The following is a 53,016-nucleotide window of genomic DNA, read 5'->3' on the forward strand; positions in this document are numbered from 1 at the left end:
CGAGATTGGCGCCGGTCAAGCGGGACGGGAGAGTATGTGTACTCAGATTGACTCGATCATTCGAAGTGGGGGTGTCTCGGTGGCACAGCCCGAGTGCCTGCGAATCGCCGCCGACCTGCGGCGACGCATCTCCTCCGGCGAGTACGGACCAGGCGACCAGATCCCCACACTCCCCGCCCTGTGCCGCGAGTACGGCGGCGTCTCCGAGACCACCATCCGCAACGCGCTCCGCCTCCTCGCCAACGAGGGGCTCATCGAGACCCGCGCCAGGGCCGGCACCCGCGTGCGGCCCCGGCCGCCCGTGCACCGCATGGCCGCCGACCGCTACCGGTCCACGCCCGGCGCCAAGTCCACGCCGTACACCCGCGACCAGGGCATCGGGTGGAGCGAGTACCGCCTCGACAAGCGGTTCGAGAAGGTGCAGGCGGACGCCGAACTCGCGGCCCTCTTCGAGTGCGAGGCGGGTGAGCGGCTCCTCGCCCGGCACTTCGTGTTCTACGACAACGACCAGCCCACCCAGATGTCGACGTCCTACGTGCGCTGGTCGGACGTGGCGGGCACGCCGGTGTCGGATCCGATCAACGAGCCGTGGCCGGGCGGGACTCGGGCCCAGATGGCGAGCATCGGACTGCGGGTCACCCGGATCACAGAGTCGTTCACCGCGGGTATGCCGACCGAGCTGGAGGCGGCGACGCTACGGATCGGCGCCGGCGTGCCGGTGCTGCGGTACACCCGCAGGCACATCGCCGACACGGGCCGGATCGTCGAGGTGGCCCACCCGATCGTGCGCCGCGGCGACACCACCATCGTCGACTTCGTCATCGACCTCGACGAATAGCAGTCCCCGGGCATGACGATGCGCCCCCTCCTGCCCAGAATGGTTGGAGGGGGCGCATACGTGGTGCTCAGGCGGCAGGAAGTGCCGCGCCACCCACGCCCAGCTTGTCGGCGAGCCAGTCCATGCCCTTCGGCGTGAAGAAGGTCTGCTCGACCATCTTGTAGCCGGCCTGTACGAACTTGACCTCGGCGCGCCCCTTCTGGATGTGGATCTCGTAGGGGATCCGCGGGTTCTGCACCTGAAGGAAGCGAAGGTCGTCCTCGCGGAGGCGGTCCATGAACTTCGTGCGCCCGAGTCCACCAGTGACCTTGTGGAACGCCTTGGCGGCGGCACCCATGTCGATGAGTCCGTCCGCGTTGCAGAACGCGTCCCACTTGCCAGCCTTCGGCTTCGCTACGGCCAGTTCCTGCTTAGTGGTGACGAGCTCCTGGGCGGCGGCGAGGTACTGCTGGGCGAGGACAAGGACACCCTCAGGGCTGGACACGTCCGGCTTGGCAGCGAGCTCGGCCTCGCGGGTCTTCACGGCGAAGTACGTCTTCGCTGCGGCGACCTCCGGCTTAGACGGGTCGGCGTTGAGCGCTACCTGGTACGCGCCGAAGCGGGTCAGTCGGTAGTCACTGACCTCCTGGCGCCCCCAGCGCCCGCCAGTGATCACTTTACGGGCGCCCGTAAAGTGATCAAGTGGATCCATCCCGCTGTTCGTGATGGCCGTCTGCGCCTTGCCGATGGCCTTCTCGAACTCCTGCCACTTGCTGTACCCCATGAGGATCTGGAGGTCGCGGGCGGACCACCGTTCCTGTCCGTGGTGGTCCAGATGCATGATCCGGTCGAAAGGACTAGACCCCCCACTGGATTCAGCGGGCAGGCCTGCGTTACCGTGCGGTTGTGCCATGGAGCTGCATCCTCCTGGTCTTTGCCCTCCGCAGGGTCATCACCCCTGCGCGAGGGCACAAATCTGTCACCTACGAATCGAAGGCGACGCTGCCTCAGTCAGGCTACGACACGGCGTCGACAACTCGAGTCATCCCTGATCGGCACTGGGTGCCGGGCGGGAAAAGCGGCACCTTAGATTCCGAGGCGGCCACCCTGATCTGACGCGGTGTCGGGTGATCTGGGCCGTGGCACCGCGTGCCGTCCACGTCTCCCACTTGTGTACCTGCTGTGACGGACCTCTCGGCGGGGGCGGGGAGCACTCAGGGGGCGCGCGCTGGGCAGCGACAAGCGCCCCCTGCCCGGCCCGTGATGGACCGTGCAGGGGGCGCGCCGTTGTCACACTCCGGTTCGGTTGTACTCGTCGACGAGCGGGTGGGCGGGCTCGGGCTCTATGCCGGAGCGGTGCATCTGCTGGGACCACCGGTCCGTCGTCCAGGCGAATGCGCGGAGCACCGCCTCCAGCCGCGACATCTTTCCGCGCAAAGATCCGTTCTCCTCGTCGACCCGCTTCACCGTCGCCTCCAGCACGGCGAGGGAAGCCTGCTGCTGCGAGGGCGCTGCATTCGCGCGGGCCGCCGCCTCCGTCGCCGCTGCGGTCGCGCGGGCAGCGTCGCGGGTGGCGCGGGCGACGAACCAGCCGCCACCGCCGAGGACACTCCCGGCCGCGGCTATGAGCCCCGCCCATTCGCCGACGTTCATCCGGCCTCGCCTTTCCGGGCGAGCCTCGGCGCTGGGGGGACCGAATGCTCGGGCACCCAGGCCGCCCACATGATGACCCCGATGTGCGAGGTCGCGTACCAGACGGCGACGAACCCGCCGCGTGAGTAGTCGCCGCTGAAGACGGCGACGGTGTAGGCGGCCGCCCACACGGTGGGGGGAATGAGGGCGGCCAGGAACCCGAACCAGTCGCGGCCGATCCGGAGGAACGCCGAGACGGTGGTGATCAGGCCACACACGATCCAGAGCCACGACCAGTGGCGGAGGCTGCAGAACTGGGTGAGGAACTCCAGGCCGATGGCGGGCGGCGGGTCGACGAGGAAGCTCGCGCCCCAGCAGGTCTTGCCCACACCGAGGATCAGGAGGAAGACGCCGCGGCGGCCCAGCTTCTCGGTGAGCCGCCGGGCCGCCGAGCGCATCACACGCCCTTGGCGAGGGACGCCGAGTTCACCACGTCCCGCCAGCGCGCGACGAGCCCCTTCACAAGGGCCAGTACGGCGCCGACCCCGCCGGCCCCGGCGGCGTACCACATGCTGCCGTCGAGGGGCTGGGTGACGACGACTCCCGCGATGAACGACTGGAGGAACGTGGACAGGACGCGCTCCAGCAGGTCGCGGCCGTAGGTGCGCGCGGTCTTGATGACGGTCTGGGTGGAGGGGAATGCGGACATGCCGCTACCTCACTTCTTGGGGAGCTTGAGGGTCTGGCCCGGCGTGATGTCGTCGGGGTTCTTGAGGGCGTTGAGGTCGGCGATCTCGCGCCAGCGGTTGCCGTCGCCGAGCTTGCTCGCGGCGATCGACCAGAGGGTGTCGCCCTTGGCGACGGTGTAGGTGGTGGTCGGCGCGAGTCGGTTGTGGATCCGGGCGCGCATCGAGGCCATGGTGAAGCCGCGCGGGTCGACCTTTCCGGGCTGCCATTCGAGGTGGCCAATGACGCTGCGCTCGGTCCAGCCGTGGTGGCGGCAGATCGCGGCCGACACCTTCTCGATCGCGGTCAGTTGCACTTCGGGCCACGGGTCCTCGCCGTCGCCGAGGTTCTCGCACTCGAAGCCGTAGAAGTGCCGGTTGCCGTCGGTGTCCGCCTCGTTGTCGGCGGGCAGCGCCTTCTCGGCGATGACGGCCTGGAGCACGTCGCCGTCGCCGCTGCCGGCGTGGTTGGCGCGGCCGTAGCCAACGAGGTGGACGCGGCCGTCCTTGGTGATGACGCCGTGGCACAGCGGGCCGGGCAGCGAGGTGTACCCGTCGCGGCAGATCCCCACGGTGCGGGCACTGCCCTTGGTCACGGTGTGATGGATCATCACCCCGTGGACCGGGCCCCACGGGCCCTTGTGGTTGCGGTTGTGGTCCTCCCAGTCGCCGACCTCGACGACCGTCAGCCCCTCGGCGCGCAGTACCGCGGCGAACCGAGCGGCAGTCATGGGTGGTGCCATGGGCCCCTCCAGACATGAGAAAGGCCCCGGCCAGGCAGGCTCGGGGCGGTACGGGTGGGCGGCGGTCAGGCGATGCGCATGTAAACCATGCGGGTCTGGTTGCCGCCGCGGAGGATGGTTTGGTTGGCGTGCGAGACGGCCTGCGCGAACTGCAACGTCACGCTGCTGGTGGTGCCGTCGGTGGTGAACGTCCCGACGTCGTAAGCCGAGTGGAAGTTCGCCGGCGGCGAGGCCGCGTCGGAGCCGCCCGCCAGGCGGCCAGTCGTGTTGGCCGGGCGCCGGAAGTTCACGGACTGCGGGGTGTTCGCGGTGCCGCTCGCGCCGGGGCTGGAGATGGACTGGGTGAACGAGCAGAAGGTGGCCCCGGCGGCGAGCCAGCTCCACCGGAACCCGGAGTTGATCGTCGCCGAGTAGGAGATCCACAGCCAGTACAGGTAGGTCGCGTTCGGCTCCGGCGTGAACGCGATCTCCGAGTTGATGACCACGGTCGACGAGGTGACCGTCTGGTCGTTCTCCTGCTGGACCAGCTTCGGGTGGCGCGCGTTGGCAGCGTCCGCGATCATGACCTGGCCCGCGAACCACTGGGGAATCGACATGGCTGGGTCCTCCTACAGGGCGGCGGGCGCGGGCCGGGCGAGCGAGATCGGGGCGCCCGCGGCGTGGCTCTTGACGACGGTGTTGATGCTGCGCTGCACGGTCATCACCTGGGGGAAGACCTCGACGTCGTCGAAGCTGAAGGTGATCGGCAGGGCGTTGGTGTTGGTGGTCGGCACGAACGACCCGCATCCGACGGCGCCGGTGGCGAGGCTGGTATCGGTCGCCGAGACCTCCCAGTCCACCGGTTCCACGCCGCCCGCCGGCCAGGCTTTCGCCCGCACGGTGGTGCCCTCGATCTGGAGGCGCACGCGGTACGTGGCGCCCGCAGTGAAGGGCAGCGTGTGCGGGGCGGTCGCGAGGAGCGTCTCGGCGGGCAGCCTCTTGCGGAGGGTCAGCTGCACGGTGCTCGTGGTGGCGGCCGTCAGTCTGGCGAAGTAGTACGAGCCGACGCCGATGTTGGCGCGGGCCAGGACGAATGCGGACAGGCCGTCGCCGGTGGGCACGACCGGGATGGTGATGCTGGCCCGCACCTCGACGTCGGCCAGCGACAGTGCGTTGAGCGTCGTGTACCGGAAGACGTTCCGGCTGGGGTGCGAGTGCCGGCCGACGCTGCCGTTGACGTCGTAGTCGGCGTTCGTGCCCCCGGAGTTGGACCAGGCGCCGCCCACTGTCGCGCTGCCCCAGCCGTTCGAGACCGACCGTCCGAACTGGTCCAGCCCGCTCGGCGTGCACGCGGTGCAGCGCACCACCTCCCCGCCCACCTTCAGGTCGAAGGGGAACTGGGCGGGCAGCAGGGCGGTGATGCCGGTGGACTGGATCCACGGCGCCCGGTCCCGTATGCCGTCGGGCGGGGTGTGCACGACGAAGCTCGTGGCCGAGGAGTTCACCGCGGAGACCAGATGGGAGCTGCCGGTGTCGTAGCGGTTGGGCCGGTCGGGGCCCGCGCTCTTGCCGGTGGCGGTCACCTCCTTCACGGCGATCGCGTCCGCGTACCAGACCGCTGACGCGGCCGGTGTGCCCCCGTGGATGGCCCTCGCCTTGAGGCGGGTGGCGTTCGCCGGAGCGGTCACCACCGCAGTCATGAGCGTCCACACCCCTGCGGCCAGCGCCGGTTGTGCAGGCCCGGAGGAGGACAGGAACGTACCGGCCTCGTCGTGCCAGTGCACGGCCGGGCGGACGTCGGCCATGCCGCCCGCGGCGTAGGCCCACATCGAGACGCGGTACTGCGTGCCGGGCACGATGGTGCTCGTCGCGGTGATCGGGCCGACGGCGCCGCCCGTGGCGGTCACCCCGTCGGGGGTGATCCGGCACGACCAGGACCCGCCGAACGGCGGCACGCCGGGCGCCGCGATCCGGGCGACGGCCGCGCCGCCCTCCCCGGTGAAGGACTCCAGGTCGGTCTCGAAGCCAACGCTCACGAGGGTCGCAGGTTCGACGAGGTGGGCGACCAGCCACGGCGTGCCGGGCGAGGCGTTGAGGTCGACGTCCAGGTGGTTGGGGTGGCCGATGCGTTCGGTGCCGCCCTCGGCGACGATCTCGATGGTGTCGGGGGCCTGCTCCGGCGGCGGGTCGGAGATGGTCAGCCGGTCGCCCACGTACAGGCCGGCGACCTGGTCGACGAGGTCGGGGTTGCGGGCGAGGTCGATCCGGACGACGGGGTAGCGGTCCTCGTCGACGGTGGACAGGGCGACGCGCCACGAGGCTTGGTCGGGCAGCTGGGCGTCGTCGGCGACGTTGACCTCCACGCCCTCGTCGTACTCGCCCACCGCGTCGGCGTCGGTGGCCGGGTCGCCGGTGTTGTACGGGCCGGTGGTTTTGGCGTAGGTGTACTCGCCGCCGTCGGTGCGGCGGGCGGTGACGAGGTTGCGGATCTTCTGGTCGTCGTCGGTCGGGGTGAACGGCTCGCTGATGTGGCCGCCGCCGTGGGACAGGGCGATGACCGGGTTGCCGACGTGGAGGTAGGCGGTGTGCTGCATGAGCACGGTGCCGTCGTGGTAGCCGGTGCCGGTCAGGGCGATGGTGTGCCCGTTGTCCTGGACGCGCATGGTGCCGTACTGGCGGCGGCCGGCCACGGAGCCGATGTCGTACTCCGGGCCGGTCGACCAGGCGCCCGCGTCCATGCCCGCGAACATGAACATGGGGAACCTGCCGTAGCCGTTGGCGGGGCCCGAGCAGATCGAGACGGCGTGCATGTCGGCGGTCATGAGGATCATCCGGTCGAGCCATCCGGTGTCGCCGAACAGCTCGACCATCTCGGCCCGCTCGTAGGCGAAGTCGGTCCAGGTGTCGTCGCTGCCGACCCAGCGGGACGGCGTCTGCCACACCAGGGCCTCGGCCCCGTTGCCGCGGGCCGTCGACAGCAGCGCCTCCATCCACGCCTTCTGGGCCGTGCCCAGCATCGTCTTGGCGGGGGTGAGCGGGTCGCTGTTGGGGTCCCGGAACGAGCGGACGTCAGAGGCGACGTAGAGGACGCGGCCCACCTGCCAGCTCTGGTAGATCCCGGTCGTCCCGCCGGGCAGCGGGTAGTGCGGCACCCACTCGCGGTAGACCTGGTTCGCCGCAGGGTTGGACGCGCTCGTCCTGTCCGAGTTGTTGGCGCCGAAGTCGTGGTCGTCCCACACGTAGGTCGAGGCGAGGGAGCGGAGGAACTGGCCCTGGCGGGCGGCGGGGTTGATGGCCCCGCCATAGTTCATCGTCTCGGCGTAGGCGCTGCGGAACGAGGCCGGCGTGTTCGTCGAGATGTTCTTGTAGTGCAGGTCCCCCAGGTGACTGAACCAGGTCCATCCCTCGACCGCGGCCTGGACGCGCATGGTGTCGAACACGAAGCCGTTGGAGACGCCGCTGGTGACAGTGCCCTCGTCGCCGTCGCCCGTCAGCCCCGCATCGCCCGCCGCGCCGAAGATGTAGCTCGCCCGCTCCCCGGCCGCCACGGGGTGCGTGCGGAACGTGGCCTTGAAGGACGTGTTGAGGGCGCCGTCGTTGACGACCACCCAGTACGCCGTGTTCGGGGTGAGGCCGGTGACATTCCAGACGATGACGTTGTCGGCGCCCGGCGAGACGGGGCCGAGAGTCACCGCCCCGGTCATGGCCTCGTTGTCGGCGACCAGCAGCGTGCTCGCGGTGGCCGCCGCCAGCTTCGCCTTGACGACCGCGCTCGTGTGGGTCGTCGCGCCGGTCCACACCGAGGCTACGTCGAGGGCCATGTCACATCCCTTGGTTGTACTTCGAGCGGCAGGTGCGGTACGCGAGACCGCCGCCGCGCGCTTCGTGGATCACGCCGCCGTCGACGTCGGCCGCGGACTGCAACAGGTCGAGGAACGAGCCCGACTTCTGCGGGCCCATCGGCAAGGACTGGTCGAGGTTGCCGTTCACGGTGAGCGGCACGCCCTGCTCGATGCACAGGCGCTCGATGCGCCGCCCGGCCAACTCCCGGTCATAGCCCTCGGCGGCCCGCCACGTCGCGGCCGCGGACGGCGGCGAGGCGCCCCAGTAGGTGATGTGCCCGAGCGACATGGGCTCGGCCATGGACGCGAACGCGCCCCACCGGTAGCGGAAGCGGGTGACCGGCCGGTGCGGCACGGCGTGCGTGCCGCTGGCGACGGTGGCGCCGTCGACGGCGAGGGCCCAGGCCGTCGAGCCGCCGCTCGCCGTGGTCGTCAGCCGGAGCATGTGCAGGCCGTCGTCGAAGATGCCCGGGCTGGCGACCGTGGTCAGTGTCGTGAGCGACGACGTGGTCTCGCCCATCGACAGCACGCGCAGCTCGACGTCGTTGCTCACGCGGTCGGTGACCACGAGCCACCCCAGGATCGGGTCGGCGTCCGTGGCCTGCCCGCTGTCGAAGACGGTGAAGTCGTCCTCGGTCCCGCCGGCCCCGGCCCGGTAGTGGTCGACCGTCCACGAGGTCAGCGTCATCGGCGCGACCTTGACGGTGAGGTTGCCCTCGGTGCTGGCGGGCAGCTGCACCACTGGATCGAGCCACGGCGCCAGCGATCCCTTCCCCCAGTCCGGCTGTCCCTGGTAGAAGCTGCCCGCGGTGCCGATGGCGCGGATCGGCTGGGAGCCGACGACGATCTCGGATCCCTCGCGGGCCCGCTCGCCGTCGGTCAGTGGCCAGTACCGCAGCGGGCCGAGCGACTGGACGTGACGGCGCAGCGGGTCCTTCAGCGCCTTCTTGCCCTGGACCAGGCGGCGGCGGACGCCGTTGGCCTGGACGGTGGTGGTGACGTCCTTGCCGGAGGGGTCCCAGCGGGTGGGCCAGCTGGAGATGTGTCCCTCGAACCGCTCCCACAGCACGCCCGTAGGGCTGGTGAAGTCGATGCGGACCGGGGTGTTCAGTCCGAGCATCCCGTAGTAGGGGCCGTCCGGCTTGCGCCGGGAGTACTTGCCGCTCCGGTTGTTCAGGGTGAGCGGACACTTCGTGGTGTCGGCGGTCGCCGCCCAGTCCTGCCGTCCCCAGGTGATGACGATCTGGTCGCGGTTGTAGACGTCGGCGGTGATGTCCACCCACGCCCCGCCGAGGAACAGCGCGATGGTGACGACGAGCGGCGTCTGCGGGAATGCCACGACCGCACCTCCCTCCTCAACTGCCGAGCGCGGCTTGCACGTCGCCGCCGCCGTCGATCGCGACGATCTCCCGGATCAACCGCTTCACGGACTCGGGCCCCTCCAGCCGGACCACCAGAGTCCAGCGCCCGCCCGCTCCGGCGGCGGCCCCGGCCATCGGCGCGAAGCCCGTGCCGAGGGGTGAGGCGGGCACAGCCAGCTGCGGGTCGACGAGTCCGCGCATCGTGTCGTCGAGGACGCCGCGGTTGTCCTCGGCGCCCTGGGCAATACCCGGTGGAAGCCAGTGGCCGACCGCGTCCGCCATCAGCTTCGAGGGGGAGCCGATGTCCAGGAAGCTCGTGGCGGCACCGACCACGCGTTCCCGAACGAAGCTGCCGACCTTGTCCCACAGCCAGCCGCCGAGCGAGGAGATTCCGTTCCACAGGCCGGTCACCACGTCGCGGCCCTTCTGGTACAGCAGGCTGCGCAGAGAGCCGATACCTGAGGCGATGCGGCCCGGGATGCGGCTCACCCACACGATGAAGTCGGCGGCCTTGGTCACGGCCGCGTCCTTGAAGCGCTGCCACCCGCTGCTGGCCGCGCTTGCGAGGCGGCTGCCGAGGCTGGACAGGGCGGTGACCGTGCGACCGGGCAGGGCCTGCACGGTGCCGGTCCAGGCGTCCCACTGACGGCTGACGGGGCCGGAGACGTACCGGCTCCACAGGCCGGAGAACCAGTTGCCGATGGCGGAGCCGACCACGCTGAAGACCTGGCCGGCCTCGCTCGCCTTGGTGCTGACCCAGCCGGTGAAGGACTGCCACCACTCGGGCAGCTTCTCGTTCAGGATCGAACCCAGCTTCGACACGAAACCGGCGACGATCAGGAAGGCGGTCGCGCCGAGCGCTCCGGCCACCAGCATGGGCAGCGCGACGAGCGCCAGCGTCAGGGCCCCCGCGATCACGGCGATCTTGAAGACCTTCTCTGGGTTCGCGGTCACGTACTCGGCGATGGTCTGCCCGAACCCGATCAGCGCGTCGACCGCTTTCGGCGCGAACTCCACGATCTTCTGGACCAGGCGCTGACCGAGGGTCTGGAAGAACGCGACGACCCGGTCCACGCCCTCGGCGCCGCCCGCCCCGGCCTCGTCCCAGATGCTGCCGAACACATCCTGGAACCGGGCCTTGAAGTCGAGGATCCCGGGGATCGCGGTATCACCGAGGAACTCGACGACGTTCTGCTGCACCGAGCGGCGGAAGGCTTCGACTTGGGTGCCCGCGTTGTCCCGCAGCGTGTCGCCCGTCCGCTTGGCCGCGCCCTTGAAGTCGTCCATGGATCCGCTGGCGCCCTTCAGGGACTCCAGGAAGTCGGGGATGTCCTTGACGTTCAGGTCTTCCAGCGGGGTACCGAACAGGGCGATCGCCGCGTTGGCCTGGTCGGCTGGGTCCTCGATGCCGAGCAGGCCGTCGATGATCTTCTGGGTGGCGCCCTTGGCGGTGTCGCCGCCCGCGAGGATGGCGTTGGCCATCTCCTTCGCGTCCAGGCCGATCGTCTTGTAGGCGTCCTGGCTGGAGGTCGACATGTCGGTGGACAGGATCGTGAATTCCTTGATCGCGTCACCGGCTTTGTCGATGCCGAACTCGCCCTTCTTCGCCCCGTCGACGAGGACCGCGAAGGCTTCCTCGCCGCTGAACCCGAGGGTCTTGAAGAACTGGCCGTACTCGTCGGCCGCGTCCAGGACGCCCTCGCGCAGGTGGGCGGGCACCTTGGACGCGGCGGCCGTCATCAGGTCGAACGCTTCGGTGGCGTCCTCGGCGAGCCCCGCGTGGATCGCTACGCCCGCGCTCTGGGCGGCACGGGTGACGTCGATGTCGAATGCCTCGGCGAAGTTGAGTGCCTCGGCCGTCGCGTCCTTGAGTTCGCCGGCGGATGCGTCCGACATGCCCTCGATCGACGACATGACGGAGCCGACCGCGGTGTTGACCGTCTCGAAGCTGTCGCCGTAGGCCTCGGCGAACAGATCGCCGGCCACGCCGCCGACCCGCTCGGACTCGGCCTTGGTCAGGTCCAGTTGTGCGGCCAGCTTGCTGGACAGGCGGGACTGGTCGAGGGCCTCGGCGAACCCGGCGGCGACGATCGCCCCGACGGCGACCATCGCCGTGGCCACGCCTGCCTTCAGGTTCTCGCCGAACCCGGCGCCCGCCGTGGCGCCGCCCTGCTCGACGTCGGCCGCCATCGCCGCCGACTCCTGCTCGACCGTCTGCCGCGCGTCCCGCATTCCCTCGCTGGTGTCGTCCCGCGTGGACAGGGCGAAGACGAGACTGGTGTCCGACATGAGCCCCCCTCTCTACCGCCTGGACTTGGCCTTGTCGGCGGCCTCTTGCATCCGCTCGGTGTACGCCTCCAGCCAGTTGAGGAGGTGGTCTGTCTCCTCGACGGTCAGCAGGTCCCAGTCGCGGGGGGTCATGTGCAGCACGTGGGCGGCGTTGCCGAGGTTCCTCAGACGGCGAAGGGCAGCCGGGCTTTTCCCTCGTCCTCCGGCGCGGTCTCGCGCTGGGCCAGCATTCCCTCGATCATCTGCTCGCTGCCGCCCTTCTCCCGCATGCGGGCCACGGCCAGGTCGATCTCGCCCTTGGTCATCTCGACCTCCAGCTCGTCCCAGCAGAAGTCGACGTCGTCGAAGCGCAGCGTCGGGTGCTGCCTCTTCAGCAGGACGTGCAGCAGCGCCCGACGGCACAGGGCGTTGCCCTTCAGCACGCCCATGGCGAAGTCGCTGAACGGCTTACTCGTGCGCTCCTCCAGCGCCTCACGTTCGGCCGACAGCAGCTTGTTCGGGTTGTAGTCGAAGACCTGCGGCTCGCCGTCTTCGGGGGTGTACGTGACCTTCAAGATGACCGCCTTCAGGAAGTGCCGTTGCTGCCGGACCGTGACGCGATCCGGTTGACCATGTCGGCCAGCGCGGATTTCACGGCGTGCTCGTAGGTGTTGTGCTGGCCCTCGAAGGCGCGGTCGAACCAGCGGACCTTGCCGGTCTGCTGGACCCACACCTCGCGGTTGCCGTAGACCGGGTGCCGCCACCCGCTCGCCCTGTTGGTGCGCTTGGCCGCGTTGGCGAAGCCGCGCACGTTCGGCGTCTTGAACGCCTTGATCTTCGCGCCGGGGAACCGGCCGGAGATCCGGACCTCGGGCCGGATCTTCCGGGCGATCGACGACTTCAGCGCCGGGCCGCCGTGCGGTGTCGCGGACCCCATCGACATGATGTTGCTCTTGGCCTGGACGGCTCCCGGCTTGAGCGCCTCGCGCATGTTGCGCGTCAGCTCCTTGCGCAGCTCCTTGCCGTCCTCCTCGGCGCGCAGTGCGCGGGAGATGTTCCGCAGGTTCTGCGGGGTGAGCCGCAGATTGAGCGAGCCCGTCGACGAGCGGCCCGAGCCGGACATCAGGCCGTCGCCCTTGTCACCGCGCCGCTCGTCGGGAACTCCTGCGACACGGTGGCCTCGTCACCGACCGACCCCGTCAGCGGCGACCAGCCGTTGATCAGGACGCTGCCGGTGTACTTCGGGTTGGACGTGCCGACGACGGCCTGGTCCGCCCGCACCTCGAACGGCACGACCGTCCCGAGGAGCGGCCACATGATGGCGTCGAGTTCGGCGGCGGTGAAGGACTGGAGGAACTCGACCGCCAGGCCGGCCGACTTGATGCCGCCGAGCACTTCCTTCCACCCGGCGCTGGCGTAGTTCGTGACGTCCTTCTCCTCCACCTCGACCGTCAACTCGGCCTTGCGGGTGTAGGCGTTCAGGACGTTGGCGTTGATGGACAGGTACTCCGCGGTCAGGACCATCTTGGGCATGGCGAAGGGCCCTCCTTTCAGGGCATGGCGAAGGGCCCGCGCGCGGGCCGGGGATGAGCGGGGCCTACTGGATGCCGAGCCCGCCGGTGAACAGGAACGACGGCGTGGTCCCGGTGATCGTCCACGCCATGCGCCACCACATGTCGGTGATGGCTGTGCCGTCGGTGCGCAGGATCTGCCCGCCGATCGCGGTGGCCGCGTCGAACGTCAGCCGGGTGGTGGCCGAGGAGAACCCGGAGTTGTCGTCGGACTCGACGCGCGCGGTGATCGAGGGCGTAGTGCCCGCCACCGACAGCACGTGCAGCGTGGCGTACAGGCGTCGGCCGGCGGCGACGGCCCCGAGGTTCAGGCCGGTGCCCGTGCCGGTCGCGGTGCGGGCGGTGCCGGGCGGGTGCGCGAACTGCCCGCGCGCCACCGGCCAGCTGCCCTTCGCGGTGCCGGTCCACGGGGCGATCTCACCGACCGCCTCGCCGAGCTTGTACTCGGAGCGCAGGGCGTTGACGAGGTAGGCCAGGTCCCCGACGGCGGCCGCGTTGTTCGCGCTGACCGACCACGGGCCGACGCCGCCCAGCTGCGACCACGACGCATCGTCGACCTTGGACGGATCGCCCGCCTCCCACTGCCCCTCCCCGGACAGCTCCGACGAGGCGAGCCCTCCCATGACTTCGCCCCAACCCTGCGAGGCGTAGTTCGTGGCGTCCTTCTCCTCGACCTCCGCCGACAGTTCGATCTTGTTGCTGTTGCCGGTCAGGTCGACGCCGACGGCGAAGCAGCGGACGTTGGTCAGTACGGTCTTCGCCACGTCACCCCTCCCCCTCGTCTCGCGACCGGCCGCGGCGCTTCGGCTTCGCCTCGGGATCCGGCTCGGTGACTTCCTCGGCGACGCCGGCCGCGACCAGGTGCGCGGCCTGGTTGGTGGGGAGGTCGATCTCCTCGCCCTCGTCCGGCCACGGCACCCCGTTGATCATGGCTCCGTCCGGCTGCTGCTGGGTGATGCGGATCTTCATCAGATGTCTCCCGGTCCGATGACCTTGATGATCAGCTCGGCGCCCACGTAGGTGGTGCCCTCATGCTCGTACCAGCGGTAGCCCTGCACGCGTTGCAGGTGCAGGTCATCGGCGAGACCGTCCAGCGCCATCTCGCCAGGCGCCCCGCGCGCCACCTCGATGGCGGCCTTCAGGGACGCGGGCCCGCTGCCGGACAGCAGCCCGTCGAGGATGAGCTGGGAAGTGCGGTCGTCCGACCGGCCGATGAGCGCGCGGCAGGTGAACAGCAGCTCGTCCAGCTTGCGGCCCATGGCGCGGTCGTAGTTGACCTCGACCTCGGCCACGAAGAAGCAGGGTGCGGCGACAGCGTCGGGTACGTAGCCGGTGCACGTCAGCTTCCCCGTGCCGGGGGGTAGGGTCACCGCGCGGGCAGCGTCGGCGATCTTGTTGCGGATCGGAGAGATCTGCACGGGCGCCCCTTCCCCTATCCGAAGCCGGGCAGGATGTAGGGCTCAAGCAGCGCCCACACATCGGGGTCGCGGCGCGACAGTCGCACGACTCCCCACTCCGCCGAGCCGAGGATCCCTTCCGGGCTGTTCTTCCGCTTGTGCAGGCGGGTGGCCTGGATGTACGTGGCCTCGGTGATGTCGGGCGGGACGGCCGGCCAGCCGAAGCGGGTGGTGACCCGCACGCGGGTTGTGCTCCCTCGCGACCAGGTGCTGTTCGGCAGGAGCAGACCGGTGACCGGGCGGCCGTCGGCGAGCGCGTTGTCCGGCGTCGTCTCGTACCCGGTGACCGCCGTCCACGGTCCGCCGGCCGGTCCGGTCTCCACGACCAGTCCGGCGACGTTGCCGATGTCGTCGACCAGCAGGGTCTCGCCGTCGGCGTCGCACACCACGCGCCCGCGCGGACGGTAGGTGCGCGCCACCGGCGCGGGGTCCAGCCAGAACCTGCGACCGCACGTCAGGTTGATGCTGCCGGAAGCGGCGGCCCGCGCGCTCTCCAGGTCCGCGTCCTGGCTGGTGTCGTCGGCCGCCAGCCCCGCCCGCCGCCGCAGCGTAGGCAGATCGCCGTACTCGTTCGCCACGGCGCACTCAGTCGCCCGGCGCCGGGGCCGGCTGCCCGGTCGACGGGTCGGCGGGCGGCTTGCCTGCGGCCGTCTTCTTCGCCGCGGTCTTCTTCGCCGGGGGCTTGCCCGCGTCGGCGGTCCGCTTGGGCTCGGCGGTGCGGCCCTCGGGTCCGTCGTTCTCGTCCGGGTCGCCGGAGTAGCCGTGGTGCTCCAGCTGCTCGTCGACCTGGCGCACGCGGTCGTCGAGCCCGCGCCGGACGTAGCCCTCGCGCTCGCGCAACAGCGCGGCGATCATCCGTTGGTTCTTGGCCATGTGGCCCCTCCTCAGAAGACCGTGAGGTCCGCGGTGTTCGTGACGTTGGTGTTCGCCGAGTACGTCAGCCGCAGGTACCGCCACGGCTGGTGTGCCCGCAGGATCTTGCGGGTGGTCGTGGCCGTGGTGATGGCGAACGTGGCCACGCTGCCCGTGTCGGGGGTGGCGGTCTCGGCGTAGGAGACGGCGAACCAGGACGCCCCGTCAGCGCTGCCCTCGATCGCGTAGGTACAGGTCGGCGTCGCACCGACGGTGGTGGTGATCGTGAGCAGCGCCGGGCGTTCGGTCGCGGCGCCGCGGTCGACGATGTTCGTCGAGGCGCCGTCGCCGGTCTGCGCGTTCGACAGGCGGGCGGTGTTCGGGTACCGCTCGCCGCCGAGCGCCGGAATGGTCGACATCGTGCGGGCCTCCCGTCTGTGCGGTGGCGGACCGCGCGGCCCGGGGAGTCGGCCGGGCCGCGCGGTGGGGACGGTCAGAAGGCGGGCGTGATGAGGCCCGTGCCGCCGACCTTCTGCATGCCGTTCGCGTAGCGCTGGAACGTGTACGCGAAGTAGCTGTAGGCCACGAGCACGACGCCGAGGGACGCGGCGGCGGCCTGCTCGGCGCGGATGAACATGGGCGCGCCCTCGTCCTCCCACAGGTGGCACTCCGCCCGGGGGACGACGTAGACCTCGTCCTCGTTCGTGCCGGCGCCGAGGTTTGTCGCGATGTTGTTGTCGACGATGACCACCAGGCCGGACGGCAGCACGCCCCGCGGGCCGGACGCGTAGCTGCTGTTCGGGTCGCCTACAGCTCCGGCCTGTGTGGGGATCCCCTGGAAGTTGACCAGGGGCCAGGTGTTCGACATCTGACTGGACAGCCAGTACCAGCGGCGCGAGTGCATGACGGCGTGGGTCGGCGCGCCCATGGCGAGCATGTTCGCCTCCACTCCAGCCGCCGCCCCGAGGATCTTCGGGTACAGCTCAGCACCGGTGGGGGTCGCGTCGGTGTAGGCGTTGGCCTGCGCCACGTTGGTCAGGCCGGTGCTGGCCTCGTTCAGCAACGTGTTGTCCAGGTTGGTGGCGACCCGGTTGAACAGGTCCTGGAAGGCCACGTCCTCGATGCCCGTGCCCCGGTCGATCGCCTGCCGGGACACCGTCTGCTGGCCGGCCGCCGTCTTCACGGGCACCGACAGCAGAGTGTCGTCCATGTTCTGCTCGGAAACGGCCGAGTTCTGCGAGGCCTGGAGGCCAGCCGACGAGGGAGTGGTGATCCGGGAGATCTCGATGGACATGCCCGATTCCGGCAGCGGGTGCGGGTTGCAGACGTCCGCGAACGGGCGCAGCGCCGCAGTAGCCGGGGCGTACATGTCGGTCAGGTACTGCGGGACCGTCAGGCCCGTGAACGCACCCGTGCCGACGGCGCGCTGGAGGTACTCGGCGCGCTCAACGCGCTCCTCCTGCATGTGCCGGGCAAGACGACCCGCGGCCTCGACGTCCTGGTGCGAGAACTGCCGGGCGATGTCCATCAGGAAGCCCTTGCCCAGCGGGTCCTGGTCCTTGCGGTACGTCCGCTCTTCCCGACCAACGCGGGCGACCTGGTCATAGGAGGGCTTGCGGGTCTGGGTCTCGCGGGACTCCTTCTGCTTCGCCTCCCGCTCCATCTCCTCGGCCTTGATCTTGTTGGCGTTCGCCAGCTTGTTCTCGATACCGGCGATGTCGTTCTTCGCCTGGTCCCGCGCGGCGAACAGCTCGGCCACGCGCTGGTCTTCCTCGGCGCTGAGGTTCGAGCGGCCGTCCTGCTGTGCCTTGTCGAGGATCAGCTGGATCTCGGCGCCGCACTTCTTCTGCCGCTTGTGCGCGGCCTCCAGTTCGACCTCGATCGAGGCGATCAGGTCGTCGATGGTTCCGGGCATGGGTGTGTCCCTCCGTACAGATGGGGTCGTGGTGGGTGCAGCAACAGCGGGCCACGGCCCACCCGGGTCATCTGCCGGGCGGCACAGGCGGTCGCCTCCGGGCGTCTGCCGGAGAGCGTGCTGTGTCAGGTGATCAGTCCTCGCCCTGCTCGACGAGCAGCTGAGTGCGGAGCATGGAGATCGACCGCCCGGTGGCGGCCGGTGCCGTCGCCCGCGTCGGCGCCGGCATCTGCGGCGCGGGCACGGGGGCGGTGGTCAGGTCGGAGCGCTGGGCCAGGCGGGCGTATGCCTCGCGGGCCACGAGCGCAGGCAGGTTGGGGATGAGGTCGAGGAACTCGCCGCTCCTCGCCGCGATGGACGTGTGCGGGTTGGCGCCGTAGGTGACGGGCCCGACGTCGCCGCGCTCCAGGTCGAACTCCTGGATGCGGTACTCGGTGTAGTCCGGGGACCACTGGCCCGAGGTGATGCGGAACATGAACGACTGCTCGCGCACGTCCTCGTCCTCGATGGCCTGGACGAGCAGCTGCACGTCCGACCGCTTGGGGTTCAGCCACGCGCGCTGGCCCAGGCCGTGCTCGTCCGCCCACAGCTGGAGGCGGCTGTTGCGCGTCGAGGCCATCGGCGTCCCGGCGTGGTTGAAGCGGAACACCACCTCGGGATCGGCGGCCAGCGTCTTGTCCGCGGCCCCCTTGGAGACGATCTCGGTGTAGGGCCCGAACATGTCCCACATCTCGTAGCCCTGCTCGAACGCCGAGGCGTAGCCCTCGACCTCGTACCAGTCCATGTCGTCGCGCGTCACCTTCTTGGCGCGCAGCTGCGACGTGAACCGGATCTCGGGGGACTCGGGCCGGTCACGGGGAACGGCCATTGAGGTGGAGCCCGCCGCGCCGGCGCGGGCCTGGGCAGCCTGCTGCCGCAGGGTCGCCATGTCGGTCATCAGGAGGTTCCTCCTTGCGGGGTCGCGGTGGTGGGCTGCGCCTGGGCGCCCTTGCCGAACAGCCGGTCGAACTCGGCCAGCTGGTCCTCGGTGAAGGGCATGCGGTCATACAGGGCGCGGGCCTCAGACGGCGCGATCATTCGGCCGTCGATCTGTGTCTTGAGGACGGCGGCCTGCGTCTGCGGGTCCATCCGCAACAGGGCGTTCGTGTTCAGCTTCACGAACCGCGGCCGGGAGGTGAGACGGCTCAGCGCGTCCTCCCGCCGCTTCACCGCCGGGCCCAGCGACATGACCAGGAACTGAAGGTTGCGCTGGGTCATGTTGGCGTAGGTCACCGAGCTGCCGGACACGGCCGCGTCGATCAGGTCCGACGGACAGTCGAAGTAGCGGGCGATGTCGCCGATGCTGGCCTGCTTCGCCGCGATCCAGTCGGCGCCCGCATGCTCGGCCTGGATCATCTCGTAGTCCCAGTCGTTGCCGGTGACGAACAGGTCCCGGTTCATCACGGCCGCCTTGAACCGCTGCTTCGCGCCGTCGGCCTGCTCGGGCGACAACTGCTTCGCGGTGTTCTTCAGGTGCGCGTTCGGGATGGCCCCACCGGAGAACCAGTCCAGGGCGAACTGCTGGATCGACAGGTACTCGCTGATCGACCACGCCGCATACGCCACCGGCGACAGCCCGACCGGCAGGCCGGCCACGGTGTACTGCTTCTCGTGCCAGACCTCTTCGGGCTGGTAGATCTTGCCGCCGATCCGGTACGTCTTCTTGCCCTTGCGCATCCGCACGGCGACGTCGCCGATCGGCGCCAGCTCGATCCGGGCCGGGAAGCCGAGCCCGTCCTTCGCGGTGATCAGGCCGACGGTGTTGCCCGCCCGGTCGAGGTCGAACTGACTGGAGTACATCCACTCGGGCATCTCCACCTCGTCGCCCCCAGGGGTGACGAGGACGGGCGGCTTGGGCACCTCCACCTGGATCCCGTCGACCCTGCGGTACACGTCGACCGGCATGGTGCTGATCAGGTTGGCGCGGAGCCGCAGGCACGCCCACACGGCGCTGTGCCGAAGCGCCGTCTCGTTCGTCACCGCCGCGCTCCCGCCCGACGTGCCGGGCCGGGGCGGGATCATCTGGTCGGCGGTCTGGCCCACATGGTCGCGGCGACGGAACAGGCTCACGTCTCACCGCCCTTGCGCCGGGGCGGTCGCGCGGCCAGCGCGGAGCCGAGGAGGACCACGCCGCCGCTGACGGCGAGCGCCGCCCACCCCATCACCAGGTACGCACCGGCGCCCGCACCAGCAGCCACCAGCAGCAGCCCCGTGACGTCGAGCGCGGTCGTCATCAACTCGCGCACCGGACCCCTCCGTTCAGTAGATCGAATCGAGCGGGTCATAGTCGTCGAGGACGTGCGGGCCCCGGATCACCAGCGCCCACCGGGCGAACGTCACCGCGCACAGCGGGCTGATCTCCGTCAGCGAGCTGGTGCGGTCCAGCGTCCAGGCGTCGCCCTGGCGCCGGGTCCTGGCCCCGTTCACCGCGGCCGTGAGCGGCACCTGGTCGATGTGCCGCACCGTGCCCTGGTTCATCGCGTCGGCCAGCTGCCCGCACGCCTCAGTGATGTCGCCCGTCCGCATCACGGCCAGGTCCCCGCGCTGCGGGTTGTCCTTGTCCTCGGGGACGTCGATGCCCGCCGCGATCAGATCGTCTATCAGCGAGGCGGCCGGCGAACCCGCGGCGACCGCCACCGCGACGGGCTTCCACAGCGCGTGCAGCTTCACCATCGCGGGCACCACCCAGTCGGTGCCCGGCCGGTACGCGACGACCTCGACGTGCACCTTGCCGTCGGGTCGCAGCGAGGCCGCGCTGATCGCCGAGCGCTGACGGTCCTGCGACACGTCCAGCGCCAGGGCGACGCTCACGGCGTCCGGCCGACTGGCCTCGTCGACCAGCCCGGTCCACTTCCCCTTCGGCACGTTCGGGTCCGTCGGTGGCGTCGGCTTCCGCGTCCGGTTCAGGTAGGCCCGGTCGAACTCGGCAGGGTCCATCTTCGCCAGCTCGGCGGCGATGACCGCCTCGGTGACCGTGTGCCCCAGCGCGGGCAGCGTGGCGTACCAGGTGGCCGGGTCGCCGCGGTCCATGTCGTCCGGGGCGAACCACTCGAAGTAGCAGACCGCCGGCCATGCCCCGGTCTTCCACGCCTCCTCGATGAGCGCCCGGCCGATGGCCCGCTTCTTGTTCAGCCACACGCTCTTGGTGGTGCCGCCCGCAGACGCCCACCACAGTTGCGCCATCGGGCGCGTGGTCATCGCCGGAGAGAACGCCTGCTCCAGCCTGTCGTCCTCGTGGGCGAACGCCTCGTCGATGAACCCGAGATCCAGCGCGGGGCCGTGGCCGGCCTTCTCCGTGTTGGCGGTGATGCCCATCTTCGAGCGCGTGCCCGGCCACAGGATCGCCTCGTTGCCGTTGCTCTTACGGATGCGCGCCTTCCTGGCCAGATCCGAGTCGGAGATCTTCTCCCAGAACTCGTCCTCCCAGCGCTGCCTCGCCATGCCCCGGGTCTGCGCCGCGTACACGATGTTCTGTCGCCGCCAGGCCAGGGCCCGGTGGACCTGAGCGGCCAGGCACAGCTCGGTCTTGCCCTGCTGCCGGGACACCGACAGCCCGACCTCGCGGTGTGCGAACAGACCGGTGACCGGGTCGATCTCCAGGGCCACGTCGCTGACGTACTTCTGCCACGGCATCGGCGGAGCGCCGAGCTTCTCCATGACGCGCCACAGCTTCGGCCCCAGCGACGGGCGGTCCGGGTTGCGCGGAGTCCCCCACAGCGGCGGGCACTTCAGCCCGTACCGCTCCTCGAGGTCCTCGGCGAACTCACTCGGGGGACGCCAGATCTCCGAGGTCGTCGTCATCGTCGGGCGCCCGTCCCTCCAGCAACTGGGCGAGCGTCTGCCGCAGCTCGCGGGTCAACTGGGGCAGGAGCTTGTCCTCGGCGGGCACGGCCTCGCCGCACGTGTCGCACTGGGCGGTCGCCGCCGTGTCGATCCTGCGGGCCAGCGAGTAGGCCAGCTCGGACAAGGACGGCTCGACGCCGACCAGGTCGCCGAGCTGCTCGACGTCGCTCCGGACGGCGTCCTCAACCGAGCCCACGGCCGCCCCCTTCCATGATCAACCGGATCACATTTGGCCCGGGGGGAGAAAAATGACAGGAGGGCGCGGGGTTGCGAAATGTCCGTTTCTAAAAGATCTCGGGGACCGTGAAGCAGACCAGCCTTGTGACCTGGTCGTTCACCCCAGGGTTCGAGGGTGCTGTGCCGCCAGCTCCTCGATGCTCGGCAGTTCGCTGCGGTCGACGAGGCCGGTGTTGAGGCCGCAGGGGCAGACGGCGATGGCCTTGCCGGTGAGGCGTCGCTCCATCCATCGGGTGCCGTCGTCGTCGGGCGGGCCGGGCCGTGATTCGATCTGGCCGAGGACGGTCAGGTGGTGGTCGAGTGCCCACGAGGTCGTCTCGGTGTCCGTAGTCATGACGCTCCCTTCGCCTCAGAGGGTGGTGTCCAGCCCAGCGCGACCAGTGCTTCGGCCGTGGCCTCGGGGATGAGTAGCTCGGTCTCTGGTGAGCTGATCCTGGTGACGTCGTGGACGTTGAGTTGCAGCGTGACGCGCGGATGTTCCCACGCATCGGCGTGGACGGTGACGGCTGTGACGGCGCTGGAGATGTCGACGCCGTCGACCGTGACGCGTGCGCTGTTCCCTTTCCCCTCGAACTGGAACGAGTGCGTGTTGGGCATGGCGTCCTCTCTACGGTCCGGCGAACCAGTCGACTGAAGTGACGAGTTGGACGACGTCGGCGAGGGGGCGGTCGCCCTTCTCGTTGTTGCACTTGCGGAGGCAGACGGGGCAGCCGGCCGTGCCGTGGATGGGCGCCAGGTTGTCGGGGTCGAGGCGGGCGCCGCCCTTGCTCACCGGGATGACGTGGTCGACGGCGTCGGCCCCGCCGTGCCCGCACACGATGCAGACGTCCGACTCGGCGAGGACGCGCCCGCGTGCCCGCCGATAGTCGTAGGAGACGAGTTCGTCGCGGTTGGTGGCCATGGCCGCTCCTCGCGCTGTCAACCCGGGCCGTGATCTGCTGTCTCTCATGGCAGAAAGAAGATGGGGCGACGAGTGGCGTCCCGGGATGAGGGTCCGCATGCTCGACACAAAGGCGGCTCCGCCTGTCGAGCGTGACGGGGTGATCAAGGACCGGTCTTGGGGAAGAGACCGCGGCAAGCCGATCTGGTGGTTCCAGATCCTCTTCGACGGTGACACCGAAGCCCGTGTGTATCACCCGTCGGCGATACACGCGGGGGTCGAGGCCGCCCGTAAGTTGTCCTCCGGCGAGTAGGCGCCCTGCACGACGGAGCCCCGGCTGGTGAGTAGTCAGCCGGGGCTTCCCCTGTGTCGCGGGTCCTTGGTTGGGGACTTCACTGCTGCACAGTGCCGTCCAGCGCCTCGGCGACCTTCGGGGCGAGGCGCACACTGTCGGCCCGCGCGTCCTTGCTCTTGGTGGGCAGGCTGACCGCCCAGGTGTCGCCGGTGACGGCTACCCCGCCGAAGCTCTTGGAGAGTGGGATCCAGGCCTTCAGTGCCTCGGCGTTCGGGAACATGTTGATGCCGCTCTCGCCGGGCGCGGCCTGTCCGGCCTTGTCTGTGATCGTGAGGCCGTAGGACGTCCCGCCGACTTTGGTGATGTAGGACTCGTCGGTCCTCTCCTTGGGCGTGGACGCTTTGAGGCCGGCGTCGTTGAGTGCGGCGGCGATGTTCGGCGCGGTGTCGAGCTGACGGGCCTCGGGCGCCGCAGAGTTGCCTCCGCTGCTGGCCTTGCTGTCGCTGCCGCTGGTGCAGCCGACGAGGACGAGGGTGAGTGCGGCCGTGACGGCGCCGATGGCTCTGCGAGTGTGCATGGTCCCCCCTGGGCTTGTGGCGCAGAAGGGGCATCGTGGCACAGGCGCGCGCGGGTGGGGCGGAAACGGCGAAGACCCACGCGATGGTGGGTCTTTGAGGGTGTCTGGGTCCGGGCACGCCGGACGTGCCTTGAGTGTTACAGCCTGTTGGCTAATGGGTCAAGCTGCGGCGGGCGTTAGGCGGTCGCGTAGTTCGTGCAGGTCGACGAGGTCACGGCCTTCGGTGTCGTGGCCGTGGTGGGTGAGCTTTCCGCGGTGGAGCCAGACGCGGATGGTGCCGGGCCTGATTCCGGTGGCTGCGTGGGCGGCGTAGGCGTCGACGAGGAGGGGCTCTCTCATGCCTCCATGGTGCGTCAGCGGGCGCCGGACGTGAGACAACTGACTGCTGCGCCCGAGTGAAGCCGCCGCGCGGCGAAGCGGGAGCTTTCCGCATCCTCCATAGCTTGGCGACGTGCCCTCATTGATTACCGCCAGCCAACTGGCGGGTAGTTGCACCGGCCCTGTTGGGCTTATGGCGCTCGGTGTGGTGATGTTTCTGGTCGGAGCCGCCGGGTTCATCCACTACGTGATCGCCTGGTTCGCTGCCAGCATGCAGCCCGAGGACCCGATGTTCGGATGCATGGGCTTCGTTGGTCTCGTGATCGGCTACTTCCTGCTCAGCTCGGTCTGGTCGGACGGCAGCCTCTGCAACTCCTGACCGGCGGGGCGCAGTCTTCCGTAAGCCATTTTCTGGCACAGATCCGGGACTCGGTTGAAGGCCCGAAACTCGAAACTTCGCAGGTGGGGGTCGATATCGGGGGCGAAACCGGTTTCGGGCCAAGGTGAAACCGCGGCCTTGATCCGAAACCGGTTGGAGTGCCTCTACTCGCCGTCCTCGGCGGGTGGGATGTCCTCCCTGCGGAGGCCCTTGGCGCCGCCGCAGCAGTCCCGGATGGTGAGCTGCCGGGTGGACACCTTGAAGGGCTTCAGGGCCGCTGAGAGCGCGGTGGAGGCACCGACGGCGTCCATCTCGGTCCACGGCCGGTACAGGTCGGCCCGGTAGGCGGCGAGGGCCTCGACGAGGCGGTGTGAGTGGACGGTCTCGACGCCGTCGGGCCAGATGGCGCGCAGGTGGTCGAGGACGGTCTCGACGTCCTTCTCCTCGACGGTCGCGCCGGCGGACTGCCCGGACAGGGTGCCGGCGGCCGTGCGGAGTGCGAGGGCGCGCTTGGCGATGTCCTCGGCTTCGGTCTGCTTGATGAACGCGGCCCGAACGGTGATGCCTTCGCGGCCGCGGGCGAGGATGCCGGTGCCCTGCTCGTCCACCGAGATGTCGGTGGCCCTGAGGCCGCGGTCGTAGGCGCCGGTGCCGAGGACGTTGTTGTTGGCCCTCCAGTCCATGACGGCCAGGCACAGGCGGGTGCCGACGCTGCTGGAGACGGAGGACGGCAGGGATGGGGCGTCGGGGTTCTGGGTGAGGAGGATGAGGATGATGCCGTAGGCGCGCGCCTTCTTGATCAGGCGTGTGGCCAGGGCGGCGGCCTCCTCCTTGTAGTCGGCGTGGGTGAACAGCTCCTGCACCTCGTCGATGACGATGACGCGTGGGCCGAGCTGCTGCTCGGGGTACTTCTCGGCGAGGGCGCGGGTGACCTTGCGGCCTTCGGGGACCTCGGAGGCGGGCAGGGAACGCACGAAGGCGGCGCGGCGCTGGTACTCGGCGATCCCGGAGCGCATCCCGGCGAGGGCGGCCTCCAGGTCCTCGTCCTCGTCGCCGGAGACGTACCGGTGGCAGATGGGCTTGACGGAGTCGAGGTCGCCGGAGCCCTTCAGCTCGTAGATCCACAGTTCGGCCGTCGGGTCGAGGGCGACGCCGAGGACGATCGCGAGGGCGCAGGAGGTCTTGCCGGAGCCGGGGATGCCTCCGACCAGCAGGTTGGAGTACATGAGGGTGATCTCGACGAGGTTGCCGCGCGGGTCGAAGCCGTAGGGGAGCGGCTCGTACACGTCCGCCTGGCCCTCGTGCATGAGCGGCCACAGCTTCCGGCCGGCCTTGGCGGGGTCGCGCTGCGCGACCCAGAGGACGAGGCGGCCGGGGTGGGCGGTGCGGTCGGCTTCGGGCCACACGGTGCTGATGGGGCGGCGCATGGCGGCGGCGAGCGCGGCCCGCTTCTCCAGGACGGCGGTGGCCTCGATGCCGGGCGGGAGGTCGACCTCGGCGCGCCAGCCGGGGCCGTCGCGCATGACCTCGGAGGCGAACTCGACGCCCTTGCGGCCCTTCTTGCCCTCGATGCCGATGGCGGCGAGGGCGTCGAAGACCTCGGTGGAGTCGAGGCGGCGCATCACGTTCCTGGCGACGTAGCGGGTGATCAGCGGCTTGTCGCCCTTCTTGCCGTGGACGCCGACCAGCGCGGCGGCGGTGACGGCCGCGGTGAGCGTCCAGCCCGGCACCAGGAAGGCGCTGATCAGGCTGGTGATACTCGTGGCCGTGGCGACGGCGAGGGAGGCGATACGGCGCGGCCGGACGCGGCGCGAGTGCTCGCGGGATAGGGCCAGCCACGCTTCGACGTCTGCGGACGCGGCGGCCTTGGCCTCGACGGGGCGGGCCTCGGTGTCGGCGACCCAGCGGCCCCAGCGGACGATGAGACGGCCGGCGCCGCGGGGGGCCCGGAGCAGCAGGCGGGTGAGGTAGACGGGCGCCCGGAGCGCGTGGAACGCGGTGACGTGGGCGTAGTAGCTGACGGTCCACTTGGTGGCGTCCACGAACGCGTCGACGCGGCGCAGGAAGGTGGGGACGACGGGCGGGGCCTCGGCGAGGTACGCCTGCCGCTCGGCGAGCCATGTGCCCTCGGCAGCCTGCTGCTCGGGCGGGTCGACGGGGCGAGGCTCGGCGTCCTGGATGACGTCGATGATGGTCTCGGTGAGGGTGTCGGGGGGCGCGTCCTTGTGGAGCTGTACGACGTTGTTCGTCATCCTGGTCTCTCCGGTGTTTCGTTTCGCGTTTCGTTACGAGCCGGGCCCGGGGACGGTCGCTGACCTGGCGGGATGGGCCGTCCCCGGGGCGGAGCTACTTCTTCTTGCGGCGGGCGGCCTGGCGCTCGATGCGCTCGACCTTGCGCTTCAGGTCGGACAGGTCGACGCTGTCGCCGGCCAGGCCGCGCTTGGCCATGCGGGCGGTGAGGGCGGCGACGCGGAGCTTCTCGCCGGTGGTGAAGTCGCTGAACTTGATGTCGTCGGCCATCACTTCTCCTCGGCGGTCATGGCGGCGGCGATCTCGGCGTGGGCGCGGGCGACGTCGGCCCACAGGGCGCCGGCCGTAGCGGTCGGCTGCACCTTGCGCTGGTGGTCGTTGTGGTGTGCGTACCGGTCGGCCTCGGCGGCGAGCTCGCCGGCGCGCTCGGCGGCGGTGGCGGCCTGGTCGAGGTGTTCCTGACGGTTCACGGTGTCCTCCTTGAACGGGGCTGGGCTGTCCGGCCCCACCGCGCCCCCGCGGGTTTTACTGGGATCCCGGTAAAACCTCGCGGAGGACGGAAGGGCAGGTCAGCGGCCCTTCCGCTGCATGTCGCGCCACACGTCCCGCAGGACGAGGACGACGATCGCGCCCACGCCGCCGAGGATGGCCAGCGCGATGGATGCGAACGCCAGCCCGATCGAGCCGACGCACACCGCGCACGCAATGCCGATCCACTCACCGGTACTGCGGCGGGCCTTCGGGTGGTCGTGCTGGCACTGGTGGGCGGGCGCCGGGGCCTGCTGTGCGGCTGCGGCCTTGGCCAGGTCCACGGCGGCGAGCGCCAGCTGTACGGCGACCGTGTCAATCTCCGCGGCGCGCACCGCGGCCTCGGCCTTGTCGAGGGCGTCGCTCATCGGGCCCACCCCCTGATGCGGCGGGTGATGCGCGGCCGGGCGATGACGCTGGCGGCGAACGCGAGGACGACCGGCTGAGACACGACCGCGGCGGCCACGGTGAGGACGACGGAGAGCAGCGACGGGTAGGCGACGAGGAGCCCGAGCAGGGCGCCGAAGACGAGGCGCATCATGCGTATCCCCCCTCCATCGGATTGGCCGGGGCCTCGGCGACGGTCTTCTTCGCGGCCCGCGACAGGGCGGTGCGGACGTAGGGCTCGTCGACGATGAGCCGCCGGTGCTGGGCGATGTGCTCGGCGATCTCGCGGGGTGATGCGTCCGCGCCGAGCGTGGATGCGGCTTCCTCGACGGCGCCTTGGAGGTTGACCGGTTCCAGCTCGCTGACCTGGTGATGCGCGGGCGGATCAGGCCGATGCACCTCGTACTCGGGTGGCAGATGGCCGAGGACGACGGCGACCTGTACGGCGTCGACGACGACCCCGTAGGAGACGAGGAGGGAGGCCAGCTCGGGCGGGGGCGCATCAGGGTGCGCATCAGCCGCGATCCGGATCACCTCGGCCGGGTCCATCTCGGCGAACTTCGCCCGGAGCACTTCCTGCGCCGACCGTGCCGGGGCGGGACTGGCCTCCTTCTGGGAGGGCTGTCCGCCGTACATGGCGGCGAGGGCCGCATCAGCTCCCTCGCGGACGCGGACGCGCTGGACGTCGACCAGACCGGCGCCGAGCTCGGTGTCGCCCACGCCCACGTACTTCGCGAGGGACCAGTAGCGGCGGACGGCGAGCTTGCGCCGGAACCCGCCGGGGTGGCCGTCGGCGACCGCGCGCTGGAAGGCGAGCTGCCGGGCGGCGTCGGCGTTGCGGCGCATCACCTCGGCGTCCACGCCCGTGCGGTAGACGACGATGCTGCGAGCGATGAACCCCAGCCCTTCGGCGGCCCCGGACATGGCGAGCGGGGTGACCGCGTACACGGCGGCCTCGCGGACATCGCTGGCGATGGTGATGCCGATGCCGCTGGCGGACAGCGGGGCGAGCCACATGCCGGCCCGGACGATCGCGGGTGAGGACTGGCCGAGCATGGTCCGGCCGAGCATCACCATGGCGAGGATCAGGGTGAGGCCCTCGCCGGCGGCGACGACACCGGCGGCGGTGGCCTGGCGGTGGAACTCGGCGACGGCGTTGCTGTAGGTGCCCCAGGCGCCGAAGCCTCCGACGGCGACCATGAGGACGGCGGCCGTACCGAGGACTCCGGCCTGCCCATTCGTGAGTTCGCGGGTGCTCACTGGTCACCTCGCTGGAGGTGTGCGGCGTCGGCGACGAGGCGGGCCAGGCGGAGCCCGGCGACGTGGAGGCCGTGGGCGACCTGGCGGGTGTCCTCGGCGGTGAAGGTGCCGTCGACGTCGACGGTCAGGGAGATGACCGGGTGGGGTTCGGGCTGGCGCTGCGCGTAGGGGGCGTGGCTGAGGTGGGCGTCGAGAATGTCGACGGTGCCGTGTTCCGTGTCGGCGGCGGCGGTGATGTGGCGGCCGTTGTGGGTGAGGTCGGCGAGGTGGACGACGTGCTCGTTGTCGTGGCCGGTGCACCAGGCGGGCTCGGCGGTGACGATCTCGCCGCAGTCGAGGGTGTCGAGGACGACGGCGCCGTCCGGGTAGCGGGGCGACTGCCGGCGCGGCTCGGGTACGGGCGACGTGGGGTAGGCACGGTCGATGGCCGCCTCGAACGCGGCCTGCAGGTCCGGGCTCACCGGGGTGGCGGCCCGCATGTCCTCGACGTGCTGCGAGAACTGCAGGTAGCCGGTCGCCGCCAGATAGCCCTCGACCTCGGCGCGCACCTCCTCGACGGACATGCCCTCGACGGGCCGCTCCACGTTGGTGTCGGCGTAGCCGTAGGACAGGGCGGTCGCCAGCTCCTCGCGGGACATCTGGAAGTCGACCCGCACCACGACCACCGCGGGCCCGGTGTCGTCGTTGACGTTCTGCACCACGGTCGGCCCGAATACGGGGAGGCTGCTCATGCCTGGCCTCCCTCGGCGCCGATGCGGGCGGTGCGGAAGCCGGTGGCGGCGGGGATGTAGTAGCCGGCGCCGGTGCCGCCCAGCTCGCGGTTGCTGTACTGCCAGCTGCCGACGTCGGTGGGCCGTTCGTGGGTGTTCCGCATGGCGCGGAAGTGGTGGCTGATGGACTGCCGGGCCATGACGCGGAGGAGTCCGCCGACGTCGCGGGTGGTGTCGAGGCGGCCGAGGTAGCTGTAGAACGCGAGGAACGTGTTCTGCGCGAGGTCGTCGACGAGGTGGCTCTCGCTGGCGTTCAGCCGGTTGTGGATGGTGGCGCGCACCATCGGCAGGTACTGGGTGTAGGCGGCGGTGAAGCACTCGTTGAGCTGCTCCGCCGGGGTGCCGCGGCGGTGCGCGGGCATGGCAAGATCGGTCATGCCGACTCCTGGTTCGGTCAGGATGTTCGGTAGAGGGTCGGGCGGTGCGATCGCCTCCCTGGTGTTCCAGCACCGGGGAGAGCTGCTGTCCGGCCCTCGTCTATTCGGTTGTGTACTTCTTGATCGCCTTAGCTACGGCGGTCCAGCTGAGGTTCAGCTCTTTCGCCAGGGCGTAGACGCTGCCGAGCTCGGCGGCCCCTTCCTTCAGGGCCTGCGCTCGTCGCTTCCGGGCCTGCTCTGCTTGGTCGTCGAGCTGTTCCAGCAACTCGTCTTCCACGCGGATGCGTGCCCGCCATGGGGGTGTTTCCACCTCTCCGAGGATATCGCACGGGGGGTTATATGCAACCCCCTGTTGCGTATCGGTCGCGATCACCCTGACTCCTCCAGGCTCCGTGCCCGCTGGAACGCTGCATGGATGAGGCGTTGCGCCTCGGCGAGGTGGCGGGCGCAGATCTTCAGCTCGGCCTCGGGGTCGACGGCCTCGCCGGTGCACTGGTGGCCGCGGCCGGACAGGACGCGACAGGTGACGATGCGTCCGGGCATCAGGCCACCCCCATTTCGTCACGGATTTCGTCACCTGTTTCGTCGCACGCCCCGGGCTGGAGGCGGGCGAGGTCCTCGAAGTCGGCGGCCTCGTACACGCACCCGCACCAGTCGCAGACGAGACTCGTCTGGCCGCGCTGATGCCAGATCACCGCCCCGCACAGGACACCCGAGGAGTCGACGGCGACGCACTGGCCGATACGCCGGCCGCGGTCCGGGAGGGCGCCCACGATCGACAGAGCCGCGCCCTCCAGCTCTCGGATCTCGCGGGCCAGGTCCCCGGCGGCCGGATAGCCGGCGGCGATCCACGACAGCTCCATGCCCAGCCAGCGGGCCGCACGCGCGACCCGCCCCTCGACGGTGCCCTCGACTGCTGGCTCACCCCAGCCCCGCACCCGCTGCACGTCGGATCGCCAGCTCTCCAGCACCAGGGCGATGCCGCCGTACCGTAGGTCGAGGACCGACTCGTCGACGGGCATCCGCGAGGCGGCGTGGCCGCGGGAGACGAACTCGGTGGCGGCGCGGGCGGCCGGGTCGAGGAACCCGGCCAGCGCCTCGTACAGCTTCGGCATCCGCTCGAGGCGCTCCGCCAGGGCGAGCACGTCACCCGGGCACAGGTATCCGTGCTCGAGGTCGCGCTCACACAGCCCGCAGGACGCGGTCACAGCGCCACCTCCGTCTTGATGCCGCCTCCGGCCGGGAAGGTGTCGCGGACCGTGCGGTAGTTCTCCAGGTTCCTGAACCAGGCCCACAGCAGGACGGACTGCTCCCAGCCCAGAAGTTCGTAGAGTGGCGACGTCGTGGCTGCCAGTTCGGGTTTCACCCACCAGCCTCGGACGTGCCCTTCCAAGGCTTCAGCGATCTCGGCGGCAGGCCCCCAGCCGAGCTTGAGGACCATCGCTACGGCCAGGGACTCGAAGGTGTATCCGCCGTCCTGTTCGCGGATCCGTGTCGCCTCTGTGAGCCAAGGCTCGATGCCTGCTGCGTTCACGTCTGCTCCTTGCTGGCGAGGATTTCGCGGAGCTTGTCGAGCTTGTCGGTGGCGCGGCCAAGATCCGCCATCGCCTGCAGGTACATGCGAGCCAGCGGGTCAACGGCCTTCACCAGCCTGTCGATGACGTCGTCAGCCGGGGCCCACGTGTAGCCGCCCTCGATCCGGTTGCAGTACGGCATGGTGTCGTCGTCGGGGTCGATGAACTGGGCGAGCGCGGCCCGGAACGCCTCACGAAGCCCGTCCTCCGTGCGGGGCGCGGTCATGCCTGCCTCCGGTGCTGCAGCTGGTACAGGCGGAGGCTGGACAGATAGCGGTCACCGGCCGACCGCTTCATGGCGGCCTGAGCCTGGGTGGCGCTGCGGCGGGCGTCCTTGCTGGCCCAGTAGGCGTGCAGGATGCTCATCCCCTGGGCGCCGAGGGCGACGCCGGTGAGGAGCATCTGGATCTCGGTCTCGGTCATGGCCGTCTCCTAGAAGGGGGGCTCGTCGGAGTAGCCGGTGCCCTGGGCGGCGGGCTGCTGCTGCGCGCCACCCCATCCGCCACCCCCCTGCTGGGCGCTCGCGGGCTTCGCGCCGGCCCAAGGGTCTCGGTTAGAGCGACCCCCTTCCTGCTGGCTGCCGCTGGTCTTGGTGACCTTGGCGGTGGCGTAGGTGAGGGACGGCCCGACCTCGTCGACGTCGAGCTCGTAGACGGTGCGCTTCACCTGCTCCTTGTCCTCGTAGGACCGCTGCTTGAGGCGGCCCTGGACGATGACGCGGGTGCCGCGCGCCAAGGACTCGGCGACGTGCTCGGCGGCCTGGCGCCACACCGAGCAGGTGAGGAACAGGCTGTCGCCGTCCTCCCACGCGTTGGTCGTCTTGTTGAAGACACGAGGGGTGGAGGCGATGCGGAACTTGGCGACGGCCACGCCGGCCGGGGTGAAGCGGAGCTCGGGATCATCGACCAGGTTGCCGACGACGGTGATGACGGTCTCGCCTGCCATGGCGGACTCCTTCGGGTTGTGAGGTCCCTCAGGGACCTTGCAAATGCGGGATGCTGGGTGGGAGGCCGGGCCCGATATGCGCGGGCCCGGCCGGTGTTGTGCGGGTCAGGCGACCGGTGAGGACCAGGACAGCGGGGCTTCCCACGTCCGGCGGATCTCCACGCCCTTCAGCCCGGGGGTGTGCTCGCGCAGCTCGGTCTCGGTCCACACCTGGTCACCCCAGATGAAGGCCGGCTTGACCTCGGTGTGGACGGTGCCGTCGTTCAGGCGGGACTGGACGACGGTGGCCCAGCCGATGACGGGGCAGACGACCTCTCCGGTCTCACCGCCCAGGTCGAAGGCGACGACCCAGTCGGAGCCGACGGGGGTCATGTTGATGACGCTGCCGGTGGCGATGTTCATGAGTTCTCCTTGGTGGTGTCGTTCGAGGCGGGCGGGGTGTCCGTCTCGGTTCCATCCGTCGTGCGGATGGAAGCTTGGTTGCGGAGCTTGGCGGCGTGCCGGAGGGCGAGGCCGCGGCGGCGGTTGGCGGCGAGCGCGGCGCGGCGCCGCTTGGCCGCTTCGGCGCGGGCGCGGGCGGCGGCGATCTTCTCGGCCACGATGTCGTCGACGTTCACGGGTCGGTCACCTCGACGGGGCCGACGAGGGTCTGCGCGGCGACGGTGAGGCGGTCCTGCCAGTGATCGAGCTCGCACATGCTCGTCCCCTTACACACAATTTTGATTGATGACATTGATGAGATTGGGGCTGACCTGGGGTTTCTCGGTGACGAGATTGGTGACGAGAATGCGATCCGGGGTGACGAGATTGGTGAGGATGGCCGCCTCAATCTCGTCACCAATCTCGTCAATCTCGTCAGCCACACCCTGTGGAGAAACCGCAGGTCGGGCCCAATCTCGTCAAGCTCGTCATGTACGTCAGGCTGTACGGGGGAGGTCCGCCTGGACCTCTCGCTCCCACGCCTCGGGCAGGTACCAGTGCGACGTGCGGTCGCGCCCGAAGCCCTGCTGCTTCGAACGGATGCCGAGCTTCTTCTTGGCCCGGTCGATGGCCGACTCGCTGAACCCTTCCTTCTTCGCGGCCTTCTTGATTTCGCGTGCCTCGTCGGATCCGCCGAGGTCGGTGAGCCAGCCCTGCAGCCACTCGACGACCTCGCTGCTCGACCCCGCGGAGTCGCCGTTCGTCTCGGCCCGCATGACGTCCCGCACCGAGGTGGTGGACTCCGGGCCGAGGACGAACCGAGAGACGTAGGTGGGGCCTTCGCTGGTGTCGACCGTGACGGGCTGGATCTCGTAGCTGTGCGACGGCAGGCCGACGCGCCCGAGGTTGTTCTTCTCCAGGCTCATGACGAACTCCTCTTCGCCCTCCTCGTTCTCCTGTTTGGCGAACGCGATCAGGCTTCGGATCAGCTGGCCGAACGCGCCGGAACCGGCGATGCGGCTGAGGGGGTCGGTGCCGCCCGCCTTGGTGAAGTGGGCCAGCCCGAGGATCGTGAAGTCGTGGGCGTCGGCGGCTGCGACGAGCGGCTCCAGCGCTGAGCGGACTTCGGCAGCCCGGTAGTCGTTGATGCTGCTGTCGATCATTGAGAGCAGCGGGTCCGCGACGAGCAGGCCGACGCTGTACGCCTCGGCGGCCTTCCCCATCAAGGAGATGTCCTTGGGCAGGGTGAGCCGCGCGTGCATCTCCTCGTCGTCCTTCACGTCGACGCGGAAGACGAGGTCCATGTTTGCGCCGGCCGCCACGAGGCGGGGCGCGATGGTGTACGACCAGGAGTCCTCAGTCGCCGCATAGATGACGCCGCGAGGCTTGCCGTACAGCTCGCCCGGCAGGGTGCCAGTGGTGATCCGTGCCGTCAGCCACACGGAGAACTGGGACTTGCCCAGGCCGGGCCCGCCGGCGGCGATCGCCAGGGAGTTCAGCGGGATCCGTCCGTGTGAGGTCGGCGGGGCGCCCTCGGGAGTGGTGTCCCACAGCCACCGAACCCGGCGGAGGCGGATCGAGGACGCCGGGGTGAGAACGAGGCGTCGGGCCGTGTCCTCCTCGGCGTCCACGGTCGGCCGCCATTTGGGCTCGTCGCTCACGCGGTCACCGCCAGGTCGCCCGGATGCGGCACGGGCGCCCACACCTGCACGAATTGGGAGTCCTTGTGTCCCGCGGCGAAGTGGTCGGCGGCGTCCTTCCCGGTGAGCGCCTGGACGACGTAGACGGAGTGGGCCAGGCCGCGCAGAGACTCGACGACTGCCGTCGCGTGCTCCTGTCCCTTGGCATCCCGGTCGGCGACGATGGTGACGTCTGCGCCTTCGAGGTACTGGGCGTGCTCGGCGGTCCACTTCCCGGCGCCCTGGGCGTTGCACGTGGCGGCGAGTCCGTGGTCGACGAGCGCGTGAACGTCCTTCTCGCCCTCGGCGATCCAGATGACCTGGTCCGCCAGCTTGGCGGCGAGCAGCTCGGGGAGCCGGTAGGGGACGGTGCGGACGAGCCGGTTGCCGTTGTCGTCGTTGAGCTTCCAGCGGCGCCCGGACTTGGCGCCCGGGTCGGGCCGCCACTGGAAGAAGCACTTCGCGTCGCAGCGGGTGACGCCGTGGACGACGGCCCTGTTCTCGTCGCGGTACAGGTACTGGGCGACGCGCTTGTGGCCGCGGTCCCGGCAGGGGATCCACAGGTCATCGGCGGGCCGGTCGCGCTCCGCACGCTCGAGGGGCTTGTCGAACAGGTCGGCCAGGGTCCAGCCGATCTCGGCGAGGAACTCGTCGTTGCCCTCGCACTTGTGGCAGTAGACGGCGACGCCGTCGGAGGTCCGCGTGATGGCGACGGTGTCGGATGCGTCACCTCCGTGGCAGATGCCACGCGTGCGGAGCTTGCCTCCCTGGTAGCGCGTGGGCTCGCCCCGGTCGCGGAGGAAGTCCGCGAGCCTGTTGAAGGCGATGGTGTCAGTCACGAACGGCTCTCTTCTTCGAGCTGGATCAGTTGGTTCGTGGAGTGCGGGCGGGCGCCTGGCGGGGGATGGTGGCGCCCGCCCGCGGTCATGCGGCCTTGCGCTTGGACCGGGCGATTTCCTCGGCGGCGGTGGTGATGCGGGTGCACCAGTTGCGGGCCGCGGTGAGGACCGTGACCGGGCTGGGCTGCTGCTCCAGGTCGTGCCGGATGGAGTCGAGGACCATCTCGTGCAGGGCCTTCTCCGCTGCGCGCTGGACGTACAACTCGTCGACGTCGGGGGTGTCCACGCTGTGGACCCCCTCCACCGCGTCGAGGTCGGCAGGCTCGTCGACGGGCCACTGGCCGGGGCGTCGCTCGGTCACTTCTCCTCCTACGTGCGATAGATGGGCCAGCCGGGCCCGGTCGGGATTTCGGGCAGGCCGCGCAGCGCGCGCGGGGTGTGGGCGGGGCGGCGGTTGCCGGGGACGTACCGGCGGACGCCGTCGGTCTCCTTGCAGTGCCGTGCCTCGGCACCGATCCAGTGGCGGCACTCAGGGCGGGGGCTGTCCTTCACGCCGCCTCCTGGGCCCTGGTCGTGACGGTGCTGAAGGCAGTGCGGATGACCGCCCGCTGTTCGTCGGTCAGCGGCGGGGCGGCGGCGACGATGGCCTCGATGCGCGCCCAGTAGGCGGCGTTGCGGGCGGGGTCCTCGAAGCGGACGGGACGGTCGCGGCGGGCCGTGCGGCCGCAGGCTCCCCCTGCGGCCGCCACGGTGTTGTCGGCGCCGGTCACGCGGTGGCCGCCTTGAGGTGCGGTCGCATGGCGCGCAGCTGGTTGAGGAAGCCGGCCAGATTGGTAATGAACGTGTCGAGCTCGGGGCCGTCGACGAGGGTGCCGTTGCCGTTCGAGCCGGTGATGGAGAGGGAGGCGCCGTCGCCGTCGCTGGCGTCGGAGCAGAGCCGGGCCCGCAGCAGGACGCCCTCTTCGGTGGGCATGGAGCGGGGGGCGCGGACCGAGGCTATGGGTCCTTCGTGGTCGATGTACTCGCCGTCGTCGTCGGGCTGACTGACGAAGCAGGCGCCGGGCTGGCACCACGGGTGGTGCCCGGGTTCGCTGGCCTGCCGGTTTGTGGCGGCCTCGTAGTCGATGGCGAGCTGCGCGATCTGGTCGAGCTTGGTGTGCCCCTCGTCGACCTTGGCCAGCATCTCCGTCAGGGTGACCACCTGAAGGTCACCCTGGTGCGGCTCGGTGCTGGCGAGCAGCATCGGCTGCCCGGTTTCGAGGTCGTGCATGATCTCCGCCATGAGGCGGGCGTCGTGGGTCTGCTCGGTAAGGGGCGACGGCCTCGTTGACGTCTCGGATACTCTGCTCATGAGCTGGTTCCGTTTCTTCCTTGCAGTGGAGTGCGGATTGCTCGACTGGCGCCGCCGGCTGGACTCCGGCGGCGCCGCCGTTTTCAGGCGGCCGATCCCGACTGGACTTCGGGACCGGTGCCGTTGTGGGCGTCGGCATGCGGCGTGATGTGCAGGACGCGAAGAAGGTCCGCAGTGACCACCCGGTATGCCCTCCCCGCACGGATGACCCGGCAGGGGAACTCGCCGCTCCGGGCAAGTGCATATGCGGTAGTCCGACCGACTCCGAACGCGCGGCCAGCCGTCACGACGTCGATGCTGGCGGGCAGGGCCAGCAACTCCTCTCGTGTCAGCGCATGCGCTTCTGTGTCGACTTGTGTCATGGCGTGTCACTCCGCTGAGCCGTTGAGTGCTTGTGTCACAGCATGGAGGGTTGTCTTGTTGCGTGTCAAGGAGTGTCGTACTGTGCTGTCATGACACAACAGGAGTGGCCCGAGCGCCTAGCAGCGCAGGTTGCGGGTGAAGTGCGACGTCATCGCGCTCGCCGAGGTATGAGCGCGCAGCAGTTGGCAGATGAGTGCAAGCGGATCGGCATGCCGATTCAGCGATCGGTAATCGCCAATTTCGAGAACGGGCGACGTGCCAATGTTGGCGTGGCGGAGCTTCTCGTATTCGCAGCGGCGTTGCGAGTTTCACCTCTCGAGCTAGCCTTTCCTGTCGGATACGAGCCGGTTTCGGAAGGGCTGCCTGGGCGAAATGGAGACACTTACTCGTGGGCGGCTTGGTTCTCCGGGGAGCTCGACGGTCCCCGGTCGGGATTTGAATTCGCTACCGACGAGGTGCGTGCGATGGATATCGTGCGTAACTTGCTACCGATGATTGAGACGCTTCTCCATAGCAAGGAGCAACTGTCTGACGCGGAAGCCGCCTACGCCGAAGTCGAGGAAGCGGCGCAGTCGGCGGCAGACCGGGTCGCGGCGGCTGAGCAGCAAGTACAGTCAGTACTGGCCAGGAGGGAGGCGAATGTAAGTGCTCGTGAGGGTGAAGCGGACGTGTCTTCCGACAAGTACGAGCAGCTGTTGGATGAGGCCAGGCAGCTTGCGAACATGCAAAAGATGGCCATGAATCGTCTCCAACAAGCACGCCAAGAGGCGCGGGAGTTTGCGTCCAAAGAGAGTTCGGTAAGTTTTTGGCGTGAGCAAGTTAAGGAGGACGAGAAGACGGTTCGAGAGATTCTCGCTGACTTCACGAAGTATGGGTACGTGCTACCACACATTCCCGAAGAGTGGACTTACCTGTTGCAGCCCGAACCTGAAAGCTCTCCGAAACGCAGCAGGCGAACCAGGCTGAAGCCTCAGGGCAAAGACTAGGCTGCAGTCCGCCGATCAAATGGTGATGAGAGTGCGTCGCTAAAGCCTATAGGTTTCTTACGGTCCGCCCCGCTTCCACTCAAAAGCGATGGCGTCGTAGTCGAAGTACCCGCCGTCGGGCATGCGCCCGGGTCGCGGTGTCTTCAGCGTCACCTCGACCAGCGACCGCAGCACAGTCCGCTGCTGCTCCAGCCCCAGCCCTCGCCACGCCTTCCGCACGTCCGGCGCACCGACCAGACCCACCAGCGGGTCGACCGTGGCTGCACGGGCCAGCTGCTTCGTCACGCCCTCCAACTGCGCGCGGGCTGTGTCGGTGCCCTGGGTGAACTGCACCATGTCGATTTGGCCGGCCCCGAACAGTGCGGCCAAGTCCGTCATGCGCCGGCGGATCTGTTCGCTCTCCGCCTGCAGCCCCGAGACGTCGATGTCGTCCGGGCCGGGCAGCAGCAGCTCGTGCGCGTCGTCGCGCTCCAGGCGCTCGACGATGGTGTCCTCGACGTACTGGTCGACGGTCTCGGCGCGTCGGCCGCCGCCGTGCCCGGTCTGGCACCGGTACGACGGATACGACCGGCCGCCGGACTGTGTGACGTACACGAAGTGCGTGCACGCATCCCGGCCGCACCGGTACAGCAGCGACCCGAGCCACTTCGGCTGGGCGCCCGGGGTCGTCGTTCGTGACGGGTCCGTCAGGATCGCCACGACGGCCCTGAACTTCGTCTCCTCCACGATCGGCTCCCACTTCCCGCGGCCGACCTCCTCGCCCTTGTAGACGGCGATCCCGGCGTTCCTCGGGCGCATCAGCATGTCCCGCAGGTCCTGGTGGGTGACGGGGTTCCCGCGGGTCGTGGTGATGCCCTTGTCGGCGCACCACTTCACCAGCGACCGGATCGACCCGCCGGAGAGGATCTCGTCCGTCCAGAAGCGGAGGGCCTCGGCCTCCTCGGGGACAGCCTTCGTCATGTCGAGCTCGGGCACCTCGGTCTCTTCGCCGGTGCGCCGGTCGACCTTCGTGCGGGTCTCCCCGGTGGGCAGGCCCCACCCGAACGGGCGGATGCCGCCCGCCCATTCGCCGGCCATGGCCTTCTGCTGGCGGGCGCGGGCCACGCGGTGGCCCTTGTGCTCGGACTCCTGGCGGGCGACGGCGCCGAGGATCCGCGCGGTCATCCGCCCGGACGGCGTGGCGAGGTCGATCGTCCCGGCCTGCACGGTGTGCGTGGAGATGCCGCGCCGGTCGGACAGCTCGATGTACTCCTCCAGCTCGACGATCGAGCGGGTGAGCCGGTCGGTGTGCCAGACGATGACGACGGTGGCGGTGCCTTGGTCGAGGTCGGCGAGCATGCGCCGGTAGTCCGGGCGGAGCTTGCCGGAGTAGGCGCTCACGTCGTTGTCGACGTAGGTCTCGACGACGTTCCAGCCGTTACGGTCTGCGAGCGCCTGGCAGTCCTCGCGCTGCCGGTCGACGCCGAGGCCGGCGCCGGTGCGGTCCTGGCTGATGCGGCAGTAGATGACCGCGCGCGTCCGGGCGTCCCCCGTTGGAGTGCTGCTCATGCCCCGAGTGTGCCCGAGTAGTGGTGTCCCTGTCTGGGGTTCGGGAAGACGACCCTGCTGAGCGCGCTCCTCGGCCTGGTCGACCCGGGCGAGCGGATCGTGCTCGCCGAGGACTCGGCGGAGTTGCGGCCCGACCATCCGCATGTGGTGCGCCTGGAGGGCAGACCGGCCAACCAGGAGGGCGTCGGCCTCGTCGAACTCCAGGACCTGGTGCGGCAGGCGCTGCGGATGCGCCCCGACCGGCTGGTCGTCGGCGAGGTCCGCGGTCCTGAGGTGGTGAGCCTGCTGGCGGCCTTGAACACGGGCCACGAGGGCGGGTGCGGCACCCTCCACGCCAACGCGGCCGGACAGGTACCGGCCCGGCTGGAGGCGCTCGGGACGGCCGCCGGGCTCGATCGGGCCGCACTGCACAGCCAACTGGCGGCCGCGCTGTCGGTGGTCCTGCACCTGGTGCGGGACCGGAACGGGCGGCGCCGGATCGCCGAGGTCCATGTGCTGGAGCGCGACGCGTCGGGGCTGGTCGTGACAGTGCCCGCGCTGCGATGGGGCGCCGAGGCGTTCGTGTACGAGCGGGGCTGGGAGCGGCTGCGGGGCCTGCTCCGGGGCGAACTGCGGGAAGGGAGCGGGTCCTATGACGGGGGCCGATGAGGCGTCGGCCGGCGTGGCCCTGGTGTGTGCCGGGGCGGCGGCCTGGATGGTGGGCGGCGGCCGGGACAGCGTCGCTCGACGGGCCCGGTCCCTGCTGGCCGGTGGCGGGGCGATCGGACCGCCGCCCTGGCAGAGGGCGGCCGGGCGGGTGCGGCGGCTCGGGTTCGAGTGGTGGGCGCCGGTGGCGGGGCTGCTCCTCGCGGTGCTGGGAGCCTCCGTGTTGCCGGTCCTCGCCGGGGCGGCCGGGGTGCCGCTGCTGCGACGGGTGCGGCGGGCCTCGGAGGAACGCCGGGCCCGCGAGCGGCGCGGGGAAGCCGTGGTCGCGCTGTGCGCGGTGCTCGCCGGGGAGGTGCGGGCCGGACGGCAACCGGGAGAGGCGTTGCTGCGGGCCGCACGGGACTCGGGCGGGCTCGGCGAGACGCAGGCGGTGGTGCTGGCGGCGGCCCGGTTCGGCGGGGACGTGCCGGGCGCGCTCGCCGACGCGGCGCGGCAACCGGGCGCCGACGGACTGCTGGGGCTCGCCGCCTGCTGGCGGGTGGCCGTCGACCGGGGCGCGGGCCTCGCCGCCGGGCTCGACCGCCTGGAGGGCGCCCTGCGCGCCGAGCGGGACCAGCGGGCGGACCTGCGCGCCCAGTTGGCCGGCTCCCGCTCGACGGCGGTGATGCTCGCCGGGCTCCCGGTGCTGGGCCTGCTGCTCGGCACCGCCCTCGGCGCCGACCCGCTGCACGTGGTGCTGCACAGCGCGGCCGGGCTGGGCTGCCTGGTGGTCGGCGTGGTGCTGGAGGGCGCGGGCCTGTGGTGGGCGCTGCGGATCGTACGAGGAGCGGAGGCGGCATGAACGGGGAAGTCGTCCACAGGCTGGGGGTGGCCCTGTGCGTCCTCGTGGGCCTGTGGTGGCCGGCCCGGTGGCTGGCCGCCGCCCGGCGCCGACGGCGCCTGCTCGCCCGGCTGGACGCGGTCCTGGCCCTGGCCGCCGCTCCGCCCCGACGGCCCCTCGCCCTGCGAGGCGCCGTACGGCGCTGGCTGCCGGTCGCAGGCGGGGTGTGCGCCGGGTGGGTGTTGGTCGGCGGCCTTCCGGGGCTCGCGCTGGGGCTCGCCGCAGGTACGGGGGTCTGGCAGTGGCTACGGCGGACCAGGAAGGCGGACGGCCCGTCGACGGAGGCGTTCGACGCGGCGGAGGCCGCCCGGCGGCTGCCCCTCGCCGCCGATCTGCTGGCCGCCTGCATCGCGGCCGGGGCGAGCCCTGTCGTAGCCGCCCAGGCCGTCGGTGAGGCCCTGGGCGGGCCGGTGGGGGAGCGGCTGGCCAGAGGGGCGGCGGAGGCCCGCCTCGGGGGCGAACCGGCGGACGCGTGGCGCGCGTTGGCCGCGCTCCCCGGGGCCGACCCGCTGGCCCGCCTCCTGGAACGGGCCGACCAGACCGGCGTACCGGCCGCCGCCCCGGTTGCCCGCCTCGCCGCAGAGGCCCGCGCCGACTGGGGCCGCGTCGCGACGGAACGGGCCCGCCGAGCCGCCGTGATGGTCACCGCGCCGGTCGGCCTGTGCTTCCTGCCCGCGTTCATCGCGGTGGGAGTGCTGCCGGTGGTGATCGGCCTGGCGGACGGGCTGTTGGGAGGAGGTGGTGGGGGATGAGGGCTGGACGGGAGTGAGCGGGGCGGTGACATCGGCGAGCGACTGACCGGCGGACGATGACCGGTCACCGCCGACCGACGCCTGGCCACCGGCGACCGAGGCGACCGGCGACTGATGACCGATGACTGGCGGCCCGTGGCCGATGTCCGGCGATCGATGGCCAGCGGCCTGCGAACGAGCGATGACGAACCGAACGAGCGATGACGAACCGAACGAGCAATGGAACGAGACCTCACGGGGGTTGAGATGTACAAGGCAGTGCGGGATGCGGTGCGGGTCCGGCTGATGGGCGCCCTGGTGCTTCGGGCGCGAGCGGCACGCAGGGACGCCGGAATGGTGACGTCCGAGTACGCCGTCGGCATCATCGCGGCGGTGGCCTTCGCCGCGGTGCTCTACAAGGTGGTGACCAGCGGACAGGTCCAGGCGGAGCTGCAGGAGATCGTCGGGCGGGCCCTCAGTGGCGGGGAGTGAGCCACGGCGGCGCGGCAGGGCCCTGGGCGGCGACCAGGGGTTCGTGACGGCCGAGGCGGCCACGGCCCTGCCCGTGCTGGTGCTGTTCGCGATGGCCCTCGTGTGGGCCCTGCTCGCGGCCTGCGCCCAGATCCAGTGCGTGGACGCGGCGCGGGTCGGGGCCCGTGCCGCCGCCCGCCAGGACCCGCCGGGCGCGGTCGCGGCCATGGCCCGGCGCGCGGCGCCCGACGGGGCGAGGGTCAGCGTCGGCCGGGACGGCGACTACGTCCGCGTCGTCGTCTCGGCCCGCTCGCCGGGCCCCGGCGGCCTGGGCCTTGATCTGAGCCACACGGCCGTGGCCCTGGCGGAGGAGACGGTGGGGGTGGAGAACGGATGAGCATGTCGTCGAACGCCCGCTCGACCGGGTCCTCGACCGCCGGCTCCGACAGGGGGTCCGCGACCGTTTGGGTCGTCGGTGTGCTGGTCGTGCTGTGCGCCGTCTTCGGAGCCGTGCTCGCGATGGGGCAGGCGGTGGTGCTCCGGCACAGTGCGGCCGGTGCGGCCGATCTCGCGGCCCTGGCCGCCGCCGACCACTGGATGAAGGGCGGTGAGGGCGCCTGCGCGACGGCCGACAGGGTGGCACGGGCGCAGGGGAGCCGAATCGTGAGCTGCGAGGTGGAGGGGGAGATCGCGGACGTCACGGCGGCGTCGGGCACCGGCCTGCTGACCGCCGAGGCCAGGGCGAGAGCGGGGCCGCCGATGTCGGCTCCTGGCTAGGGGGCCCACAGGGGCGCCGTCGAGGGGCGCGGGGAAGCGCGGACCACGGCGGCCCCGTCTCCCGGCGCCACCTAGCCCCTGTACGTCGCCCAGCCCCTCCTAGGCCCCGGGCCCCTACGTCACCCCGCCCCCTACGTCACGTCGCCCTCCCTCCCCCGGAGCTCCCCGCAGCAGTTCCGTGAGGAGGCGTACCGCTCCCCGCTTGTGCAAGGGGTCGTTGCCGTTGCCGCACTTGGGGGACTGGATGCAGGACGGGCACCCGGCGTCGCATTCGCACGCGGCGATGGCCTGGCGGGTGGCGTCGAGCCAGGACGCGGCCGTGTGGAAGGCGCGCTCGGCGAAGCCCGCGCCGCCCGGGTGGCCGTCGTAGACGAAGACCGTCGGCAGCAGGGTGTCGGGGTGGAGCGGCACGGAGACGCCGCCGATGTCCCAGCGGTCGCAGGTGGCGAAGAGGGGCAGCATGCCGATCGACGCGTGCTCGGCGGCGTGCAGGGAACCGCCGAGGATCTCGGGATTGATGCGGGCCGCGTCGAGCTGGTCCTCGGTGACGGTCCACCAGACGGCACGGGTGCGCAGCGTACGAGGAGGGAGATCGAGTTTGGACTCGCCGAGGACCTCGCCGGTGATGAGCCGGCGGCGCAGGAAGGAGACGACCTGGTTGGTGACCTCGACGGAGCCGTAGCAGAGCCGGCCGTCGCCCCAGGGGATCTCGGTGTCCGTCTCCAGGACGGAGATGGAGGTCGTGTCACGGGCGACCGTCGAGTAGGGCGGCTCGGCCTGTTCGACGAGGGCGACGGAGTCGTCGAGGTCCAGTTCGCGCACCAGGTACGTACGGCCCTGGTGCAGATGGACCGCGCCCTCGTGGACGGTGGTGTGGGCGGCGCCCGCGTCGACCGTGCCGAGGAGGCGGCCGGTGGCGGCCTCGACGACCTGGACAGGGCGGCCGCCCTGCCCCCGGATGTCGGCGAGGTCGGCGGCCCGTTCCCGGCGGGTCCAGTGCCAGGCCTTGGTGCGGCGGCGCAGCAGCTGGGCGGCCTCCAGCTGCGGCAGGAGTTCCTCGCAGGCGGGGCCGAACAGCGCGAAGTCCTCCTCGGTCAGTGGCAGCTCGGCGGCGGCCGCGCACAGGTGGGGGGCGAGGACGTAGGGGTTGTCGGGGTCGAGGACGGTCGACTCCACCGGTTGGTCGAACAGTGCCTCGGGATGGTGGACCAGGAACGTGTCCAGCGGGTCGTCGCGGGCCACGAGGACGGCGAGGGCGCCCTGGCCGGAGCGTCCGGCGCGGCCCGCCTGCTGCCACAGGGAGGCGCGGGTGCCCGGGTAGCCGGCGATGAGGACGGCGTCAAGGCCGGAGATGTCGACGCCGAGTTCGAGGGCGGTGGTGGCGGCGAGGCCGAGGAGCTCGCCGGAGTGGAGGGCGCGTTCCAGGGCGCGGCGCTCCTCGGGAAGGTAGCCCCCGCGGTAGGCGGCCACGCGCCGGGCCAGGGAGCGGTCGACCTCGGCGAGGCGTTCCTGGGCGATCACGGAGATCAGCTCCGCGCCACGCCGGGAGCGTACGAAGGCGACCGAGCGGATGCCCTGGACGGTGAGGTCGGTCAGCAGGTCGGCCGTCTCGGAGGTCGCGGTACGCCGCACTGGGGCACCCTTCTCGCCCTGGAACTCGGTGAGCGGGGGCTCCCAGAGGGCGAACACCAGTTCACCGCGGGGTGAGGCGTCGTCGGCGACCTCGGTCACCCGGACGCCGGTGAGGCGGCCGGCGGCGACGGAGGGCTCGGCGGCGGTGGCGGAGGCGAGCAGGAAGACGGGATCGGCGCCGTAGCGGGCGCACAGACGGCGTAGGCGGCGCAGTACCTGGGCGACGTGGGAGCCGAAGACACCGCGGTAGGTGTGGCACTCGTCGATCACGACGTACTTGAGGGCGCGCAGGAAGGAGGACCAGCGGGGGTGGGACGGGAGGATGCCCAGATGGAGCATGTCGGGGTTGGTGAGGACGTAATTGGCGTACTGGCGGATCCACTCGCGTTCCTCGACGGGGGTGTCGCCGTCGTACACGGCTGGGCGTACGGCATTGCCCAGAGGATGTGAAAGTTCCTTCACCGACCGGCACTGGTCCGCCGCGAGTGCCTTGGTCGGAGCCAGATAGAGGGTGGTGGCCGCGCGGCCGTTGGGGGCCTCGGAGCCGTCCAGCAGCCGCGACAGCACCGGCACGAGGTAGGCCAGGGACTTGCCGGAGGCGGTGCCCGTGGCGACGACCACCGACTCGCCGTCGAGGGCGTGCTCGGCGACCCGTGCCTGGTGGGCCCAGGGATGTTCGATTCCGGCGCGCTGGACGGCGGCGATGACCTCGGCACGGATCCGGTCCGGCCAGACGGCATGGCGACCCGCACGTGGGGGCACATGCTCCGTATGAGTGATGCGCGAAGCCCGGCTCGGGCCCGAGGCGAGCCGGTCCAGGACCTCGCCCGGCGAGGGGCTGGGTGCGGTGTCCGTCGAGGATCGATCGGAACGGTGATTCTTGGCCATCGGCACCGAGTGTGTCACCGGCGTGACGGACAATGGAGCCAAGGCGTCGTGCACGCCTGCCGGTAAGTGATTGAATGCCATCGCGGCTGGCGAACCGTCCCGGGGGCTTTCAAGCCGAGGTGTCCCGAGGGGCGAACGCTCGATAGCAAGGTGCTGGAGGATCCGTGGACCTGTCCCTGTCGACCCGTACCGTCGGCGATCGTACGGTCGTCGAGGTCGGTGGCGAAATCGACGTTTATACCGCGCCCAAGCTGCGTGAGCAGCTGGTCGAGCTGGTCAACGACGGGAGTTTCCACCTCGTCGTCGACATGGAGGGCGTCGACTTCCTCGACTCCACCGGGCTCGGCGTTCTGGTGGGCGGCCTGAAGCGAGTACGGGCCCATGAGGGCTCGCTGCGCCTGGTCTGCAACCAGGAGCGCATTTTGAAGATCTTCCGCATCACCGGTCTGACCAAGGTGTTCCCCATTCACACCTCGGTCGACGAAGCGGTTGCGGCCACCGACTGATGACGCCGTCCGGGCCCCGTGCCCGGAAGCGCCACAGACAAGTCAAGTGAGGGGACCGGGCCCGAGGGCCCGGCCCTTCGACCGCACGCCCGTAGTTCCGAGGGGGATGCATGGCCACCGTTGAACTCCGCTTCAGCGCGCTGCCCGAGCACGTCCGTACCGCCCGACTGGTGGCGGCCGCGGTGGCGCGCAGGGCCGGAGTGGACGAGGCCGTCCTCGACGAGGTCAGGTTGGCCGTCGGCGAGGCGTGCACCCGTGCCGTGGGGCTGCACCGCAGCAGCGGCGTCTCGGCGCCGGTCCATGTGTCGCTGATCGAGGAGGAGAAGCAGTTCTCCATCGAGGTCGGCGACGAGGCGCCCCACACCGTACCCGGTGACAAGGCGTCGGGTGCGGCGGGCGAGGCGGAGGTGGACAGCGAGGAGGACGACATGGGTCTCGCGGTCATCAGCGGCCTCGTCGACGACATGGAGGTCAGCGCCGGGGAGAACGGCGGACTGATCCGTATGAGCTGGCCGACCACGCCGCCCACCGCGGTGCTGACCTGACTCCTCGCAACTTCAAGCATTACCCCGAAGGGCCCTGCTGAGCAGGGCCCTTTCCTTTTCTTCTGATCAACGTTCATCGGGACACCGGAATTCGTGAAGTAATTCACGATCAATGGCACGATAATTTGATCAAGCGTCAATGTCTTTGAGGCGTTACTTCTTTCGAGTAATGTAGCCGGGTGCGGATCATTTGCTGATGGGCATGCGAAGGCTAATTCCGTTTCCCGTGCACTGTTTTGATCAGGGTCCGCTCCCTAGAATCCGTCCACATCTTGAGCTCAGCCCAAGCGTCAAGGAGGACGAATGGCGGGGCTTTCTACCCCTCAGCGGTTTGACCACCCCACGAACTTCGCAGCCGCAGTGCTGACCGACGACAACCGGATCATCGTCATGGTGATCGGAGTCGTGGCGCTGGCCGCGCTCGTCGTCGCCGGAGTCCTGGTGCGCCAGGTGCTCGCGGCGGGCGAGGGCACCGACAGCATGAAGAAGATCGCGGCTGCCGTGCAGGAAGGCGCGAACGCCTATCTGGCCCGGCAGTTGCGCACGCTCGGCGTTTTCGCGGTCGTCGTGTTCTTCCTGCTCATGCTGCTGCCCGCGGACGACTGGAATCAGCGCGCCGGCCGATCGGTGTTCTTCTTGATCGGCGCGGCGTTCTCGGCGGCCACGGGTTATATCGGCATGTGGCTCGCCGTGCGCAGCAATGTGCGCGTCGCGGCGGCGGCCCGGGAGGCGACACCGGCGGAAGGTGAACCGGAAAAGGATCTCACCGCGGTTTCGCACAAGGCGATGAAGATCGCATTTCGCACGGGCGGCGTCGTCGGCATGTTCACGGTGGGGCTCGGTCTGCTGGGCGCCTCCTGTGTGGTGCTGGTGTACGCGGCCGACGCGCCCAAGGTGCTGGAAGGTTTCGGCCTGGGTGCCGCCCTCATCGCCATGTTCATGAGGGTCGGCGGCGGCATCTTCACCAAGGCCGCCGACGTCGGCGCCGACCTGGTCGGCAAGGTCGAACAGGGCATTCCGGAGGACGACCCGCGCAATGCCGCGACCATCGCCGACAACGTGGGCGACAACGTCGGCGACTGCGCGGGCATGGCGGCCGACCTCTTCGAGTCGTACGCGGTGACGCTCGTCGCCGCGCTGATCCTCGGTAAGGCGGCCTTCGGTGACTCCGGACTCGCCTTCCCGCTGATCGTCCCCGCGATCGGCGTCCTCACCGCGATGGTCGGCATCTTCGCGGTGGCGCCACGCCGGACCGACCGCAGCGGTATGTCCGCGATCAACCGCGGCTTCTTCATCTCCGCGGTGATCTCGCTGGCCCTGGTCGCGCTCGCCGTCTACGCCTATCTGCCGTCGACGTACGCCGGCCTGGACGGTGTGGGTGACCAGTCGATCCTCGACAAGGGCGGCGACCCGCGGATCCTCGCGCTCGTCGCGGTGGCCATCGGCATCGTGCTGGCCGCGCTGATCCAGCAGCTGACCGGCTACTTCACCGAGACCACCCGGCGTCCCGTGCGGGATATCGGCAAGACCTCGCTCACCGGCCCGGCCACCGTCGTCCTCGCCGGTATCTCCGTCGGTCTGGAATCGGCCGTCTACACCGCCCTGCTGATCGGCCTCGGCGTGTACGGGGCGTTCCTGCTCGGCGGCACGTCGATCATGCTCGCGCTGTTCGCGGTGGCCCTCGCCGGCACCGGTCTGCTCACCACGGTCGGCGTCATCGTCGCCATGGACACCTTCGGACCCGTCTCCGACAACGCGCAGGGCATCGCCGAGATGTCCGGCGACGTCGAGGGCGCGGGCGCCCAGGTGCTCACGGACCTGGACGCCGTCGGCAACACCACCAAGGCCATCACCAAGGGCATCGCCATCGCCACGGCCGTGCTCGCGGCGGCGGCGCTGTTCGGCTCGTACCGGGACGCGATCGTCACCGCGGCGAACGACGTGGGCGAGAAGGTCTCCGGCGCCGACGCGCCCATGAACCTGATGATGGACATCTCGCAGCCCAACAACCTCGTCGGGCTGATCGCGGGCGCCGCGGTCGTCTTCCTCTTCTCGGGGCTGGCGATCAACGCGGTCTCGCGGTCCGCGGGCGCGGTGGTCTACGAGGTCCGGCGGCAGTTCCGGGAGAAGCCCGGGATCATGGACTACAGCGAGAAGCCGGAGTACGGCAGGGTCGTCGACATCTGCACCAAGGACGCCCTCAGGGAACTCGCCACGCCCGGGCTGCTCGCCGTCATGGCGCCCATCGCGATCGGTTTCACACTCGGGGTCGGCGCGCTGGGCGCGTATCTCGCGGGCGCGATCGGCACCGGGACGCTGATGGCGGTGTTCCTCGCCAACTCCGGTGGCGCGTGGGACAACGCCAAGAAGCTCGTCGAGGACGGCCACCACGGCGGCAAGGGCAGCGAGGCCCACGCCGCGACCGTGATCGGCGACACCGTCGGCGACCCCTTCAAGGACACCGCGGGCCCGGCGATCAACCCGCTGCTGAAGGTGATGAACCTGGTCGCGCTGCTCATCGCTCCCGCCGTCGTCCAGTTCAGCTACGGCGACGACAAGAGCGTCGGGCTGCGCGTCACCATCGCCGTCCTCTCGATCGCCGTGATCGTCGGGGCGGTGTACGTCTCCAAGCGGCGCGGGATCGCCGTGGGTGACGAAGGCAACTCCGAGCGGCTGACCAAGTCGGCGGACCCCGCGGTGGTTTCGTAGACGGCCATACGAAGGGTGGGGCGAGACCCCAGCTCAAAGGGCGGGCGGACGGCGCGTGTTGACGTGCCGGCCGCCCGCTCCGCCGTGTGCGGCGCAGGCCCGTGAGCCTTCTCTCTCTTGGTGCAAATGGTTACACAGTGATAGATAGAGGAGGCTCGGCACACAGGTGGCTCCCGTCATCCGTGTATGTTCCGGGGCCGAGAGCCACGGAAGGGACCAATCCGGTGAACAAGAAGCTCGCGGCCGCACTGTCCGGCGGTGCGGTACTGGTACTGGCGCTGTCCGGGTGCAGCAGCGGCGACGAGACGAACGACAAGCTGAACTCCTGGGCCAAGCAGGTCTGCGACGACGTACAGCCGCAGATCAAGAAGATCGCGGCGGCCAACGCCTCGATCCAGAAGGAGACCTCCGACGACAGCGCGCCGGCCGACGTCCAGAAGGCCGACTCGCAGGGCTTCCAGGACATCTCCGACGCCTACAAGGCCATGGCGACGGCCATCCAGCAGGCCGGCGCACCGAACGTCGACGAGGGTGAGAAGAAGCAGAAGGCCGCGGTCGCGGAGCTGAACCAGCTGTCCACCGCGTACGCCGAGCTGAAGAAGAAGTCCGACGCGCTGAACACGAAGGACCAGGCGAAGTTCGCCGACGGGCTGGAGGGCGTCGCCACGGAGCTGGAGAAGCTCAGCAAGACCGGCAGCAACGCCCTGAAGGAGCTGGAGAAGGGCGAGGTGGGCCAGGCGATGGCCGAGCAGCCGAGCTGCAAGTCCGCGACCTCGTCCGTCTCGGTGTCGGCGGGGGCCACCCAGAGCTGACGCCACCGACGCCCGGGCGGCGACCCCGGCACGGGGACACGGACGCCCGGGCGGTACGACCGGCCGCGGCCCGCACGGCTGATGCCCGGCGCGCCCGGTCGGCCGTCCGCGCGACTGATGGCGGCGCGCGCCCGGCCGTGGTCCGCGCGGCCGAGGGCGGGGCGGCCCGGCGCGGCTACGCTGGCATCTGTGAGTGACTCCAAGCTGCCCTCCTTGCCGTCCGTTGACCGTTCCGATGTCGCCGCTCGGTTGCGCGCGGCCCTGATCGGCGCCGACTTCACCGCCGACGGGCTGCTCGAACTGCTCGGTGCCTCCGCGTACGCGGCCCTCGCCCGGAGCGAAGTCGTCCCCGCGTTGCGGGCCACGCGCGGCGAGTCGGCGCTGGAGGCGCTCGTCCGGCTGTTCCTGCTGCAGCAGCCGGTGTCACGCGCGCGCGTGGAGGAGGCGCTGCCCGTCGACGCGTGTGTCGAGAGCGGATGGCTGGTTCCCGTCGGCGGTTCCTCCGACGAGATCGCCGCCACCGTCGACGTACGACCGTACGGCGGGCCCGGTGGCGAGGACTGGTTCATCGTGTCCGACCTGGGATGTGCGGTCGGCGGGGCCGGGGGCATCGGCAGCAAGGACGAGAGTGTGGTGCTGGGCGTCGGCGGCGCGTCCACGACCCTCGCCGGGATCACCGTGCGGACGCCGGTCGGCTCCGCGCTCGACCTCGGGACCGGTTCCGGCATCCAGGCGCTGCACGCCGCCCAGCACGCCACCCGCGTGACGGCGACCGACCTGAACCCGCGCGCGCTCCACATCACGGCGCTCACGCTGGCACTCTCCGGCGCACCGGCGGCCGATCTGCGCCAGGGCTCGCTCTTCGAGCCGCTCGCGGACGACGAGACGTACGACCTCATCGTGTCCAACCCGCCGTTCGTGATCTCGCCCGGCGCCCGGCTCACCTACCGCGACGGCGGCATGGGCGGCGACGACCTCTGCCGCACCCTGGTGCAGCGGGCCGGGGAGCGGCTCAACGAGGGCGGGTTCGCGCAGTTCCTCGCCAACTGGCAGCACGTGGCGGGGGAGGAGTGGCAGGAGCGGCTCAGGTCGTGGGTGCCGCGCGGCTGCGACGCGTGGATCGTGCAGCGGGAGGTCCAGGACGTCACGCAGTACGCGGAGCTCTGGCTGCGGGACGCGGGCGACCACCGCGGTGACGCGGCCGAGTACCAGGCCCGGTACGACGCGTGGCTGGACGAGTTCGAGGCGCGCAAGGTCAAGGGTGTCGGGTTCGGCTGGATCACGCTGCGCAAGTCGGCCGCGGCCGACGACGAGCCCTCGATCACCGTCGAGGAATGGCCGCATCCGGTCGAACAGCCGCTCGGCGAGACGGTGCGGGCCCACTTCGCGCGTGTCGACTACCTGCGGGCCGCCGACGACGCCGCGCTCCTCGGCGCGCACTTCCGGCTCGCCTCCGAGGTCGTCCAGGAGCAGGTCGGACTGCCCGGCGCCGAGGACCCCGAGCATGTGGTGCTGCGGCAGAACCGCGGGATGCGCCGGGCCACGAAGGTGGACACGGTCGGCGCCGGATTCGCCGGTGTGTGCGACGGCTCGCTCAGCGCGGGGCGGATTCTGGACGCCATCGCCCAGCTCGTGGGCGAGGACCCGGTGGCGCTGCGCGACCGGACGCCGGTCCAGATCCGACTCCTCGTCGAGCAGGGCTTCCTCGAACCGGCCCCCTGAGGCGGCGCCTCCGCCGAGCCGCCCCCCTGAGGCACCCCCGCGGTCTGCCGAGGACATGTTCGGGTGCCCTGTTCGAGTAACGGATGAGGCGCCTCCGTACCCCTGAGTCGTATGTGTCCGGTCTGGCTGGATTGATCCGTAAAAGGTCTCCTGTCAGTGGTGCGTGCGAAGCTATTTTCAAGAGACGGATTCGACGTGTCCTCGGGGGAGGCACGCGCTGTCTCTGGGGGATCGGGGGATCGCGATGGCGGGGGATACGCCGGAGCAGGGCCAGGGAAGGATCATCAACGGCCGCTATCGCCTGCTGCGCACGCTGGGCGCGGGCGGCATGGGCCGGGTCTGGCTCGCGTACGACGAGGAGTTGGCCTGCGAGGTCTCCATGAAGGAGATCTCCCTGCCCGACGTCCCGAGGGACGCGAGCGAGCCCGCGCAGCGCATCGCCCGGGCCCGCAGCGAGGCCCGGCACGCCGCGCGCCTGCGCGGCCACCCCCATGTGGCGACGGTCCACGACGTGGTGCTGCACGAGGGCCTGCCGTGGATCGTCATGGAGTACGTGCCGGACGCCGTCGACCTCCAGGCCGTCGTACGGCAGCGGGGGCCCCTCGCACCCGAGCAGGTCGCCCGGATCGGGCTCGCCGTCCTCGACGCGCTCACCGCGGGGCACCGGATCGGCATCCTCCACCGCGATGTGAAACCGGCCAACATCCTGCTGGCCGCCGACGCCTCCGGCGACCCCTACGCGCGCGTGCTGCTCACCGACTACGGCATCGCGCTCCAGCCGGAGTCCCGCGAGCCCCGGCTCACCGCCACCGCCGGCATCCTCGGCACGCCCGGCTATCTGGCACCCGAGCGGGCGCGCGGCGAGCCGCCGACACCCGCCGCCGACATGTTCTCCCTCGGCGCCACGCTGTACGCGGCGGTCGAGGGCCGCGGCCCCTTCGACCGGCACGGCGAGTACGCGACCCTCACCGCCCTGCTGGGCGAGGAGCCCGCACCGCCCGCCCGCGCCGGTGAACTGGCGCCCGTGCTGCACGGGTTGCTCATCAAGGACCCGGTACGGCGGCTGTCGCCGGAGGCCGTGGCCCGCGGTCTGGAGCGGGTCGCGCCCGCGGGCGGCCCGTCGTCGCCGGCCGGCTGGGGAGCCACCCCGTCGTCGGCCCCGGCAGCCTTCGGTCCCGCTCCCGCCGCGGCCGGTGGACCGGGCGGCCCCGGCGGACACGCGACCGCCGGGGCACCGCACGGCTACGCGGTCGGTGCCCCGCCCGGCCACGTGGCCGCCGCCCAAGGCGGCAACACCCCGAACACACCCGGCGCGCCCCACACGCCGTACGCCCCCCACACGCCGGGCGCCGCCCCGTACGCACCCCACACCCCCGGTGCCGCGCCGCACACGCCCGGCGCCCCGCCGACACCGAACACGCCGCACACCCCGGCGGGCGGCCCGAACACCCCGGGCGCCGGCCCGAACACCCCGGCCGGGCCAGCGCCGTACGACCCCTGGCAGCAGGCGCGGCCCCGCGGCCCGTACGACGGTCACAACCCGTACGCGGGCGACCGGCCCACGCCCCACGGCAATGTGGCGGGCAGTCAGGGCCCCGCCCAGGGCGGCTACCCGGGCAACCCGGCCACGCCCTACGGAGGCGCGGCGGGCAGTCAGGCCCCGTCGTACGGCGGGCCTATGGGTCATCAGG

Annotated in this window: 71 protein-coding genes and 1 pseudogene (1 of these 72 only partly in view); 15 read left to right on the plus strand and 57 right to left on the minus strand. The window is 70.5% G+C overall.

Annotated elements, in window-relative coordinates:
• Nucleotides 1-79: 79 nt before the first annotated feature.
• Nucleotides 80-838 carry a GntR family transcriptional regulator gene (locus ACZ4Z3_RS33990; RefSeq protein WP_468504653.1) on the plus strand — a complete coding sequence of 253 codons (759 nt, stop codon included), beginning with the start codon at nt 80-82 and terminating at the stop codon, nt 836-838.
• 67 nt (nt 839-905) lie between these two features.
• On the opposite strand, the gene ACZ4Z3_RS33995 is transcribed toward ACZ4Z3_RS33990, so the two are convergent.
• The 30 genes from ACZ4Z3_RS33995 to ACZ4Z3_RS34140 form a co-directional block, all read right to left on the minus strand.
• Entirely contained in the window at nt 906-1,658 is a 753-nt protein-coding gene (locus ACZ4Z3_RS33995; RefSeq protein WP_468504654.1) for a phage antirepressor KilAC domain-containing protein, read from the minus strand.
• Between the two features lie 449 nt (nt 1,659-2,107).
• Nucleotides 2,108-2,470: a hypothetical protein gene (locus tag ACZ4Z3_RS34000; protein ID WP_468504655.1), complete on the minus strand. Its 363-nt coding sequence runs from the start codon at nt 2,468-2,470 to the stop codon at nt 2,108-2,110.
• Nucleotides 2,467-2,907, minus strand: coding sequence for a hypothetical protein (locus tag ACZ4Z3_RS34005; RefSeq protein WP_468504656.1), 441 nt, complete (start codon nt 2,905-2,907; stop codon nt 2,467-2,469). The genes ACZ4Z3_RS34000 and ACZ4Z3_RS34005 overlap by 4 nt, the downstream gene beginning before the upstream one ends.
• Nucleotides 2,907-3,158, minus strand: a complete 252-nt coding sequence (locus ACZ4Z3_RS34010; RefSeq protein WP_468504657.1) for a hypothetical protein — start codon at nt 3,156-3,158, stop codon at nt 2,907-2,909. Before ACZ4Z3_RS34010 ends, ACZ4Z3_RS34005 begins: the two co-directional genes overlap by 1 nt.
• Nucleotides 3,159-3,167: 9 nt before the next feature.
• Nucleotides 3,168-3,905, minus strand: coding sequence for a LysM peptidoglycan-binding domain-containing protein (locus ACZ4Z3_RS34015; protein ID WP_468504658.1), 738 nt, complete (start codon nt 3,903-3,905; stop codon nt 3,168-3,170).
• A 77-nt stretch (nt 3,906-3,982) separates the two neighbouring features.
• Complete coding sequence (locus ACZ4Z3_RS34020) at nt 3,983-4,513, minus strand: hypothetical protein (protein WP_468504659.1); 531 nt, start codon at nt 4,511-4,513, stop codon at nt 3,983-3,985.
• A gap of 12 nt (nt 4,514-4,525) precedes the next feature.
• Nucleotides 4,526-7,717 carry an alkaline phosphatase D family protein gene (locus tag ACZ4Z3_RS34025; protein WP_468504660.1) on the minus strand — a complete coding sequence of 1,064 codons (3,192 nt, stop codon included), beginning with the start codon at nt 7,715-7,717 and terminating at the stop codon, nt 4,526-4,528.
• Nucleotide 7,718: 1 nt separating this feature from the next.
• Nucleotides 7,719-9,077, minus strand: coding sequence for a hypothetical protein (locus ACZ4Z3_RS34030; RefSeq protein ID WP_468504661.1), 1,359 nt, complete (start codon nt 9,075-9,077; stop codon nt 7,719-7,721).
• A 16-nt stretch (nt 9,078-9,093) separates the two neighbouring features.
• The gene (locus tag ACZ4Z3_RS34035) at nt 9,094-11,388 is read right to left on the minus strand and encodes a phage tail tape measure protein (RefSeq protein ID WP_468504662.1); all 2,295 of its coding nucleotides are present in this window, start codon (nt 11,386-11,388) and stop codon (nt 9,094-9,096) included.
• A 12-nt stretch (nt 11,389-11,400) separates the two neighbouring features.
• Nucleotides 11,401-11,529, minus strand: coding sequence for a hypothetical protein (locus ACZ4Z3_RS34040; protein WP_468504663.1), 129 nt, complete (start codon nt 11,527-11,529; stop codon nt 11,401-11,403).
• A 23-nt stretch (nt 11,530-11,552) separates the two neighbouring features.
• Complete coding sequence (locus ACZ4Z3_RS34045) at nt 11,553-11,942, minus strand: hypothetical protein (RefSeq protein ID WP_468504664.1); 390 nt, start codon at nt 11,940-11,942, stop codon at nt 11,553-11,555.
• Between the two features lie 11 nt (nt 11,943-11,953).
• The gene (locus tag ACZ4Z3_RS34050; protein WP_468504665.1) at nt 11,954-12,490 is read right to left on the minus strand and encodes a hypothetical protein; all 537 of its coding nucleotides are present in this window, start codon (nt 12,488-12,490) and stop codon (nt 11,954-11,956) included.
• Nucleotides 12,490-12,900: a phage tail tube protein gene (locus tag ACZ4Z3_RS34055; protein ID WP_468504666.1), complete on the minus strand. Its 411-nt coding sequence runs from the start codon at nt 12,898-12,900 to the stop codon at nt 12,490-12,492. Before ACZ4Z3_RS34055 ends, ACZ4Z3_RS34050 begins: the two co-directional genes overlap by 1 nt.
• Before the next feature lie 64 nt (nt 12,901-12,964).
• Nucleotides 12,965-13,702, minus strand: coding sequence for a hypothetical protein (locus tag ACZ4Z3_RS34060; protein WP_468504667.1), 738 nt, complete (start codon nt 13,700-13,702; stop codon nt 12,965-12,967).
• Between the two features lies 1 nt (nt 13,703).
• The gene (locus ACZ4Z3_RS34065) at nt 13,704-13,907 is read right to left on the minus strand and encodes a hypothetical protein (RefSeq protein ID WP_468504668.1); all 204 of its coding nucleotides are present in this window, start codon (nt 13,905-13,907) and stop codon (nt 13,704-13,706) included.
• Nucleotides 13,907-14,356, minus strand: a complete 450-nt coding sequence (locus ACZ4Z3_RS34070) for a hypothetical protein (protein ID WP_468504669.1) — start codon at nt 14,354-14,356, stop codon at nt 13,907-13,909. The genes ACZ4Z3_RS34065 and ACZ4Z3_RS34070 overlap by 1 nt, the downstream gene beginning before the upstream one ends.
• Nucleotides 14,357-14,370: 14 nt before the next feature.
• Nucleotides 14,371-14,973 (minus strand): phage gp6-like head-tail connector protein, encoded by a 603-nt coding sequence (locus ACZ4Z3_RS34075; RefSeq protein WP_468504670.1) that lies wholly within the window; start codon nt 14,971-14,973, stop codon nt 14,371-14,373.
• A gap of 7 nt (nt 14,974-14,980) precedes the next feature.
• A complete protein-coding gene (locus ACZ4Z3_RS34080) occupies nt 14,981-15,268 on the minus strand; it encodes a hypothetical protein (protein ID WP_468504671.1) in 288 nt (95 codons plus the stop codon).
• Nucleotides 15,269-15,279: 11 nt separating this feature from the next.
• Nucleotides 15,280-15,666, minus strand: coding sequence for a hypothetical protein (locus tag ACZ4Z3_RS34085; RefSeq protein ID WP_468504672.1), 387 nt, complete (start codon nt 15,664-15,666; stop codon nt 15,280-15,282).
• 74 nt (nt 15,667-15,740) lie between these two features.
• Nucleotides 15,741-17,162, minus strand: a complete 1,422-nt coding sequence (locus tag ACZ4Z3_RS34090) for a phage major capsid family protein (RefSeq protein WP_468504673.1) — start codon at nt 17,160-17,162, stop codon at nt 15,741-15,743.
• Nucleotides 17,163-17,295: 133 nt separating this feature from the next.
• The gene (locus ACZ4Z3_RS34095; RefSeq protein WP_237313497.1) at nt 17,296-18,099 is read right to left on the minus strand and encodes an HK97 family phage prohead protease; all 804 of its coding nucleotides are present in this window, start codon (nt 18,097-18,099) and stop codon (nt 17,296-17,298) included.
• The gene (locus tag ACZ4Z3_RS34100; protein ID WP_468504674.1) at nt 18,099-19,271 is read right to left on the minus strand and encodes a phage portal protein; all 1,173 of its coding nucleotides are present in this window, start codon (nt 19,269-19,271) and stop codon (nt 18,099-18,101) included. Before ACZ4Z3_RS34100 ends, ACZ4Z3_RS34095 begins: the two co-directional genes overlap by 1 nt.
• Nucleotides 19,268-19,447, minus strand: a complete 180-nt coding sequence (locus tag ACZ4Z3_RS34105; RefSeq protein WP_237313495.1) for a hypothetical protein — start codon at nt 19,445-19,447, stop codon at nt 19,268-19,270. The genes ACZ4Z3_RS34100 and ACZ4Z3_RS34105 overlap by 4 nt, the downstream gene beginning before the upstream one ends.
• Nucleotides 19,448-19,460: 13 nt before the next feature.
• Entirely contained in the window at nt 19,461-21,002 is a 1,542-nt protein-coding gene (locus ACZ4Z3_RS34110; RefSeq protein ID WP_468504675.1) for a terminase large subunit domain-containing protein, read from the minus strand.
• Complete coding sequence (locus ACZ4Z3_RS34115; RefSeq protein ID WP_468504676.1) at nt 20,965-21,240, minus strand: hypothetical protein; 276 nt, start codon at nt 21,238-21,240, stop codon at nt 20,965-20,967. Before ACZ4Z3_RS34115 ends, ACZ4Z3_RS34110 begins: the two co-directional genes overlap by 38 nt.
• A gap of 138 nt (nt 21,241-21,378) precedes the next feature.
• Nucleotides 21,379-21,615, minus strand: a complete 237-nt coding sequence (locus tag ACZ4Z3_RS34120) for a hypothetical protein (RefSeq protein WP_468504677.1) — start codon at nt 21,613-21,615, stop codon at nt 21,379-21,381.
• A complete protein-coding gene (locus ACZ4Z3_RS34125) occupies nt 21,612-21,878 on the minus strand; it encodes a hypothetical protein (protein ID WP_468504678.1) in 267 nt (88 codons plus the stop codon). The genes ACZ4Z3_RS34120 and ACZ4Z3_RS34125 overlap by 4 nt, the downstream gene beginning before the upstream one ends.
• 10 nt (nt 21,879-21,888) lie before the next feature.
• The gene (locus ACZ4Z3_RS34130; RefSeq protein WP_468504679.1) at nt 21,889-22,182 is read right to left on the minus strand and encodes an HNH endonuclease; all 294 of its coding nucleotides are present in this window, start codon (nt 22,180-22,182) and stop codon (nt 21,889-21,891) included.
• A 371-nt stretch (nt 22,183-22,553) separates the two neighbouring features.
• Nucleotides 22,554-23,033, minus strand: a complete 480-nt coding sequence (locus ACZ4Z3_RS34135; RefSeq protein WP_468504680.1) for a hypothetical protein — start codon at nt 23,031-23,033, stop codon at nt 22,554-22,556.
• Between the two features lie 159 nt (nt 23,034-23,192).
• Nucleotides 23,193-23,372, minus strand: a complete 180-nt coding sequence (locus ACZ4Z3_RS34140) for a hypothetical protein (RefSeq protein WP_468504681.1) — start codon at nt 23,370-23,372, stop codon at nt 23,193-23,195.
• Between the two features lie 112 nt (nt 23,373-23,484).
• Between ACZ4Z3_RS34140 and ACZ4Z3_RS34145 the strand changes: the two genes are divergently transcribed.
• Nucleotides 23,485-23,730 carry a hypothetical protein gene (locus tag ACZ4Z3_RS34145; protein ID WP_468504682.1) on the plus strand — a complete coding sequence of 82 codons (246 nt, stop codon included), beginning with the start codon at nt 23,485-23,487 and terminating at the stop codon, nt 23,728-23,730.
• Between the two features lie 164 nt (nt 23,731-23,894).
• Here ACZ4Z3_RS34145 and ACZ4Z3_RS34150 read toward each other — a convergent pair whose 3' ends face one another.
• The 25 genes from ACZ4Z3_RS34150 to ACZ4Z3_RS34270 all read right to left on the minus strand — a co-directional run bounded on the left by ACZ4Z3_RS34150 (nt 23,895) and on the right by ACZ4Z3_RS34270 (nt 36,472).
• The gene (locus ACZ4Z3_RS34150) at nt 23,895-25,982 is read right to left on the minus strand and encodes an FtsK/SpoIIIE domain-containing protein (protein ID WP_468504683.1); all 2,088 of its coding nucleotides are present in this window, start codon (nt 25,980-25,982) and stop codon (nt 23,895-23,897) included.
• A gap of 94 nt (nt 25,983-26,076) precedes the next feature.
• Nucleotides 26,077-26,250 (minus strand): DUF6257 family protein, encoded by a 174-nt coding sequence (locus ACZ4Z3_RS34155; protein WP_468504684.1) that lies wholly within the window; start codon nt 26,248-26,250, stop codon nt 26,077-26,079.
• The gene (locus ACZ4Z3_RS34160) at nt 26,250-26,450 is read right to left on the minus strand and encodes a hypothetical protein (RefSeq protein WP_468504685.1); all 201 of its coding nucleotides are present in this window, start codon (nt 26,448-26,450) and stop codon (nt 26,250-26,252) included. Before ACZ4Z3_RS34160 ends, ACZ4Z3_RS34155 begins: the two co-directional genes overlap by 1 nt.
• Before the next feature lie 99 nt (nt 26,451-26,549).
• Nucleotides 26,550-26,876: a hypothetical protein gene (locus ACZ4Z3_RS34165; RefSeq protein WP_468504686.1), complete on the minus strand. Its 327-nt coding sequence runs from the start codon at nt 26,874-26,876 to the stop codon at nt 26,550-26,552.
• Complete coding sequence (locus ACZ4Z3_RS34170; RefSeq protein ID WP_468504687.1) at nt 26,873-27,049, minus strand: hypothetical protein; 177 nt, start codon at nt 27,047-27,049, stop codon at nt 26,873-26,875. The genes ACZ4Z3_RS34165 and ACZ4Z3_RS34170 overlap by 4 nt, the downstream gene beginning before the upstream one ends.
• On the minus strand, nt 27,046-28,155 hold the full coding sequence (locus ACZ4Z3_RS34175) for a conjugal transfer protein (protein ID WP_468504688.1): 1,110 nt from the start codon (nt 28,153-28,155) through the stop codon (nt 27,046-27,048). Before ACZ4Z3_RS34175 ends, ACZ4Z3_RS34170 begins: the two co-directional genes overlap by 4 nt.
• On the minus strand, nt 28,152-28,886 hold the full coding sequence (locus tag ACZ4Z3_RS34180; protein ID WP_468504689.1) for a DUF6907 domain-containing protein: 735 nt from the start codon (nt 28,884-28,886) through the stop codon (nt 28,152-28,154). The genes ACZ4Z3_RS34175 and ACZ4Z3_RS34180 overlap by 4 nt, the downstream gene beginning before the upstream one ends.
• Nucleotides 28,883-29,302 (minus strand): sigma factor, encoded by a 420-nt coding sequence (locus ACZ4Z3_RS34185; RefSeq protein ID WP_468504690.1) that lies wholly within the window; start codon nt 29,300-29,302, stop codon nt 28,883-28,885. Before ACZ4Z3_RS34185 ends, ACZ4Z3_RS34180 begins: the two co-directional genes overlap by 4 nt.
• Before the next feature lie 100 nt (nt 29,303-29,402).
• Nucleotides 29,403-29,675, minus strand: a complete 273-nt coding sequence (locus tag ACZ4Z3_RS34190) for a hypothetical protein (RefSeq protein WP_468504691.1) — start codon at nt 29,673-29,675, stop codon at nt 29,403-29,405.
• Nucleotides 29,672-29,845, minus strand: a complete 174-nt coding sequence (locus tag ACZ4Z3_RS34195; RefSeq protein WP_468504692.1) for a hypothetical protein — start codon at nt 29,843-29,845, stop codon at nt 29,672-29,674. The genes ACZ4Z3_RS34190 and ACZ4Z3_RS34195 overlap by 4 nt, the downstream gene beginning before the upstream one ends.
• Complete coding sequence (locus ACZ4Z3_RS34200) at nt 29,845-30,510, minus strand: hypothetical protein (protein WP_468504693.1); 666 nt, start codon at nt 30,508-30,510, stop codon at nt 29,845-29,847. Before ACZ4Z3_RS34200 ends, ACZ4Z3_RS34195 begins: the two co-directional genes overlap by 1 nt.
• Nucleotides 30,507-30,836, minus strand: coding sequence for a hypothetical protein (locus tag ACZ4Z3_RS34205; protein WP_468504694.1), 330 nt, complete (start codon nt 30,834-30,836; stop codon nt 30,507-30,509). The genes ACZ4Z3_RS34200 and ACZ4Z3_RS34205 overlap by 4 nt, the downstream gene beginning before the upstream one ends.
• Nucleotides 30,833-31,102 (minus strand): hypothetical protein, encoded by a 270-nt coding sequence (locus tag ACZ4Z3_RS34210; protein WP_468504695.1) that lies wholly within the window; start codon nt 31,100-31,102, stop codon nt 30,833-30,835. The genes ACZ4Z3_RS34205 and ACZ4Z3_RS34210 overlap by 4 nt, the downstream gene beginning before the upstream one ends.
• Nucleotides 31,099-31,299 (minus strand): hypothetical protein, encoded by a 201-nt coding sequence (locus ACZ4Z3_RS34215; RefSeq protein WP_468504696.1) that lies wholly within the window; start codon nt 31,297-31,299, stop codon nt 31,099-31,101. The genes ACZ4Z3_RS34210 and ACZ4Z3_RS34215 overlap by 4 nt, the downstream gene beginning before the upstream one ends.
• 9 nt (nt 31,300-31,308) lie before the next feature.
• A complete protein-coding gene (locus ACZ4Z3_RS34220; RefSeq protein ID WP_468504697.1) occupies nt 31,309-31,821 on the minus strand; it encodes a single-stranded DNA-binding protein in 513 nt (170 codons plus the stop codon).
• A gap of 105 nt (nt 31,822-31,926) precedes the next feature.
• On the minus strand, nt 31,927-32,223 hold the full coding sequence (locus tag ACZ4Z3_RS34225) for a hypothetical protein (RefSeq protein ID WP_468504698.1): 297 nt from the start codon (nt 32,221-32,223) through the stop codon (nt 31,927-31,929).
• Nucleotides 32,220-32,438 (minus strand): hypothetical protein, encoded by a 219-nt coding sequence (locus tag ACZ4Z3_RS34230; RefSeq protein ID WP_468504699.1) that lies wholly within the window; start codon nt 32,436-32,438, stop codon nt 32,220-32,222. The genes ACZ4Z3_RS34225 and ACZ4Z3_RS34230 overlap by 4 nt, the downstream gene beginning before the upstream one ends.
• A gap of 90 nt (nt 32,439-32,528) precedes the next feature.
• On the minus strand, nt 32,529-32,684 hold the full coding sequence (locus ACZ4Z3_RS34235) for a hypothetical protein (protein WP_468504700.1): 156 nt from the start codon (nt 32,682-32,684) through the stop codon (nt 32,529-32,531).
• A 54-nt stretch (nt 32,685-32,738) separates the two neighbouring features.
• A complete protein-coding gene (locus ACZ4Z3_RS34240; RefSeq protein WP_468504701.1) occupies nt 32,739-33,902 on the minus strand; it encodes an AAA family ATPase in 1,164 nt (387 codons plus the stop codon).
• Entirely contained in the window at nt 33,899-34,759 is an 861-nt protein-coding gene (locus ACZ4Z3_RS34245; RefSeq protein ID WP_468504702.1) for a toprim domain-containing protein, read from the minus strand. The genes ACZ4Z3_RS34240 and ACZ4Z3_RS34245 overlap by 4 nt, the downstream gene beginning before the upstream one ends.
• 85 nt (nt 34,760-34,844) lie before the next feature.
• Entirely contained in the window at nt 34,845-35,120 is a 276-nt protein-coding gene (locus ACZ4Z3_RS34250; RefSeq protein ID WP_468504703.1) for a hypothetical protein, read from the minus strand.
• 8 nt (nt 35,121-35,128) lie between these two features.
• Nucleotides 35,129-35,311: a hypothetical protein gene (locus ACZ4Z3_RS34255; protein WP_468504704.1), complete on the minus strand. Its 183-nt coding sequence runs from the start codon at nt 35,309-35,311 to the stop codon at nt 35,129-35,131.
• Entirely contained in the window at nt 35,308-35,529 is a 222-nt protein-coding gene (locus tag ACZ4Z3_RS34260) for a hypothetical protein (RefSeq protein ID WP_468504705.1), read from the minus strand. Before ACZ4Z3_RS34260 ends, ACZ4Z3_RS34255 begins: the two co-directional genes overlap by 4 nt.
• Nucleotides 35,526-36,110 carry a DUF6907 domain-containing protein gene (locus ACZ4Z3_RS34265; RefSeq protein ID WP_468504706.1) on the minus strand — a complete coding sequence of 195 codons (585 nt, stop codon included), beginning with the start codon at nt 36,108-36,110 and terminating at the stop codon, nt 35,526-35,528. The genes ACZ4Z3_RS34260 and ACZ4Z3_RS34265 overlap by 4 nt, the downstream gene beginning before the upstream one ends.
• A gap of 83 nt (nt 36,111-36,193) precedes the next feature.
• Complete coding sequence (locus ACZ4Z3_RS34270; protein ID WP_468504707.1) at nt 36,194-36,472, minus strand: helix-turn-helix domain-containing protein; 279 nt, start codon at nt 36,470-36,472, stop codon at nt 36,194-36,196.
• A 90-nt stretch (nt 36,473-36,562) separates the two neighbouring features.
• Here ACZ4Z3_RS34270 and ACZ4Z3_RS34275 point away from each other — a divergent pair, with 90 nt between their 5' ends.
• Entirely contained in the window at nt 36,563-37,459 is an 897-nt protein-coding gene (locus tag ACZ4Z3_RS34275; protein ID WP_468504708.1) for a helix-turn-helix domain-containing protein, read from the plus strand.
• 57 nt (nt 37,460-37,516) lie between these two features.
• Here the strand turns inward: ACZ4Z3_RS34275 and ACZ4Z3_RS34280 are convergent, their stop codons facing one another.
• The gene (locus tag ACZ4Z3_RS34280; RefSeq protein WP_468504709.1) at nt 37,517-39,007 is read right to left on the minus strand and encodes a recombinase family protein; all 1,491 of its coding nucleotides are present in this window, start codon (nt 39,005-39,007) and stop codon (nt 37,517-37,519) included.
• A 36-nt stretch (nt 39,008-39,043) separates the two neighbouring features.
• Between ACZ4Z3_RS34280 and ACZ4Z3_RS34285 the strand changes: the two are divergent.
• From ACZ4Z3_RS34285 to ACZ4Z3_RS34310, 6 genes and pseudogenes are all read left to right on the plus strand, one after another.
• Nucleotides 39,044-39,655 (plus strand): annotated as a pseudogene (locus ACZ4Z3_RS34285) (ATPase, T2SS/T4P/T4SS family); the annotation flags it as partial.
• The gene (locus ACZ4Z3_RS34290; RefSeq protein WP_468504710.1) at nt 39,639-40,493 is read left to right on the plus strand and encodes a type II secretion system F family protein; all 855 of its coding nucleotides are present in this window, start codon (nt 39,639-39,641) and stop codon (nt 40,491-40,493) included. The pseudogene ACZ4Z3_RS34285 and the gene ACZ4Z3_RS34290, both read left to right, overlap by 17 nt.
• The gene (locus ACZ4Z3_RS34295; RefSeq protein ID WP_468504711.1) at nt 40,490-41,284 is read left to right on the plus strand and encodes a type II secretion system F family protein; all 795 of its coding nucleotides are present in this window, start codon (nt 40,490-40,492) and stop codon (nt 41,282-41,284) included. The genes ACZ4Z3_RS34290 and ACZ4Z3_RS34295 overlap by 4 nt, the downstream gene beginning before the upstream one ends.
• 246 nt (nt 41,285-41,530) lie before the next feature.
• The gene (locus tag ACZ4Z3_RS34300; RefSeq protein WP_468504712.1) at nt 41,531-41,755 is read left to right on the plus strand and encodes a DUF4244 domain-containing protein; all 225 of its coding nucleotides are present in this window, start codon (nt 41,531-41,533) and stop codon (nt 41,753-41,755) included.
• On the plus strand, nt 41,742-42,131 hold the full coding sequence (locus ACZ4Z3_RS34305) for a TadE family type IV pilus minor pilin (RefSeq protein ID WP_468504713.1): 390 nt from the start codon (nt 41,742-41,744) through the stop codon (nt 42,129-42,131). Before ACZ4Z3_RS34300 ends, ACZ4Z3_RS34305 begins: the two co-directional genes overlap by 14 nt.
• Nucleotides 42,128-42,511, plus strand: a complete 384-nt coding sequence (locus ACZ4Z3_RS34310; RefSeq protein ID WP_468504714.1) for an Rv3654c family TadE-like protein — start codon at nt 42,128-42,130, stop codon at nt 42,509-42,511. Before ACZ4Z3_RS34305 ends, ACZ4Z3_RS34310 begins: the two co-directional genes overlap by 4 nt.
• A gap of 114 nt (nt 42,512-42,625) precedes the next feature.
• Here the strand turns inward: ACZ4Z3_RS34310 and ACZ4Z3_RS34315 are convergent, their stop codons facing one another.
• Nucleotides 42,626-45,112: a DEAD/DEAH box helicase gene (locus ACZ4Z3_RS34315; protein WP_468504715.1), complete on the minus strand. Its 2,487-nt coding sequence runs from the start codon at nt 45,110-45,112 to the stop codon at nt 42,626-42,628.
• A gap of 83 nt (nt 45,113-45,195) precedes the next feature.
• Between ACZ4Z3_RS34315 and bldG the strand changes: the two genes are divergently transcribed.
• The 6 genes from bldG to ACZ4Z3_RS34345 form a co-directional block, all read left to right on the plus strand.
• Nucleotides 45,196-45,537: an anti-sigma factor antagonist BldG gene (gene bldG, locus ACZ4Z3_RS34320; protein WP_005475923.1), complete on the plus strand. Its 342-nt coding sequence runs from the start codon at nt 45,196-45,198 to the stop codon at nt 45,535-45,537.
• Nucleotides 45,538-45,647: 110 nt separating this feature from the next.
• Complete coding sequence (locus ACZ4Z3_RS34325) at nt 45,648-46,082, plus strand: ATP-binding protein (RefSeq protein WP_055714571.1); 435 nt, start codon at nt 45,648-45,650, stop codon at nt 46,080-46,082.
• 303 nt (nt 46,083-46,385) lie between these two features.
• Entirely contained in the window at nt 46,386-48,791 is a 2,406-nt protein-coding gene (locus ACZ4Z3_RS34330) for a sodium-translocating pyrophosphatase (protein WP_468504716.1), read from the plus strand.
• Between the two features lie 224 nt (nt 48,792-49,015).
• Nucleotides 49,016-49,603, plus strand: coding sequence for a small secreted protein (locus ACZ4Z3_RS34335; RefSeq protein WP_468504717.1), 588 nt, complete (start codon nt 49,016-49,018; stop codon nt 49,601-49,603).
• A 189-nt stretch (nt 49,604-49,792) separates the two neighbouring features.
• Nucleotides 49,793-51,325: a DUF7059 domain-containing protein gene (locus tag ACZ4Z3_RS34340; protein WP_468504718.1), complete on the plus strand. Its 1,533-nt coding sequence runs from the start codon at nt 49,793-49,795 to the stop codon at nt 51,323-51,325.
• Nucleotides 51,326-51,569: 244 nt separating this feature from the next.
• Nucleotides 51,570-53,016 carry the 5' portion of a serine/threonine-protein kinase gene (locus ACZ4Z3_RS34345; protein ID WP_468504719.1) on the plus strand. 968 nt of this gene lie beyond the right edge of the window, so the window shows 1,447 of its 2,415 coding nt (coding positions 1-1,447); its start codon is at nt 51,570-51,572; its stop codon lies off the right edge, out of view.

The organism is Streptomyces sp. NPDC030296, from assembly GCF_055572815.1.

Coding starts and splice junctions, on each gene's coding strand:
- ACZ4Z3_RS34225 (WP_468504698.1), bottom strand. CDS start 32,223: ATGAACATCGCCACCGGCAGCGTCATCAACATGACCCCCGTCGGCTCC.
- ACZ4Z3_RS34055 (WP_468504666.1), bottom strand. CDS start 12,900: ATGCCCAAGATGGTCCTGACCGCGGAGTACCTGTCCATCAACGCCAAC.
- ACZ4Z3_RS34015 (WP_468504658.1), bottom strand. CDS start 3,905: ATGACTGCCGCTCGGTTCGCCGCGGTACTGCGCGCCGAGGGGCTGACG.
- ACZ4Z3_RS34185 (WP_468504690.1), bottom strand. CDS start 29,302: ATGACCGATCTTGCCATGCCCGCGCACCGCCGCGGCACCCCGGCGGAG.
- ACZ4Z3_RS33995 (WP_468504654.1), bottom strand. CDS start 1,658: ATGCATCTGGACCACCACGGACAGGAACGGTGGTCCGCCCGCGACCTC.
- ACZ4Z3_RS34280 (WP_468504709.1), bottom strand. CDS start 39,007: ATGAGCAGCACTCCAACGGGGGACGCCCGGACGCGCGCGGTCATCTAC.
- ACZ4Z3_RS34110 (WP_468504675.1), bottom strand. CDS start 21,002: ATGACGACGACCTCGGAGATCTGGCGTCCCCCGAGTGAGTTCGCCGAG.
- ACZ4Z3_RS34315 (WP_468504715.1), bottom strand. CDS start 45,112: ATGGCATTCAATCACTTACCGGCAGGCGTGCACGACGCCTTGGCTCCA.
- ACZ4Z3_RS34005 (WP_468504656.1), bottom strand. CDS start 2,907: ATGCGCTCGGCGGCCCGGCGGCTCACCGAGAAGCTGGGCCGCCGCGGC.
- ACZ4Z3_RS34010 (WP_468504657.1), bottom strand. CDS start 3,158: ATGTCCGCATTCCCCTCCACCCAGACCGTCATCAAGACCGCGCGCACC.
- ACZ4Z3_RS34220 (WP_468504697.1), bottom strand. CDS start 31,821: ATGGCAGGCGAGACCGTCATCACCGTCGTCGGCAACCTGGTCGATGAT.
- ACZ4Z3_RS34090 (WP_468504673.1), bottom strand. CDS start 17,162: ATGCCCGGAACCATCGACGACCTGATCGCCTCGATCGAGGTCGAACTG.
- ACZ4Z3_RS34135 (WP_468504680.1), bottom strand. CDS start 23,033: ATGCACACTCGCAGAGCCATCGGCGCCGTCACGGCCGCACTCACCCTC.
- ACZ4Z3_RS34130 (WP_468504679.1), bottom strand. CDS start 22,182: ATGGCCACCAACCGCGACGAACTCGTCTCCTACGACTATCGGCGGGCA.
- ACZ4Z3_RS34140 (WP_468504681.1), bottom strand. CDS start 23,372: ATGAGAGAGCCCCTCCTCGTCGACGCCTACGCCGCCCACGCAGCCACC.
- ACZ4Z3_RS34295 (WP_468504711.1), top strand. CDS start 40,490: ATGAACGGGGAAGTCGTCCACAGGCTGGGGGTGGCCCTGTGCGTCCTC.
- ACZ4Z3_RS34125 (WP_468504678.1), bottom strand. CDS start 21,878: ATGCCCAACACGCACTCGTTCCAGTTCGAGGGGAAAGGGAACAGCGCA.
- ACZ4Z3_RS34050 (WP_468504665.1), bottom strand. CDS start 12,490: ATGTCCGGCTCGGGCCGCTCGTCGACGGGCTCGCTCAATCTGCGGCTC.
- ACZ4Z3_RS34165 (WP_468504686.1), bottom strand. CDS start 26,876: ATGAGCGACGCCCTCGACAAGGCCGAGGCCGCGGTGCGCGCCGCGGAG.
- ACZ4Z3_RS34290 (WP_468504710.1), top strand. CDS start 39,639: ATGACGGGGGCCGATGAGGCGTCGGCCGGCGTGGCCCTGGTGTGTGCC.
- ACZ4Z3_RS34195 (WP_468504692.1), bottom strand. CDS start 29,845: ATGCCCGGACGCATCGTCACCTGTCGCGTCCTGTCCGGCCGCGGCCAC.
- ACZ4Z3_RS34265 (WP_468504706.1), bottom strand. CDS start 36,110: ATGAGCAGAGTATCCGAGACGTCAACGAGGCCGTCGCCCCTTACCGAG.
- ACZ4Z3_RS34180 (WP_468504689.1), bottom strand. CDS start 28,886: ATGAGCAGCCTCCCCGTATTCGGGCCGACCGTGGTGCAGAACGTCAAC.
- ACZ4Z3_RS34325 (WP_055714571.1), top strand. CDS start 45,648: ATGGCCACCGTTGAACTCCGCTTCAGCGCGCTGCCCGAGCACGTCCGT.
- ACZ4Z3_RS34330 (WP_468504716.1), top strand. CDS start 46,386: ATGGCGGGGCTTTCTACCCCTCAGCGGTTTGACCACCCCACGAACTTC.
- ACZ4Z3_RS34270 (WP_468504707.1), bottom strand. CDS start 36,472: ATGACACAAGTCGACACAGAAGCGCATGCGCTGACACGAGAGGAGTTG.
- ACZ4Z3_RS34085 (WP_468504672.1), bottom strand. CDS start 15,666: ATGTCGACCATTCCGGCGCTCGGCGGCGAGCGGTACCCGAACACCGCC.
- ACZ4Z3_RS34025 (WP_468504660.1), bottom strand. CDS start 7,717: ATGGCCCTCGACGTAGCCTCGGTGTGGACCGGCGCGACGACCCACACG.
- ACZ4Z3_RS34000 (WP_468504655.1), bottom strand. CDS start 2,470: ATGAACGTCGGCGAATGGGCGGGGCTCATAGCCGCGGCCGGGAGTGTC.
- ACZ4Z3_RS34300 (WP_468504712.1), top strand. CDS start 41,531: ATGTACAAGGCAGTGCGGGATGCGGTGCGGGTCCGGCTGATGGGCGCC.
- ACZ4Z3_RS34120 (WP_468504677.1), bottom strand. CDS start 21,615: ATGACTACGGACACCGAGACGACCTCGTGGGCACTCGACCACCACCTG.
- ACZ4Z3_RS34170 (WP_468504687.1), bottom strand. CDS start 27,049: ATGATGCGCCTCGTCTTCGGCGCCCTGCTCGGGCTCCTCGTCGCCTAC.
- ACZ4Z3_RS34275 (WP_468504708.1), top strand. CDS start 36,563: ATGACACAACAGGAGTGGCCCGAGCGCCTAGCAGCGCAGGTTGCGGGT.
- ACZ4Z3_RS34155 (WP_468504684.1), bottom strand. CDS start 26,250: ATGGCCGACGACATCAAGTTCAGCGACTTCACCACCGGCGAGAAGCTC.
- ACZ4Z3_RS34065 (WP_468504668.1), bottom strand. CDS start 13,907: ATGAAGATCCGCATCACCCAGCAGCAGCCGGACGGAGCCATGATCAAC.
- ACZ4Z3_RS34215 (WP_468504696.1), bottom strand. CDS start 31,299: ATGACCGAGACCGAGATCCAGATGCTCCTCACCGGCGTCGCCCTCGGC.
- ACZ4Z3_RS34020 (WP_468504659.1), bottom strand. CDS start 4,513: ATGTCGATTCCCCAGTGGTTCGCGGGCCAGGTCATGATCGCGGACGCT.
- ACZ4Z3_RS34080 (WP_468504671.1), bottom strand. CDS start 15,268: ATGGCCAAGAACCAACGGATGATCGCCGCGCTGTTGCGCGAGCGCGAG.
- ACZ4Z3_RS34210 (WP_468504695.1), bottom strand. CDS start 31,102: ATGACCGCGCCCCGCACGGAGGACGGGCTTCGTGAGGCGTTCCGGGCC.
- ACZ4Z3_RS34150 (WP_468504683.1), bottom strand. CDS start 25,982: ATGACGAACAACGTCGTACAGCTCCACAAGGACGCGCCCCCCGACACC.
- ACZ4Z3_RS34095 (WP_237313497.1), bottom strand. CDS start 18,099: ATGACCGACATGGCGACCCTGCGGCAGCAGGCTGCCCAGGCCCGCGCC.
- ACZ4Z3_RS34035 (WP_468504662.1), bottom strand. CDS start 11,388: ATGTCGGACACCAGTCTCGTCTTCGCCCTGTCCACGCGGGACGACACC.
- ACZ4Z3_RS34310 (WP_468504714.1), top strand. CDS start 42,128: ATGAGCATGTCGTCGAACGCCCGCTCGACCGGGTCCTCGACCGCCGGC.